This window comes from Methylobacterium sp. 174MFSha1.1, assembly GCF_900116815.1.
Classification (GTDB): Bacteria; Pseudomonadota; Alphaproteobacteria; order Rhizobiales; family Beijerinckiaceae; genus Methylobacterium.
On the sequence record NZ_FPCB01000038.1, the window covers coordinates 1 to 56,955 of the forward strand.

47 protein-coding genes, 2 pseudogenes and 1 other annotated feature (1 of these 50 only partly in view) are annotated in these 56,955 nt (G+C 71.5%); of the genes and pseudogenes, 17 read left to right on the forward strand and 32 right to left on the reverse strand.

From position 1 onward, the window contains the following. The 9 genes and pseudogenes from BM430_RS27050 to BM430_RS27090 all read right to left on the reverse strand — a co-directional run. A pseudogene (locus BM430_RS27050) lies at positions 1 to 248 on the reverse strand (IS110 family transposase); the annotation flags it as partial. A 154-nt stretch (positions 249 to 402) separates the two neighbouring features. After that, the gene (locus tag BM430_RS27055) at positions 403 to 3,474 is read right to left on the reverse strand and encodes a glycosyltransferase (protein WP_093570341.1); all 3,072 of its coding nucleotides are present in this window, start codon (positions 3,472 to 3,474) and stop codon (positions 403 to 405) included. Positions 3,475 to 3,620: 146 nt separating this feature from the next. Continuing rightward, positions 3,621 to 4,583, reverse strand: a complete 963-nt coding sequence (locus tag BM430_RS27060) for an alpha/beta fold hydrolase (protein ID WP_093570342.1) — start codon at positions 4,581 to 4,583, stop codon at positions 3,621 to 3,623. 423 nt (positions 4,584 to 5,006) lie between these two features. Then, the gene (locus BM430_RS27065; protein WP_093570343.1) at positions 5,007 to 5,456 is read right to left on the reverse strand and encodes a CsbD family protein; all 450 of its coding nucleotides are present in this window, start codon (positions 5,454 to 5,456) and stop codon (positions 5,007 to 5,009) included. A gap of 82 nt (positions 5,457 to 5,538) precedes the next feature. Beyond that, positions 5,539 to 5,742 (reverse strand): CsbD family protein, encoded by a 204-nt coding sequence (locus BM430_RS27070; protein WP_093570344.1) that lies wholly within the window; start codon positions 5,740 to 5,742, stop codon positions 5,539 to 5,541. Between the two features lie 75 nt (positions 5,743 to 5,817). Beyond that, positions 5,818 to 6,732 carry a PhnA-like protein gene (locus BM430_RS27075; protein WP_093570345.1) on the reverse strand — a complete coding sequence of 305 codons (915 nt, stop codon included), beginning with the start codon at positions 6,730 to 6,732 and terminating at the stop codon, positions 5,818 to 5,820. An 80-nt stretch (positions 6,733 to 6,812) separates the two neighbouring features. Then, complete coding sequence (locus BM430_RS27080) at positions 6,813 to 7,247, reverse strand: CsbD family protein (RefSeq protein WP_093570346.1); 435 nt, start codon at positions 7,245 to 7,247, stop codon at positions 6,813 to 6,815. Between the two features lie 68 nt (positions 7,248 to 7,315). Continuing rightward, entirely contained in the window at positions 7,316 to 7,495 is a 180-nt protein-coding gene (locus BM430_RS27085; protein WP_093570347.1) for a CsbD family protein, read from the reverse strand. 95 nt (positions 7,496 to 7,590) lie between these two features. Then, positions 7,591 to 9,051, reverse strand: a complete 1,461-nt coding sequence (locus tag BM430_RS27090) for a helix-turn-helix transcriptional regulator (protein WP_093570348.1) — start codon at positions 9,049 to 9,051, stop codon at positions 7,591 to 7,593. 277 nt (positions 9,052 to 9,328) lie between these two features. Between BM430_RS27090 and BM430_RS27095 the strand changes: the two genes are divergently transcribed. The 4 genes from BM430_RS27095 to BM430_RS27110 all read left to right on the forward strand — a co-directional run bounded on the left by BM430_RS27095 (position 9,329) and on the right by BM430_RS27110 (position 12,945). Then, the gene (locus BM430_RS27095; protein WP_244539678.1) at positions 9,329 to 10,036 is read left to right on the forward strand and encodes a sigma-70 family RNA polymerase sigma factor; all 708 of its coding nucleotides are present in this window, start codon (positions 9,329 to 9,331) and stop codon (positions 10,034 to 10,036) included. A 234-nt stretch (positions 10,037 to 10,270) separates the two neighbouring features. Continuing rightward, positions 10,271 to 10,657 carry a hypothetical protein gene (locus BM430_RS27100; RefSeq protein ID WP_093570350.1) on the forward strand — a complete coding sequence of 129 codons (387 nt, stop codon included), beginning with the start codon at positions 10,271 to 10,273 and terminating at the stop codon, positions 10,655 to 10,657. A gap of 173 nt (positions 10,658 to 10,830) precedes the next feature. Further along, on the forward strand, positions 10,831 to 11,052 hold the full coding sequence (locus tag BM430_RS27105; protein WP_093570351.1) for a hypothetical protein: 222 nt from the start codon (positions 10,831 to 10,833) through the stop codon (positions 11,050 to 11,052). 222 nt (positions 11,053 to 11,274) lie between these two features. Further along, positions 11,275 to 12,945, forward strand: a complete 1,671-nt coding sequence (locus BM430_RS27110; RefSeq protein WP_093570352.1) for a methyl-accepting chemotaxis protein — start codon at positions 11,275 to 11,277, stop codon at positions 12,943 to 12,945. A 342-nt stretch (positions 12,946 to 13,287) separates the two neighbouring features. On the opposite strand, the gene BM430_RS27115 is transcribed toward BM430_RS27110, so the two are convergent. The 5 genes from BM430_RS27115 to BM430_RS27135 form a co-directional block, all read right to left on the reverse strand. Beyond that, positions 13,288 to 15,720: a PAS domain S-box protein gene (locus tag BM430_RS27115; protein ID WP_093570353.1), complete on the reverse strand. Its 2,433-nt coding sequence runs from the start codon at positions 15,718 to 15,720 to the stop codon at positions 13,288 to 13,290. 135 nt (positions 15,721 to 15,855) lie between these two features. Further along, the gene (locus BM430_RS27120) at positions 15,856 to 16,650 is read right to left on the reverse strand and encodes an IclR family transcriptional regulator (RefSeq protein WP_093570396.1); all 795 of its coding nucleotides are present in this window, start codon (positions 16,648 to 16,650) and stop codon (positions 15,856 to 15,858) included. 260 nt (positions 16,651 to 16,910) lie between these two features. Further along, positions 16,911 to 17,636, reverse strand: coding sequence for an SDR family NAD(P)-dependent oxidoreductase (locus BM430_RS27125; protein ID WP_093570354.1), 726 nt, complete (start codon positions 17,634 to 17,636; stop codon positions 16,911 to 16,913). After that, positions 17,633 to 18,976: an MFS transporter gene (locus tag BM430_RS27130; protein WP_093570355.1), complete on the reverse strand. Its 1,344-nt coding sequence runs from the start codon at positions 18,974 to 18,976 to the stop codon at positions 17,633 to 17,635. Before BM430_RS27130 ends, BM430_RS27125 begins: the two co-directional genes overlap by 4 nt. A gap of 165 nt (positions 18,977 to 19,141) precedes the next feature. Further along, positions 19,142 to 19,699 carry a 2,4'-dihydroxyacetophenone dioxygenase family protein gene (locus BM430_RS27135; protein ID WP_093570356.1) on the reverse strand — a complete coding sequence of 186 codons (558 nt, stop codon included), beginning with the start codon at positions 19,697 to 19,699 and terminating at the stop codon, positions 19,142 to 19,144. Positions 19,700 to 19,945: 246 nt separating this feature from the next. Between BM430_RS27135 and sugE the strand changes: the two genes are divergently transcribed. Beyond that, positions 19,946 to 20,260, forward strand: coding sequence for a quaternary ammonium compound efflux SMR transporter SugE (sugE, locus tag BM430_RS27140; RefSeq protein ID WP_093570357.1), 315 nt, complete (start codon positions 19,946 to 19,948; stop codon positions 20,258 to 20,260). Between the two features lie 33 nt (positions 20,261 to 20,293). Here sugE and BM430_RS27145 read toward each other — a convergent pair whose 3' ends face one another. The 4 genes from BM430_RS27145 to BM430_RS27160 all read right to left on the reverse strand — a co-directional run bounded on the left by BM430_RS27145 (position 20,294) and on the right by BM430_RS27160 (position 23,648). Continuing rightward, the gene (locus BM430_RS27145) at positions 20,294 to 21,082 is read right to left on the reverse strand and encodes a Crp/Fnr family transcriptional regulator (RefSeq protein ID WP_093570358.1); all 789 of its coding nucleotides are present in this window, start codon (positions 21,080 to 21,082) and stop codon (positions 20,294 to 20,296) included. A gap of 954 nt (positions 21,083 to 22,036) precedes the next feature. Next, positions 22,037 to 22,774 (reverse strand): NepR family anti-sigma factor, encoded by a 738-nt coding sequence (locus tag BM430_RS27150; RefSeq protein WP_093570359.1) that lies wholly within the window; start codon positions 22,772 to 22,774, stop codon positions 22,037 to 22,039. Between the two features lie 170 nt (positions 22,775 to 22,944). Further along, the gene (locus tag BM430_RS27155; protein WP_093570360.1) at positions 22,945 to 23,316 is read right to left on the reverse strand and encodes a CsbD family protein; all 372 of its coding nucleotides are present in this window, start codon (positions 23,314 to 23,316) and stop codon (positions 22,945 to 22,947) included. A 128-nt stretch (positions 23,317 to 23,444) separates the two neighbouring features. Continuing rightward, a complete protein-coding gene (locus tag BM430_RS27160; protein ID WP_048451122.1) occupies positions 23,445 to 23,648 on the reverse strand; it encodes a CsbD family protein in 204 nt (67 codons plus the stop codon). Positions 23,649 to 23,831: 183 nt separating this feature from the next. On the opposite strand from BM430_RS27160, the gene BM430_RS27165 reads away from it, so the two are divergent. After that, the gene (locus BM430_RS27165) at positions 23,832 to 25,079 is read left to right on the forward strand and encodes an Hsp70 family protein (RefSeq protein ID WP_093570361.1); all 1,248 of its coding nucleotides are present in this window, start codon (positions 23,832 to 23,834) and stop codon (positions 25,077 to 25,079) included. An 18-nt stretch (positions 25,080 to 25,097) separates the two neighbouring features. Here the strand turns inward: BM430_RS27165 and BM430_RS27170 are convergent, their stop codons facing one another. From BM430_RS27170 to BM430_RS27185, 4 genes are all read right to left on the reverse strand, one after another. Continuing rightward, complete coding sequence (locus tag BM430_RS27170) at positions 25,098 to 26,045, reverse strand: ABC transporter substrate-binding protein (RefSeq protein ID WP_093570362.1); 948 nt, start codon at positions 26,043 to 26,045, stop codon at positions 25,098 to 25,100. 310 nt (positions 26,046 to 26,355) lie between these two features. Further along, on the reverse strand, positions 26,356 to 27,447 hold the full coding sequence (locus BM430_RS27175; protein ID WP_093570363.1) for an LLM class flavin-dependent oxidoreductase: 1,092 nt from the start codon (positions 27,445 to 27,447) through the stop codon (positions 26,356 to 26,358). Further along, positions 27,447 to 28,625 carry an acyl-CoA dehydrogenase family protein gene (locus BM430_RS27180; RefSeq protein ID WP_093570397.1) on the reverse strand — a complete coding sequence of 393 codons (1,179 nt, stop codon included), beginning with the start codon at positions 28,623 to 28,625 and terminating at the stop codon, positions 27,447 to 27,449. Before BM430_RS27180 ends, BM430_RS27175 begins: the two co-directional genes overlap by 1 nt. Positions 28,626 to 29,025: 400 nt before the next feature. Further along, positions 29,026 to 29,391, reverse strand: a complete 366-nt coding sequence (locus tag BM430_RS27185) for an ArsR/SmtB family transcription factor (protein ID WP_093570364.1) — start codon at positions 29,389 to 29,391, stop codon at positions 29,026 to 29,028. Positions 29,392 to 29,498: 107 nt separating this feature from the next. Between BM430_RS27185 and BM430_RS27190 the strand changes: the two genes are divergently transcribed. Beyond that, the gene (locus BM430_RS27190; RefSeq protein ID WP_093570365.1) at positions 29,499 to 30,245 is read left to right on the forward strand and encodes a glucose 1-dehydrogenase; all 747 of its coding nucleotides are present in this window, start codon (positions 29,499 to 29,501) and stop codon (positions 30,243 to 30,245) included. Positions 30,246 to 30,586: 341 nt separating this feature from the next. Here the strand turns inward: BM430_RS27190 and BM430_RS27195 are convergent, their stop codons facing one another. Genes BM430_RS27195 through BM430_RS27215 form a run of 5 tightly spaced genes read right to left on the reverse strand, consistent with a single transcriptional unit; the run spans position 30,587 to position 38,119 of the window. Continuing rightward, the gene (locus tag BM430_RS27195) at positions 30,587 to 31,753 is read right to left on the reverse strand and encodes a VWA domain-containing protein (protein ID WP_093570366.1); all 1,167 of its coding nucleotides are present in this window, start codon (positions 31,751 to 31,753) and stop codon (positions 30,587 to 30,589) included. Further along, a complete protein-coding gene (locus tag BM430_RS27200; protein WP_093570367.1) occupies positions 31,750 to 34,056 on the reverse strand; it encodes a DUF5682 family protein in 2,307 nt (768 codons plus the stop codon). Before BM430_RS27200 ends, BM430_RS27195 begins: the two co-directional genes overlap by 4 nt. 9 nt (positions 34,057 to 34,065) lie before the next feature. Further along, positions 34,066 to 35,157, reverse strand: coding sequence for an ATP-binding protein (locus BM430_RS27205; protein WP_093570368.1), 1,092 nt, complete (start codon positions 35,155 to 35,157; stop codon positions 34,066 to 34,068). Beyond that, positions 35,154 to 36,740, reverse strand: a complete 1,587-nt coding sequence (locus BM430_RS27210) for a DUF5691 domain-containing protein (protein WP_093570369.1) — start codon at positions 36,738 to 36,740, stop codon at positions 35,154 to 35,156. The genes BM430_RS27205 and BM430_RS27210 overlap by 4 nt, the downstream gene beginning before the upstream one ends. A 17-nt stretch (positions 36,741 to 36,757) precedes the next feature. Continuing rightward, entirely contained in the window at positions 36,758 to 38,119 is a 1,362-nt protein-coding gene (locus tag BM430_RS27215; protein WP_093570370.1) for an SWIM zinc finger family protein, read from the reverse strand. A gap of 810 nt (positions 38,120 to 38,929) precedes the next feature. On the opposite strand from BM430_RS27215, the gene BM430_RS27220 reads away from it, so the two are divergent. After that, complete coding sequence (locus BM430_RS27220) at positions 38,930 to 40,840, forward strand: propionyl-CoA synthetase (RefSeq protein ID WP_093570371.1); 1,911 nt, start codon at positions 38,930 to 38,932, stop codon at positions 40,838 to 40,840. 18 nt (positions 40,841 to 40,858) lie between these two features. Here BM430_RS27220 and BM430_RS27225 read toward each other — a convergent pair whose 3' ends face one another. After that, positions 40,859 to 42,166 (reverse strand): sensor domain-containing phosphodiesterase, encoded by a 1,308-nt coding sequence (locus BM430_RS27225; RefSeq protein WP_093570372.1) that lies wholly within the window; start codon positions 42,164 to 42,166, stop codon positions 40,859 to 40,861. Positions 42,167 to 42,579: 413 nt separating this feature from the next. Here BM430_RS27225 and BM430_RS27230 point away from each other — a divergent pair, with 413 nt between their 5' ends. Further along, the gene (locus BM430_RS27230; RefSeq protein WP_093570373.1) at positions 42,580 to 42,987 is read left to right on the forward strand and encodes a hypothetical protein; all 408 of its coding nucleotides are present in this window, start codon (positions 42,580 to 42,582) and stop codon (positions 42,985 to 42,987) included. 174 nt (positions 42,988 to 43,161) lie between these two features. After that, positions 43,162 to 44,283, forward strand: a complete 1,122-nt coding sequence (locus BM430_RS27235) for an NADH:flavin oxidoreductase/NADH oxidase (RefSeq protein ID WP_093570374.1) — start codon at positions 43,162 to 43,164, stop codon at positions 44,281 to 44,283. Positions 44,284 to 44,680: 397 nt separating this feature from the next. On the opposite strand, the pseudogene BM430_RS27240 reads toward BM430_RS27235, so the two are convergent. Continuing rightward, positions 44,681 to 45,908, reverse strand: a pseudogene (locus BM430_RS27240) (IS3 family transposase). Continuing rightward, positions 45,511 to 45,627: a sequence feature (AL1L pseudoknot), on the reverse strand. Its footprint overlaps the pseudogene before it by 117 nt. Positions 45,909 to 46,090: 182 nt before the next feature. Between BM430_RS27240 and BM430_RS27245 the strand changes: the two are divergent. The 4 genes from BM430_RS27245 (at position 46,091) to BM430_RS27260 (ending at position 52,299) form a co-directional block, all read left to right on the forward strand. After that, complete coding sequence (locus tag BM430_RS27245; RefSeq protein WP_093570375.1) at positions 46,091 to 47,911, forward strand: ABC-F family ATP-binding cassette domain-containing protein; 1,821 nt, start codon at positions 46,091 to 46,093, stop codon at positions 47,909 to 47,911. A gap of 382 nt (positions 47,912 to 48,293) precedes the next feature. Continuing rightward, a complete protein-coding gene (locus BM430_RS27250) occupies positions 48,294 to 49,928 on the forward strand; it encodes a porin (RefSeq protein ID WP_093570376.1) in 1,635 nt (544 codons plus the stop codon). Positions 49,929 to 50,155: 227 nt separating this feature from the next. Further along, positions 50,156 to 52,000: an OmpA family protein gene (locus BM430_RS27255; protein WP_244539681.1), complete on the forward strand. Its 1,845-nt coding sequence runs from the start codon at positions 50,156 to 50,158 to the stop codon at positions 51,998 to 52,000. A gap of 8 nt (positions 52,001 to 52,008) precedes the next feature. Continuing rightward, entirely contained in the window at positions 52,009 to 52,299 is a 291-nt protein-coding gene (locus tag BM430_RS27260; protein WP_093570378.1) for a hypothetical protein, read from the forward strand. Between the two features lie 31 nt (positions 52,300 to 52,330). Here the strand turns inward: BM430_RS27260 and serA are convergent, their stop codons facing one another. Next, positions 52,331 to 53,578, reverse strand: a complete 1,248-nt coding sequence (gene serA, locus BM430_RS27265) for a phosphoglycerate dehydrogenase (RefSeq protein WP_093570379.1) — start codon at positions 53,576 to 53,578, stop codon at positions 52,331 to 52,333. Between the two features lie 292 nt (positions 53,579 to 53,870). On the opposite strand from serA, the gene BM430_RS27270 reads away from it, so the two are divergent. After that, on the forward strand, positions 53,871 to 54,464 hold the full coding sequence (locus BM430_RS27270; protein ID WP_093570380.1) for an SCO family protein: 594 nt from the start codon (positions 53,871 to 53,873) through the stop codon (positions 54,462 to 54,464). Here BM430_RS27270 and BM430_RS27275 read toward each other — a convergent pair. Beyond that, the gene (locus BM430_RS27275) at positions 54,409 to 55,095 is read right to left on the reverse strand and encodes a glycosyltransferase family 2 protein (protein WP_244539679.1); all 687 of its coding nucleotides are present in this window, start codon (positions 55,093 to 55,095) and stop codon (positions 54,409 to 54,411) included. The genes BM430_RS27270 and BM430_RS27275 overlap by 56 nt on opposite strands. 20 nt (positions 55,096 to 55,115) lie before the next feature. Then, entirely contained in the window at positions 55,116 to 55,361 is a 246-nt protein-coding gene (locus BM430_RS34260; RefSeq protein ID WP_143132140.1) for a hypothetical protein, read from the reverse strand. A 417-nt stretch (positions 55,362 to 55,778) separates the two neighbouring features. Here BM430_RS34260 and BM430_RS34265 point away from each other — a divergent pair, with 417 nt between their 5' ends. After that, the gene (locus tag BM430_RS34265; protein ID WP_143132141.1) at positions 55,779 to 56,297 is read left to right on the forward strand and encodes a hypothetical protein; all 519 of its coding nucleotides are present in this window, start codon (positions 55,779 to 55,781) and stop codon (positions 56,295 to 56,297) included. Positions 56,298 to 56,646: 349 nt separating this feature from the next. Further along, on the forward strand, positions 56,647 to 56,955 hold the start of the coding sequence (locus BM430_RS27280) for a PIN domain-containing protein (protein WP_143132142.1). 357 nt of this gene lie beyond the right edge of the window; 309 of the gene's 666 nt are visible here — the first part of the coding sequence; it begins with the start codon at positions 56,647 to 56,649; its stop codon lies off the right edge, out of view.

Genomic DNA, 56,955 nt, shown 5'->3' on the forward strand with positions numbered 1-56,955 from the left:
AACGGCTTGACGTAGGCCGGCGGCAGCAGGCGCACCTCGTGGCCCAGAGCCCGGATCTGGCGCGCCCAGTGATGGGCGGTGGCGCAGGCCTCCATCGCCACGATGGTGGCGGGGATCTTCTTGAGCGCCGGCAGCAGCTTGTCGCGCGAGACGCGCTCGGTGCTCACCACGGCGCCCTGCGCGTCCTGGGCCTCGAACTGGAAGACGGACTTGGCGATGTCCAGGCCGATGATGCTAATCTGCGTCACGGACGGTCTCCTCGGTTGGGTGTCAGACGACCTCAACCTGGCACTTATGATGCCGGCGGGGGCCGTCCACCCCAACATCCCGGGTTCCCGCCTTCGGCGAGCGCCGGGATGACACAGAGGGTGTCGAGCCGGTCGAGTTCGGCCGGACCCGTGCTCAGAGGCCCGAGCCCTCCGCCCCGACACCCGTCCCGCCCGCCGCCATCGCCGCCTCGTAGGCAGCCAGGCTCGGCGCCACCGCGGGCAGGGCCGGGATCGCGATCCCCGCCAACTGGCCGCGGGCGGCCACCAGGGCGTCGAGCACGAGCGCGGTGTCGCGGCTGAACGGCAGCAGGATTCCGCCGCCCTCGGCCCGGATGCGCTCCGCCGGGGCGCCGATGTCGAAGGCCACGACCGGGTAGCCCGCGGCCCAGACCTCCGACAGGACGTAGGAATAGGTCTCGGGCCAGACGCTCGACAGGAACACGTAGTCCGGATCGGCCTCGGCCAGAAGCTGCGGCAGGTCCTTCGGGTCGTAGGCGCCCGTCACCGTGAGGTTGGGGACGCGCTCGATCCGGTCGCGGTCGGAGACGTTGCCGATCACCGTGAAGGCGATCGGCCGCCGCTCCCGGGCCGCGCGTTCGGCGAGCGCCACCACCAGCTCGAACCCCTTGTGGGCCCCGATGCCGCCGACGAGGGCGACCCGCACCGCGCCTGTGCGCGCCCGGGGCGGCCGCGCGGGGCGGGGCTCCGCCGCGTCCGGGTGCGGCACCACCGCGATCTGCGACAGGCCGAGGCGGCGGGCGTAGTGCTCGGCGGTGTCGCGGGAGGGCGCCACCAGGTGACGGGCCCCGCGCAGGATGCGCTCGTTCGTCGCCAGCCAGCCGTCGAGCCCGCCGCCCATCAGGGCGTTCTGGTCGCCGTAATCGTACGGGACGCCCCCCACGGTGCAGTGGCGGCAGATGTCGGCCGGCGGCTCCTCGCAGTAAAAATTCCGCCCGTCGACGAGGTGCACCTTCGGGCAGTACCACTGGTAGTCGTGCAGCGTGACCGCGTAGGGCCAGCGGCCCGAGAGCAGCCGGTCGAGGAAGGCCGAGTCGTAGCCGAAGCGGGCGTTGAGGTGTAGATCGATCGCGACCCCCGTCCCCTCCAGCGCCTCGAACAGGGCGAACAGGTCGTCCGGCGGCAGGGTCACCTCGGCGCCCGCGACCTCGAGGGCGAGGCTTTTGCCGGCGGGAGCGAGATGGCCGATCGCGTGGTCCTTCGCCCGGGCGAGCCCGCGGATCTGCTCGACGTAGCGCGTCGCGCCGCCGCCGAAGCCGTGGCCGACATGCAGGGTCAGCCGCCGGACCCGGCCGGCGAGCAGGGTCCCGAACGCCGAGAGCCGCAACGGGCGGAGCGGGTCGGCGGCGAGGAAGGCGTCGACCTCGTCCTGGTATTCGGGGTAGAGGGCGACGAGCCGGGCGTGGTTGCGCTCCAGGATCGCCAGCCGCTCCCCCTTGCCGAACGACACCGAGCCCTCGTGCTCGACGTAAGCATCGGTGGCGGCGACGTGGATCCAGCCGAGGTCGCGGGCCGTGAGGCACCAGTCGACTTCCTCGCAATAGCCCCGGCCCCATTCGGGCGAGAAGCCCCCGACCTCGTCGAGCGCCTGCCGGTTCAGGTAGAGGCAGAAGCCGATTCCCGTCGGGATCTGGACCGGCCCGCCTGCCGCCGCCTCCAGGGCGGCGTCGATCGCCGCGGGCGCGAGGCCGAGGAACGGCCCCTGCGCCTCCGGCATGCCCGGGAAGCCCAGGATGGTGGCGTTGTTCGAGAGCGGGGTGGCGCTGGCGATGCCGGGGCCGCGGTGGCAGGCTCGCGCCAACTTCTCCAGCGCGCGGGGCGCCAGCACCGTGTCGGCGTTGACGAGGATGCAATCCTCGCCCGGCTCCAGGAGCGCGAGCCCGCCATTCACCGTGCCGATGAAGCCGAGATTCTCACGGTTGCGCAGGACCGTCAGGCCCGGATGCGCCTCGGCCGCGAGGTCGTCGAGATAGCGCGTGACGGCAGGGTCGGGCGAGGCGTCGTCGATCACGAGCGCCCGCATCCGCCCGGGCGACAGCTGCGGCAGGAGCGAGGCGAGGCAGGCCTTGAGGTCGGAGAGCCCGTTATAGACCGGCACGATCGCGCAGGCCGGGGGCGGCGTGCGGCCGCTCTCCGGCAGCATCTCGGGCACGGCCGGCTCGGCGAGGACGAGCTGCGCCCCGCCGCCGGGCCGCACCGCCGCCACGAGGCGGTCGCGTAAGCGCCGGCGCTCCGTGAGCGTGGTCGCCGGCGCGTTCGGCAGCAGCAGCGCCCGCGCCTCGGCGCGGGCGAGCTCGATCGTGCCGCGCAGGTGGCCGATCACCTCGCCCGCGCCGACGGGGCCGACCGCGAGGTCGGTGCCGGCTTTCAGCGCGCCGGGCGGAAAGGCGAAGGCGGCCGAGTGGCGGCCGAACAGCTCCAGGAGGTCGGACCGCCCGTGGGTCTCGACCCGCGCCACGTCCTCGCCGTCGCGCACCGCCCGCACGAGGCTCGGCCGGTCGGGCCCAGCCTCGTCGAACACCCAGCCGGTGACGCGGCTCGGCGCCTCGACGTAGAGGCTCGAGCGCAGCCGCGGCGCGTAGGCGCCTAAGCCCGCCACGGTCTCGCCGGCCCGCACGGCGATCGTGTGCGGCTGCCCGTCGAGGGCCCAGGGAGGGAGGGCGAGGCGGAAGCCGTTCCAGCCGCCCTCGCGGCCGGAAAAGCGCAGCTCCGGCCGGTAGATCCCGGGCCGGACCGGTTCGCCCTCCAGCCCGTCGACCACGAGATGCACGGTGGGAAGCGGCTCGGCGGAGAGCGACGAGACCCAGCCGTCGATCACGCCGCCGACGATGCCGTCGAGGTGGAGCGTGTGGCGCCCCGGCCCGACCGCGATCCGCTGCTGGTCGGCCCGGCCCGGCTCGGTCACCGTCAGCCGCAAGGTGCCCGGCGCGGCCAGGAGCGCCGGATCGAGGGCGGCGTGGAGGTAGGTGGTGCCGTTCTCGGTGAAGCGGCGCTCGACCGGCAGCGCGTGCTCGCGTTCGCCGCTCCGCGCCAGGGCGAGTTCGACGCCGTCGGCCTCCGCCTCCGGGTTGAGGGCGACGAGGACGCCGCAATTGTAGAGCCGGCCCCAGGCGACAGGGCCCGGGGGCGGCACGAACCACTGGCGCCCCGTCTCGGCGAGGCGCCGCGCGTGTTTCAGGATCGTCACGTCGCAAGAGTCCGCACAGCAGGAGGAAGCCGCCGGCTCGCGGACCGGCGGAGATCGTTCTCCTCCTAGCCGAGACGGAAGCCGTCCGCGACTTGCCGCCGCGTCACATGGGGGTCAAGGGATCTTTGTCGGGTCAAGTGCCGTCCTCAGGCGCCGGTGACGGCGGCGAGCACCCGGTCGGGGGCGATGTGGTGCAGCATGTGGCCGGCGCCCTCCACCGCGACGAGGCGGCTGCCGGGCATCCGGTGATGGAGCGCCACCGCCTGGCCGTCATGGGAGAGCAGGCGGTCGCCGGTGCCGGACAGGATCGTCACCGGCATCCGCAGGTCCCCGTAACGCGGCCGGAGCGCGAAGGCGTCCGGCACCATCAGCGCCGATTCGGCGGCGGCGCTGCGCAGCTGCGAGGGGCGCAGGACCATCTCGACCGGGAAATCGCGGGAGAAGCGCTCGGGCACCGGGCTCGGTCCGAACAGCCGCGACAGGATGCGCGGCCAGAGCAGGCGGCTCGCCACCGGAGCCACGGTGTGGCTGACGAGGTCGCCGAGGCCGGGCAGCCCTTGGACTGCGAAGAGCAGGCCGTCGATCCGGGGCGAGGGGAAGTAGTAGCCGGATTCGAGCACGAGCGCCCGCACCCGGGCCGGATCCTGGAGCGCCAGCGCGACCGCCACCTGCGCCCCCCAGGAATGGCCGAGCACGGTCACCGTCTCGACCCCGAGGCTGTGCAGAGCGCCGCGGATCAGCCCGGCCTGCATCATCGGCGTCCAGATCCGGCTGCGCGGCCGCTCGCTGTAGCCGAAGCCGGGCCGGTCGACCGCGATCACCCGGTGCGTCCGCGCCGCCGCGTCGACGAGGCCGCTGACGAGCCAGTCCTGGATCAGGCTGCCGTTGCCGTGCAGCAGCACGAGAGCCGGCCCGCGCCCGCGCTCCAGCACGTGCAGCCGCGTGCCGCCGACCTCGACGAAGCGCCCGACCGGCGGCACCGCCTGTTCGGCGGCGTGGGCGCGGCGCCCATTCTCGACCGTGCCGGCGCCGAGAGCGGCGGCCCCCGCCAGGGCGAGGCCGACGGCGGGCGGGAGGGGGCGGGCGGAGGTGAGGGCAGGAGCTGTCATGTCGTCACAACCGCCGGAGGCGTGCTCGGGTTCGCTCCTCGCTCACGCGAGAAGGCCGCCATCCAGGGGGACGACGGCCTTCTTCGTCGTTCTTCTTGGTCGGTGCGCGGGGCCCGGCCGGCGGCTACCGCCCGCCAGGCCGCTGCCGACCGGCCCTGAGCCGGATCAGTACGTCCGGCCGTGCCGGGGCGCCGCGCCGCGGCGGTTGAAGCGCGCGATCAGCTTCGGCAGGACGAACAGCATGAAGATCTTGCGCAGCATCGCTGGATTCCCTTCTGGCATATAGACTATGACTAGATGAACGTTTGCCGGCGGGAAAAGATCCTGAAATAATTATTCCCGGTCTGCGCGCGCCGCGACGATTCATCTCATCGTGCGCTGTTCGCCGAAGCGGTGGCCGCTTCGGCGAACGAGGGCCGGCCTCTAGCGCTTGCGACGGATCAGCCAGCCCGCCGCGAAGGCGAGGGCGGCGATGCCGAGCACGGTGTTGGTGCGGTGCCCGTCGGCATAGGCCAGGGCCCTCCGGCCGTAAACGTCGCCGCGGCGGCGCGCCTCGCGGGCGACGTGGCGCCCGTCCGCGAGCGCCCGGTCGGCGCGCTTGCGGGCCGTGTGGGCGAAGTCTTCCGCCCGCTCGCGGGCGGCGTCGGCGAAGTCCTCGGCGTGCTCGCGGGCCGTGTGGGCGAGGTGGCGGCCGTCGTCGGCGAGGTCCTCGGCCCGGTCGCGGACGCGGCCATAGGCGTATTGCGCCCCGCCGGCCACCTGGTTGGCGGCGCCGCGGACCTGCTGGGCCGGATCGCCCCGAAGGCCGCCGAGGGCGGTCTGGACGCGGCCCTTCAGGTGACGGGACGCGCCACGCACCTCATCGCGGTTCATGCTGTCCTCCTGAGTCTTGGAATGGACGAAAATCTTGGACTGGACGAGGCGGCGGGACGACCCCGCCGCCGGAACGAGGGCTTTACTTGCGGCCCGTGAGATGGTCGGCGACGGTCTTGATGCCGTCCTTGGCCTCGCCGACCGTGCGCTGGGCCTCGCCCTTCAGCTCCTGGGCCTTGCCCTCGGCGACGAGGTGGTCGTTGCCGGTGACCTTGCCGACGCCCTGCTTGACGTTGCCGACGGCCTCGTTGGCCAGGCCCTTGAGCTTGTCGGTGGTGCTGCTCATCGGAATCTCTCCTTCAGGTCGAGGTGGGTTTCGGGGGTGGACGGCTCCCGCCGGGGCGGGAGCCGGTGTCTCGCGTCAGACGCGGCGGGTGGTGTAGTCGGCGCCGACCAGCTTCGGGGCGCCGAGGCGGCCGCCGAAGAAGGCGGCGGCGGCGCCGAGCAGCAGCGCGATCGCGGCGTAGAACGCGCCCTGCGTCGCGGCCGACTTGGCGGCGACCGCCGCGGCCTCGGCCTTCTGCTTGGCGGTGGCGACCGCCTGCTCGTACTGCTTCTGGTAGTCGTCGATCTGGGCCTTGGCCTGGTCGGGCGAGATGTTCTGGGCCTTGGCCAGGGCGTCGGCGGCGCGGGTCTTGGCCTGCTCCTTCTGGGCGGCGTCGCCGGTCAGCACGGCGCGCACGGCGGCCACGGCGGCGTCACGGGCGGCCTGCGGGTCCTGGCCGGCGGCCTGCTGGCGCACCTTGTCCTCGATGCCCTCGAGCGGGTTCTGGACCTTCGACAGCGACGGGGCCGCGGCCTGGGCTGCGGTCTGCACCGTGCCGCCGACGAGGTTGCCGGCGCCGCCGAGCGCGCCCGAGACCGTGCTCAGGGTGCCGCCGACGAGGCCGCTCGCCGCCGAGGTGATGAGGTAGATGACCACGAGGGTCGTCACCGCCCAGGAGACCAGGCCGTGCAGGGCGGCGGCGGCAGGCAGCGGCTTGCCGGAGAGCCGGCCCGCGATGGCGCCGCCGACGAGCGAGGCGACGATGCCCGAGACCACGAACCACAGGCCCGCGCCCATCGAGACGGTCGAGGCGGCCGGGTTGTCGGTGGCGTTCACGCCGACCGAGGACAGGCCGATGCCGACGCCGACGAGGTTGAGGATCACCTGCGTCACCAGCGCGGTGACGGCGCCGGCGAAGATGGCGCCCCAGGAGACCTGGTTGAGCAGGACCGCGCGGGTATCGGCCTGCGCCGCGGTCGAGAGGGGGGAAACGGGGGTCTGGATGGTCACGTCGTTGCTCCGGGTCGTTCAGGCATCGGGCGAGGGCGGCTCGAAGCGGCCGCCGCTCGCGATGCGGTCGTTCTGCGGGATCAGTCGCGGTTGGCGTTGACGAGGAGGCCGAGGCCGAAGCCGACCATGCCGGCGATCACCAGCGAGGCGAACGGGTACTCGGCGACCTGGTCGCTGACCTGCCGGGCGCCGTGGCGCAGGGAGCGGCTGCCGCGCTCATAGGCGTCCTCGGCGTAGTCCTGCGCCTCGTCGGCGAGGTCACGGGCCCGGCCGCTGGCGCGGTCGGCGAAATCCTGGGCCCGGTCGCCGGCGCGGCCGGCATAGTCCTGGGCCCGGTCCGCGGCGTGGCGCGCGGTGTCCTTGGCCTGGCCGTAGACGTTCTCCGCCGCGCCCTGCGCCTCGCGGAAGCGGCCTTCCGCCGAGTCGCGGTGCGAGCCGGTCAGGTCGCCGACGGCGCTCTGGATCTTGCCGCCGAGTTCCTTGGCGGCGCCGGTGATGCGATCGGTATCGACCATGGAAGTTCTCCTTGATTAACGGTGGGAAAGGGCGGCGCCCCGCGCGGGGCGCCGGATGACGGTCGTCGTCAGCTCTTGCGAGGTCCGGCCCCCGGGGGGCGCTTGCCGGCGCCCTGCGGAGACTCGGGTTCGCCCTTCTGACGCCGGCCCTCGGTCTCGACCCGGACGTCGCCGGTGAGCTTGCCGATGGCGTCCTTCACCGAGCCTTTGACCTGCTCGGTGGAAGTCGTGGGCGCGCGTCTGGTCATGAGTACCTCGTCGGATGTGAGAAAACTCAGACCGGCTTGCAGATGTGACTGCGTCGCGCCGCTTCAATGGTAAGAAATTACCGGTAGACTGAACTTCAGCTACCGGAGGCCTGGAGCGGGAAACCGTGCTCGCGGCCCCACAGGATCACCTCCGTGCGGCGGTGGACGCCGAGCTTGCGGTAGAGCGCGGCGCCGTGGTTGCGCACGGTGTTGCGCGACAGGCCGAGCTTGCGGGCGATGCCGTCGTCGTCGAGCCCGCTGCAGATCAGGTTCAGGATCTGCCGTTCCCGGAGCGTCAGGTCGGGCACCGCCTCGCCCGGCACCTCGCGGCCGGGCCGGCGCAGGTTGGCGAGCTTCTCGATCAGCCCGCGGCTGAACCAGGAGGTGTCGGCCATCACCGTCTCGATCGCGTCGAACAACTCGCGCTCGGTGTGCTTGCGCTCGGTGATGTCCTGCAGGACCATCAGCACGAACTCGGCGTCGCCGATGGTCACCCGCTCGGCCGAGATCAGGCAGTCGAGGTCGGCGCCGTTCTCGTGGCGCAGGCAGACCTCCAGTCCGAGCACGTAGCCGGTGCGCAGGAGCACGCCCTCGAAGCGCGCGCGCTGCTCGTCGGAGACCCACAGCCCGAACTCCGCCGGCGCGCGGCCGACCACGCGGTCCTCGCCGAAGCCGAAGACCCGGCCGAAAGCCTCGTTGATGCTGGTGACCTGGAAATCCCCGGCGCGGGCGAGCATCGTCGGCACCGGCGTGAGGCGGAACGCCTTGGCGAAGCGCTCCTCGCTCTGGCGCAAAGCCGTCTCGGCCTTCCGGCGCAACTCCAGGTCGGCGAAGGTGAACAGCATGCAGGGCTCGTCGCCCATCTCCATCGGCTGGCCGGCGACGATGACGAAGCGGCCGCCGCCGTCGGGCAGTTCCAGCCGCGCCTCCATCTGGGGGATCGTGCCGCCCTCGTTGAGTCGCGACACCGCGAGGTCGCGGTTGCGGGCGTTGGCGAGCACGTCGACCTCGTAGACGCTGCGGCCGATTACGGCGTCGCGGGTGTAGCCGGTCATCTCCAGGAAGCCGGCATTGACCTTGACGTGGCGCAGGTCGGAGAGCCGCGTGATCACGGCGGGCGCCGGGTTGGCGTTGAAGGTGCGCTCGAAGCGCTCCTCGGCCTCGAACTGGTCCGACACGTCCTTGAGGATCAGCGCCAGGCAGCTCGGCTTGCCCTCGCGGTCGGTGGCGACGAGGCTGCGCAGGGAATGCACGAAGCCGACCTCAGGCTTGTCGGTGCGCGTCACCTCGACCACCACGTCGTGGAAGCGCTCGCCGGCGACGACGCGCTCGATCGGATAGTTCTCCGGCGCGCGGTTGTTGCGGTAGCGCAGGGCGAAGCGGGCACGGTAGGCGTCGATCGTCGGGCCGATCTCGTCCAGGCTCTCGGCGCCGTGCATCGCGAGCGCGGCCTCGTTGGCGTAGGCGATGGTCTGGTCGGGCTCGACCAGGATCACGCCCTCGCTGAGGCCGGCGATGATCTGCCGGAGTTCATGCCTGTCGACGCCTGCGGTCACGGCCCGTTCGATCCCTTCTGTCTGTCCTTTTGCCCCTCGGGCAACGGACCACAAACGGATCGCGCGCTAACGGGTTCCCTCCGAAGAACGAGATTCACCGGTAGATTCGTATCATTGACGTAATTGGCGGCGACCAGAAATAAGTCGCACCAGGGACGGTCCGGCGTGCTGCCCCACGGGATGCGCCCGTACCGGCCGACTGGTCTAGTCCGATATGAGTAGCGTTTACGGGCCCCTTTCCGTGCGAACAGACGACGCGACGCCAGAACCGGTCGCCGTGACGGAGACCGCCGCCGCCCTGATCCCGTCGCATCTCGGCGGGCTCTTACAGGAGTACTATCCCGAGGCCGTCGCGCTCGATGCCGGCTCGGCCCTCGGCCAGGTCCTCGCGCGCCTGACGCGGGCCCTCGACGCGGCGGAGGCGCAGGCCGAGGTTCCGGCGGCGTTCCGGGCCGGGCTGCTCGGCGCGGTGCCGCGCCTGCGCCGCTACGCCCTGTCCCTGACCCATCACGGGGCGGACGCCGACGACCTCGTGCAGCACACCCTGCTCAAGGCCTGGGAGCACCGGCGCCAGTTCGCCCCCGGCTCCAGCCTGTCGGCCTGGCTGTTCGCGATCCTGCGCAACGGCTTCTTCAACGGGCGCCGCAAGTACCGCCTCGAGGTGGCGGATCCCGACGGGGTCCACGCCGCCGCCCTGTCGAGCGCCGCCGAGCAGGAGCACCGGGCGTCCTTGCGCGACGTGCAGGGCGCCCTCGACCGGCTCGACCCGGCGCAGCGCGAGGCGCTGCTGCTGGTCGCCGTCGAGGGCCTGTCCTACGAGGCCGCCGCCGAGGTCATCGGCTGCCCGGCCGGCACCGTGAAGAGCCGCGTCAGCCGGGCCCGCGACCGGCTCGGGCAGGATCTGGACCGGAACGACCTCGACCGGAAAGACCTCGGCCGAAACGGCCCGGACCGGACCCTCGCGGCCCCGTCCGGCGCCGCCTGACCGGCGAGGTCCCGACCCGTCCGCCCGAAAGGGCGTCATCCCCCTTCGCCCGAGAGGGCGTCATCCCATCGTTCCGGCGCTATCCCCCGAGGCGTCCGGGACGGTCGCGAGCCGGGCACGGCACCTTCCCCCGTCCGTGCCCGGCTCCGTCGACGAGCCATCCCCGCCAATGGTCCGCGGCCCGGCCGAGCCAGGCCCCGCCCGAACCGGGGGGCATTCGCCTCAGAGGAGATCATGTCAGCGTTTCGCCATCCGGTCCTCGCACGGGCCTCGCTTCTCGCCCTGCTTCTCGGCCCCGCCGCCCCGGCCCTCGCCGCGCCCGCGGCCAACCGCTTCGACGGTGCCTGGTCGGTCGTCGCCACCGCCGAGACCGGTTCCTGCACCGGGCCGTACCGCTACCCGATCGTGATCCGCGACGGCGTCGTGGACGATGCCGGGGGCAACGACGTCGATGCCTCCGGCCGGGCCGGCGCCGACGGCCGCATCACCGGTACGATCCGCAGCGGGCTCGCCAGCGTCGCGGTCAGCGGCCGCCTGCGCGGCTCCGCCGGAAGCGGGCGCTGGAGCCTCGCCGGGATCAGCCCCTGCACGGGGCGCTGGACCGCCCGGCGCACCGGCTGACCGCGATCGCGGGGCCTGTCCGCTCCGGGATGCCGGGCCTCGGCCGGGGAGCGCCGATGCGCCGCATCCGTCCCGGTCCTTGATGAAACCCGTTCCCGCCCGAGAACCTGTGCGGTCCGGGCCTCCGGCTTGCGGGCAACCGGATGGGACGCGATCGAGGAGCGAGGGGACGGATGCCGGCATACCGACTGCGCGGGGCGGTGCGGGCCCCGGACGGGGAGATCGGGCCCCCGCTGATCGACGAGATCGTCACGGCCGCGGACCGGCAGGAGGCGGTGCGCCTCGCCAATGCCCGGGAGACGACGCCGGCCGACGAGCAGGTGAACGCCCTGTGGCTGGTCGACGAGGCCGGGACGCTGGTCTGGTCGCTGCGCCTGGCCGACCGCGAGGCCTAACACTGCCGCGAAGTATAGGAGCGCCTACCCCGCGGTGGGCCGTCGGCCGATACGGGTCATGACCCAGCAGCGCGCCGTCATCTGCCGGCCTTGCATCCGGATTGTTGCACGAGCAAGGGACGACACGCAGGGACATTAATCGCGCGTCAATCGGGCGCGACTACCGTCCGGCGGCGTTCGCCTCACCGGAGCGGTTTCGTGCCTCGTTCGCCCCTCGACAACATGCGGATCCTCGCCAAGGCGGCGATCCCGGTCGGCCTGCTGCTGATCATCCTGGCGGGCCTGTGCGGCTTCGCCCTGTCGCGGATGAGCCTCATCGCGCAGACCTACCAGGATGTGCTCGGCCGCGACGTCGCGGCCGCCCGGGCGGCGTCCGAGGTCGAGATCGCGCTGACGCGCTACGGGGCGGTGGTGAACCGCATTGTCTCCGAGAGCTCGATGACCGAGATCGACGCCCTCGAGAAGGAGACCAAGGCGATCGCCGCGGACCTGCCGGGCCGGCTCGATCGGCTGAAGACCCTGATGCCCGCGGCGGGGGCGGGCGCCGATCAGGTCCTGGCCCGGTTCAACCAGGCCTTCGGGGCGACCGACGACCTGATCACCAAGACCTTCGGCAGCCAGCAGGACCAGGCCCTGCGGGTCGGCCGCGAGCAGATCGATCCCGCGCTCGCCGCCGCCCGCCAGGTCCTCGGCGAGATCGCGGCCGGCGCCGAGGCGATGATGCGCCGGGGCGGCGAGACCGCGGCGGCGGCGGACGAGGCGGCCCGGGTCACCACCGTCGCCGTCGCCTCGGGCGCGGGCGCGGTGGCGCTCGTCCTCGCCTGGCTGATCCTGCAGCGCGGCGTCGCCGGCCCGGTCGTCGCGATGGCGCGCACCATGGAGCGGTTGGCGGCCGGCGACACCGCGGTGGCCGTGGAGGGCACGCGGCGGCGCGACGAGATCGGCCGGATGGCCGGCGCGGTCCAGGTGTTCAAGGACGGCCTGATCCGCGCCCGCGCCCTGGAGGAGGAGGCCGCCCTGGCGCGCGCCTCGACCGAGGAGCAGCGCCGCGCCGGCATGCGCCAGATGGCCGATGCCTTCGAGCGGGCGGTCGGCGGCATCGTCGGCGAGGTCGCGGCCTCCGCCGCCGAACTCCAGGCGACCGCCCAGACCATGACCGCCACGGCCGGGGAGACCGCCGAACGCTCGGCGGGCGCGGCGAGCGCCGCCGAGGAGGCGGCGGGCAATGTCGGCACGGTCGCAGCGGCGGCCGAGGAGCTCGGCGCCTCGGTGGGCAAGATCGGCCGCCAGGTCGACGGCTCGGCCGCTCTGGCCCGCGCCGCGGTGACCGAGGCCGACCGGACCGGCACCCTGGTCCAGGAGCTGAGCCGCGCGGTCGCCCGCATCGGCGACGTCGTCGGCCTGATCTCGTCGATCGCCGGCCAGACCAACCTGCTCGCTCTGAACGCCACGATCGAGGCGGCGAGGGCGGGTGCGGCGGGGCGGGGCTTCGCGGTGGTGGCCGCCGAGGTCAAGGAACTCGCCGGCCAGACCGCCAGGGCCACCGAGGAGATCACCACTCAGATCGGCCGCATCCAGGGCTCGACCGAGCAGGCGGTGGGGGCGATCGACGCCATCGCCGGGCGCATCCGCGAGATCTCGGGCGTCGCCACCTCGATCGCCGCGGCGGTGGAGGAGCAGGGCGCCGCGACGCAGGAGATCGTCCGCAACGTTACTCAGGCGGCCTCCGGCACCGGCGCGGTGACGGACAACATCGCCGGGGTGGCCGGCGCCGCGGAGGAGACCGGGGCCGCGGCGGCGCTCGTGCTCGACTCGGCCTCCGCCCTGTCGCGCCAGTCCGAGAGCCTGACCGACGAGGTACAGAGATTTCTCGCGACGGTGCGGGCGGCGTGAGGCCTTGGATTATATTGTCTGATGAGATGTATTGCAGGACCGTCCAAGACAACGCGGTAAGATCGAAGCAGAGTGGCTTATCGTGAGCTACCCCTTTCCCGGACGACTGTAGCGTCAGCAGAAGGAGATCCGGGATCCAGCATGAGAAGTCGCGAAGCGTCCGTGTGTCTGCAACGGAGCAGCATATAGAGCCGCTTCGCGGCGATTCTTACGGCTGGATCCCGGATCTCCTTCCGCTATCGCTGCAGTCGTCCGGGAAAGGGGTGGCTCTCGGCGAGTCGCCCTCTCGTGCACGTTTTCGCCCTTGTCGTGTACGGGGTGGCAGGGCGACCGTATGATGCTCTACGACCGCCGCTCCCACTCCCGCCCGGCCTCGATGATCGACCGGATCCTTGCGGCCATCGTCTCGATCGAGAACGGCTTGGTCAGCACCGCCATGCCGGGGCCGAGGGTGCCGTTGCCGAGGATCGCGGTCTCGGCGTAGCCGGTGATCAGCAGCACCTTGAGGTCGGGCCGGGTCTCGCGGGCGGCCTCCGCCATCTGGCGGCCGTTCATGCCGCCGGGCAGGCCGATATCGGTGACGAGCAGATCGATCCGCACGTCGGAGCGCAGCACCTTCAGTCCCGCCGCGCTGTCGCCGGCCTCGATCGCGGTGTAGCCGAGATCCTCCAGGATGTCGGTGACGAGCATCCGCACGGTCGGCTCGTCGTCGACCACCAGCACGGTCTCGCCTCGCGTCGAGCGCGCCAGCGGCAGCGCCGTCCCGGTCTCGTCCTCGCCGGGCACGGCGCCCGCGTGGCGCGGCAGGTAGAGGCTGACGGTCGTGCCCTCGCCGGGCGTCGAGGCGATGCGCACCTGCCCGCCCGATTGCTGCGCGAAGCCGTAGATCATCGAGAGGCCGAGGCCCGTACCCTCGCCGATCGGCTTCGTGGTGAAGAACGGCTCGAACACCCGGGCGATCACCTCCGGGCTCATGCCGGTTCCGGTATCGGTCACGCGCAGGCGCACGTACTCGCCCTCCGGCATGTCGTGCCGGCGGGCGGTCCGGGCGTCCATCGTCCGGTTGGCGGTCGAGACGGTGATGCGCCCGCCCTCGGGCATCGCGTCGCGGGCGTTGAGGCAGAGGTTGAGGAGCGCGTTCTCGAGCTGCGACGGGTCGACCAGGGCCGGCCAGGCCTCGGGCGATGCGACGACCTCGAGGGTGATGCCGGGCCCGACCGTGCGCTGGATCAGCTCGTGCATGCCCCGCGCCAGCCGGTCGACGTTCGTGGGCCGCGGATCGAGCGTCTGGCGGCGGGAGAAGGCGAGGAGCCGGTGGGTCAGCGCGGCGGCGCGCTTCGCCGCCCCTTGCGCCGCCGCCATGTAGCGCTCGACGTCCTTGAAGCGGCCCTGCGCGAGCCGCGTCTGCATCAGCTCCAGCGAGCCCGAGATGCCGGCGAGCAGGTTGTTGAAGTCGTGGGCGAGACCCCCGGTGAGCTGGCCCACGGCCTCCATCTTCTGCGACTGGCGCAGGGCTTCCTGCGTCGCGGCGAGCTCGGCCTCGGCCCGCAGCCGGTCGGAGATGTCCTTGGCGAAGTGGAAGGCGCCGATCACCCGGCCCTCGCCGTCGCGCAAGGGGGAGTAGGAGACCTCCCAGGTGGGCTTGGCGAGGTCGGGATCGCCGAATTCCTCGGTCACCGTGTAGCATTCGCCCGCGAGCGCCCGGGCCATGAACCCGCGCATCACCGCGCCCTGGTCCGGCGGGAAGAGGTCGGGAAACACCTCGCCGACCTGCACCCGGCGGCCGAAGATCCGGTAGAACGCGTCGCTGTGGGCCTGGTTGAAGGCGATCAGCCGGTACCCGGTGTCAAAGGCGCAGATCGGCGCGGCGCTCGACTGGACGATGTCGCCGTAGAGGCGCATCTCCGCCGTGCGGTCGGCCACCTGCTGGCCGAGCGACTGGGTGAGGTCGCGCGAGGCGGCCTCGGCCTCCTTGCGCTCGCTGATGTCGGTGGCGGCGCCGTACCACTCGGTGATCCGGCCCTCCTCGTCGAGCACCGGCACCGCCCGGGACGAGGCCCAGCCGACCGAGCCGTCGGCGAGGTAGACCCGGTGCTCCAGGCTGTAGGAGGTCTTGGTGCGGATCGCCCGCTCGATCTCGGCCCGCAAGGCGCCGCGGTCCTGCGGCGGGATGTAGCTCTCGATCCAGTCGGAACTGGCCGAGGTCGTGTCGGCCAGGAAGTTGCCGCCGGACAATTGGTACAGCCGGCTCCAGTCGGCGCTGATCCGGTAGCGCACCTCGGAGGAGGAGCGCACCAGGGCGTCGAGCATCTGCTCGCGCCGGCGCAGGGCCTCGCCGAGGTCGCGCAGCCGCTCGCGCTCCAGCGTGACGTCGAATTGCGAGGCGAAGAAGTAGGTCAGTTCGCCGTTCTCGTCGAAGACCGGCGAGATCAGCAGCCGGTTCCAGAACCGCTCGCCGTTCTTCTTGTGGTTGAGGAGGTCGATCTCGATCGCAACGCGACGCTCGATCGCGTCGCGGATCTTGGCGACGTCGGCGCGGTCGGTCTCCGGCCCTTGCAGGAAGCGGCAGTTCTTCCCCAGGATCTCGTCGCGGGTGTAGCCGGTGAGCTTGGTGAAGGCGGCGTTGGCGAAGATGATCGGGTTGTCGGGCCCGTGGGGATCGGTGATCAGCATCGGCATCCGCGTCGCGCGCACGGCGGCGGCGAACGGATCGTGGCTCGGGGCGGAGCGGCCGATCTCGGCGTCGATGCGGTCGGTTTCGCGGCGGTCAGTCACTGTGCGTCCGTCGCCCTCTCGTCCCGCGACTCCCGGCGGTCTCGCGACCGTCCGGGCGTGGCTGTAGCACAGCGCGACAGGCTCGTGCACAACCCTTGCCGCGCGGCCGAACCGCGCGATCCGCGGAAGATCACATCAGCGCGCCCCCGCGACCCGCGCCACGCCGTCGGCGCAGGCCCGCATCGCCGCGAGCACCGTCTCGGCCGCCACCGCCTCGAAGCGGTAGCGCGGCAGGCTGACGCTGATGCAACCCAGCACCCGGCTACGAGCGCCGTGCAGCGCCATGCCGTAGCAGCAGATGTCGAGCTCGTTCTCCTGCAGGTCGAGGGAATGGCCGCGCGCGCGCGTCTCGGTGATGGCGCGGTGCAGGGCGTCGCGGTCGGTGAGGCTGTGGGGCGTGCGCGCCGGCAGCGGGAGCCGGGCGAGGAGGGCGGTCAGCTCGGGCTCGGGCAGGGTCGCGAGCCAAGCCTTGCCGACGGCGCTGGTGTGCAGCGCCACCCGAGTGCCGATGCGCGAGGCCATGCGCACGGTGCGGTGGCTCTCGAGCTTGTCGATGTAGACCATCTCGCCGTGATCCGGCACCGCGAGGTGCACGGTCTCGTCGAGGTCGTCGCGCAGGCGGCGCAGGGGCTCCCGCGCCGCCTGGCGCAGGAGCGAGCCGTCGAAGGAGCGGAAGGCCAGGCTGACGAGGCGCGGGCCGAGCTGCAGAACCCCGTCCTCGTCGGTCACGAGGCCCTCCGCCGCCAGGGCGGCGACGATCCGGTGCACCGTCGGCCGCGGCAGCCGCAGGCCCTGCGCGAGCCGGGCGACCGTGGCGCCGCCGGGCGCGTCCGCCACCGCCTGCAGCACCCGCATGAACTTGCCGAAGGCGGCGGTGCCCGGGACGTCGGGGCGCAACGAAGCCCTCGTCTCGGCGTCGTCCTGGCTCATGCGGGGCGGATCCTCATGGGTCTCGGGGGCTGCTTCGAGTTGGCCGACCGACATGCAACCCTCGATGTCATCCCGGGGCCGCGACAGCGGAAACCGGGATCCATAACCGCCGACGATTCAGGGCGAGGTGGAACGCTGGTCGCCCTGCCTTTCACTGTCAGCGGTTATGGATCCCGGGCTCTCGACTTCGTCGAGCCCCGGGATGACGTCGAGACATGCCGATCATGGTGCCGGATCGATCGACGCGAACGATCCAGCTCTTACGTAATGAGGTAGCCGCCATCGACCGGCAGCACCACCCCGGTCATGAAGGCGGCGGCGGGGCTCACCAGGAAGGTCACCGCTTCGGCCACGTCGGACGGCGTGCCCCAGCGGCCGAGGGGCGTGCGCGCCAGGATCGGCCCCGCCCGGGCGGGATCGTCCTGGAGCGCCCGCGTCAGCGGGGTGGCGATCCAGCCCGGCGCCACCGCGTTCACCCGGATGCCGTCCGGCGCGTAGGCGATGGCGAGCGACTTCGTCAGCTGCGCCACGCCGCCCTTGCTGGCGCTGTAGGCCGGCACCAGGCCGCCGCCGAAGAACGACAGCATCGAGGCGGTGTTGACGATGCTGCCGCCGGTCTCCGCCAGCCTGCCGCGCGCGGCGCCGCAGACCCGCATCGTGCCGGTGAGGTTCACCGCCAGCACCTCCTCGAACACCTCGGGCCGGTGCTCGTCGCCGCGCCGGATGATGCCGGCGCAATTGACCACGATGTCGAGCCGGTCGCACGACGCGACGAGGGCGGCGACGGCCGCCCCGTCGGTGACGTCGAGCTCGTGAGCGGTGAGCGCGAGGCCGTCGGGGATCGCGCAGGCCGCCGCGTCGATGCCGGCCGCGTGCACCCGGGCGCCGAGGCGGGCCAGGGCCTCGGCGATGCCGGCGCCGATGCCGGAGGTGGCACCGGTGACGAGGGCGGTGCGCCCGGCGAGGAGGTCGGGGAGGAAGGTCATGCCGTGCGCTCCGTCGGGATCAGGGTCTCGCTGCCTTCGAGCGGCTTGCGCACCAGGACGATGTAGGCGGCCGCCGCCAGCACCGCGACCGCGGCGGCGGCGAGCAGCGCGTTGACGTATGAGCCGGTGCCCTGGACGATGTAGCCGGTGATCACCGGCGCGAACGACCCGGCGAAGTAGCCGCCGAAATTCTGGATGCTGCCGAGCGAGGCGACCTGGCGCTTCGGCACCGCGACGCTCACCATCATCCAGGCGGCCCCGCTCGCCATGTTGATGAAGAACATCGCCAGGCATATGTAGACCACCGCCAGCGTCACGCTCGGGGTGTAGGCCGCCGGCACCGTGAAGGCGCCGCCGCCCAGCAGCCCGACGCAGACCGGCCACTTGCGGCTGGCGACGATGCCGGCGCCGCGCGCGAGCAGCCGGTCGGCGGCTTGGCCGGCGCAGAGCATGCCGAGCGTACCGAACACGTAGGGGATCGCCACCACCCAGCCGGTGCGGGCGACGCTCAGCCCCCGCTCGTGCTCGAGGTAGGAGGGCAGCCAGGTCAGGTAGAGCCAGACCATGTAGATGACGCCCATGAAGCCGAGGATCATGCCCCAGGTCGTGGCGTGGGCGAACAGCCCGCGCCACTCCGAGAAGGTCATGCGCCGGGCCGGCGGCTCGGGGGCCGCGCCCTCGTCGAGATGGGCGACCTCGTCCCGCGTCAGCGCCACCTCGGCGCGGTTGCGGTAGACGAGATACCAGCCGACCGCGACGACGATGCCGACGAGGCCGGTGACGACGAACATCCAGCGCCAGCCGAGCGACAGCATCATCGCGGTGAGGAGCGGCGGGGCGATGCAGGGCCCGATGCAGGACGAGGCGACGAAGATGCCGGTCGGCGTGCCGCGCTCGCGCACCGAGAACCACTCGCTCACCGTCTTGGCGCCGGCGGGAAATTGCGGCGCCTCGCCGAGGCCCAGCACCGCGCGGGCGATCACGAATTGCTGGAAATTGGCGACGAAGCCCGAGACGAGCTGGGCCAGCGACCAGAAGAACATGCCGGCGCCGAGCATGATCCGCGAGCCGATCCGGTCGAGCAGCGCGCCGACCGGCAATTGCGAGAACGCGTAGGCCAGCGAAAAGGCCGAGAGCAGCCAGCCCATCTGGGCGGGGGAGAGGGCCATCTCGTCGCGGATCGCCGTGTTGGCGATCGAGAGCGCCGAGCGGTCGACGTAGTTGATGATCCCCGCCGCGGTCAGGAAGGCGACGGCGATCCACTGGATGCGACGCAGGCGCGGGGATTTGGCGAGCGGTGGGGTGGGTGACCTGGTGGTCGTTGCTGTGCCGGACGACATCGCGTGCCGGTCCTCCCGGTTTTGCTTATGGGGATGTTTGTTAGATCTTGACGACGAGGCCGACACCCACCGCGTCGCTCCGGGTTCCGCTTCGCGGACCCGGACCGACGAGGGGCGTATCAATCCCGTCGAGCCGATCGGTAGAAGTCTGAGGCGGAATCCGCCTCAGCGGATGAACTGATCGACGTAGTCCGCCCCCAGGCCGACCGCCTCGTAATGCGCCCGGCACAGGTCGATCTTGGTGAACACGTCCTCGTAGCCGGTATGCCGGCCCCAGGGGTCGACGTAGTACATGCAGCCGTTGACCTGGAAGTAGGTGATCATCTCCTCCACGCCCTCGTCGACGACCAGGGTGTGGGTCTCGCCCGGCGGCTCGAAGGCGTAGGCGCCCTCGCTCGCGACCCAGTCGTGCTCGAGGTAGCGCCAGCTGCCCTTGAGCACGAAGGCGTGGACCGGGCCGGGATGGCGGTGGCGGCTGAGGATGCCGGCCTTGCGCACCTTGAGCAGGTTCATCCAGTAGCCCGCCGAGACGTTCAGGCAGAGCGGCCGGAACCACACGCTGTCGGCCTGCGGCACCCAGATCCGGTCGTCCTCGGGGATCGCCGGCGCCACCACGAGGTCGGGCCGGATCTCGGCCGGCTGCGGCTTCTGGTAGGGCATGCGCCGCAAGGTGGCGGCGTCGAGCCCGGCGGCGGGGTCCTGCGCCGAGGGGTCGGCATTCATGGCATCCTCCCGATGTCCATATCGTGGACGTTCTGTCCGTGATATGGATGGTCCAGGAGATGTGGCCCCCTGTCAAACCGCAAGCGCCGCATGGCAGCGTTGCGGCCGGGCGCGCGCGCCGTCCCCGGCCGGTTGCCGCCGGCCGGGCGAGGCCCACTTCCTGCGGGGCCGAGACGACCCGGCCGCCCCTCCGCGAGGGAGACCGACATCCGCAGGGACGGCCCTGCCCGTGAACGGGGGCACTCCTTGGCCTGGATTCTTCTGCTCGTCGCCGGCCTGTTCGAGATCGGCTGGGCGATCGGCCTCAAATACACCGACGGCTTCACCCGCCCGCTGCCCTCGCTCCTCACCGGGCTGAGCATGGTGGCGAGCGTCGTCCTGCTCGGGATGGCTTTGCGCACGCTGCCGGTCGGCACCGCCTACGCCGTCTGGACCGGCATCGGCACGGTCGGCACGGCGCTCCTCGGCATCGCGCTGTTCGGCGAGCCCGCCACGGCGGCGCGGCTCGCCTGCATCGGCCTGATCGTGGCCGGAATCCTGGGGCTCAAGCTCCTGGCTTGAACTTCTGGCCTGAGCCCGGTCACCTGAACCCGGTCACTCGTGCCGCTGCGTCGGGTCGACCGCCACGAAGCCGCCGCCCTCGGCGTAGACCGCCCCGAGCACGGAGCGGTAATGGCTCCGGACCTTGCCGTAGCACTCGCAGGACGCGTGCTCGGCCTGGGCCCGGTCCAGGATGGTGATCTGGCCGCGGCGCACCGCGATCAGGCCGCGGCGCTGCAGCGCCCCGAGCACGCCGGTGAGGTAGGTGCGGCGCACGCCGAGCATCTCGGCGAGGATCTCCTGGGTCACCGGCAGGACCGGTGTGCCGAGCCGGTCCTGAAAGGTCAGGAGCCAGCGCAGGCAGCGCTCCTCGATCGGGTGGACGGCGTTGCAGGCCACCGATTGCAGGACCTGGGCGAGCAGGCAATCGGCGTAGCGGACGAACAGGTCGCGCAGGGTCGGGGAGGCCGCCCGCGCCCGGGTCAGCTGCTCGGCATCGAGGCGCAGCACCTCGCCCGTGACCTGCACCACCGCCTCGCTGAAGGCCGGCAGGTAGCCGTGGCTGACCACGCCGCCGACCGCGCCCTCGTGCCCCACCGTCGCGGTCTCGACCATCCGCCCGTCGCGCATCCGCGAGACCAGGGTCACGGTGGTCTGGTTCAGCGGAAAGGTGACGTGCGAGACGTCCTCGCCGGCGCGGAACAGGACCGTGCCGCGGATCCGCTGCCCGCGTTCGAGATACGGCGCCAGCAGGGTACGGTCACCCGTATCCAGGGCTTCGAGCAGGAGGTTGCCTTCGAAAAGACCGGTCTCGGGGGACTGCGACTCGTCCGGCGCATTCAACGTCGTCGTCTCCGGAAAAACGGGGGCCCGCCGTGGAACCCGGACGGAGGGCGGTGGTGCCCGGAAGTGGCGAGAAATCCGCGGTACTGGTGCAACGCGCCTCCCCGCATCCGGAGCGAGGCCACGCTTGGTCTAACGGTGCGTCAGGGCCGTGTCTGTCCTGTTTCTGACATTATGAGAACGAATCCGACCTATCCCTATCAGCCGAATCCATGATGTCGCACCACTCATGATACTCTCCCGCACTATATTTGCTGCGGAGTCGGCAAAGCTTGACGGTGTCTCAGGTGGGTGAATTCTAGGTTTTATGGAAGATATTGCTCTATTTTCTTTCGTCAAGAGAATTTTTGTCGGCCTGACAACCTTGGGTCAGATAGAAATTTTCCCCAGATAATTTATAGTCGATCGGCTCTCGCTATCTCGACTGAAAAAGATGAGAGGCATCGAGATGATTTATCCAGCGGGAGAATATTGATCATTCCCAGTCCGTCGGGTGCGATATGATCGACCGCTATCATTCGCGATGCATGGCCGACCTCCACGGCGGTACAGTGTCATGCCGCTACGGAGCGCCTCCTTGACTTACTCTAAGTGAGGAGGGCGGCACGCCTGGGCCCGCGAGGGTTCGATACGCTCTCCGGCCGACCCGGGAGCCTGCGCAGGCGTTGTGCCCCGATCATCCGGGCTCGCCGGGGTATTACGGACTTGTCCCCGATCTCCCCCTCGTCGCGGGGTGGCCCAGCCGCGGGCGACGATCATTCGACGGCGCCGCGCAGCAGGGCGGTCCGGCGTGCCGGAGGGCCGGTTTTCAGGACGCAGTGCCGAGATGTCCGAGGTGAAGCCCGGCCCATCGTCCGGTGTCCGGCCAGTCGCTCCGGGCGGGGCCCGCCCGAAAATCCAGCTCGCTCGGCCCTGCGGGAGATCGTGACGGTCGGCGCGGACCGCGCGGGCGGATCAGCTGTCGAGCGCCATCGTGCCGGCATGCCCCATCACCGAGCGGGTGAGCCGGTCGGCCCCGAGCTCGCCGCCGGAATAGCCCAGGAGTTCGGCCAGCTTGTCGCGGGCGCGGCAGACCCGGCTCTTCACCGTGCCGACCTTGCACTGCATCAGCACCGCGGCATCCTCGTAGGACAGGTCGCCGACCGCGACCAGCATCAGGGCCTCGCGCTGCTCGGCCACCAGCTTGTTGAGCGCGGCCTGGAGGTCCTGCACGTCGAGGCGGTCGCCCTGGTTCGGGGCGGAGGTGAGGCGGGCCGAGTAGGTGCCCTCGCCGTCCTCGACCTCGCGCGAGCGCTTGCGGTGCTCCGAGTAGAAGGCGTTGCGCATGATCGTGAACAGCCAGGCGCTGAGATTGGTGCCGGCCTCGAACCGGTCGCGGTTCTGCCAGGCCTTCAGCATCGTGTCCTGCACCAGGTCGTCGGCCCGGGCCGGGTTGGCGGTGAGCGTCAGGGCGAAGCGGCGCAGGGCCGGCGCCGCCGCGAGCAGGTCCTCGCGGAAACGGTCCTGCTTCGGCGCGCCGAGGGTGGCCAGTGCCAAGTCCAGCCGGCTGAGCAGATCCGCGAAGGCGGCGGGCGCCGCCTCCACCTCGACCGCCGCGTAATGCGCACGCAGCCGCTCGCCCAGGTGCTCCTGCACCGATGGGGGCAGGGCCGGGGCGGTCTTCGGAAGGCCGGGGGGTTGGCTCTGGGTCATCGGGTCGTTCGGCTGGCGCGGGGTTGAGGCCAAGCTAGACCATAAGCGACCCGGAGGCGAGACCGAACCCCGCCTCCCTTCGATGCAGTGCAACAACCCGGCCGCCGCGTGACCGCTGCGGCACGCCGGCAACACCCGGCCGCCGCACGATTGCGGCGGTGCGCTCCGCCTCAGTGGCGGCCCTTCAGCAGCCAGCCGGCCGCGAAGGCGAGGCCGGCGACGGCGAGCAGCGTCTCGGTCGGGTGCGATTCGGCGCGGCGCAGGGCCTTGCCGCCGCGGTGACGCGCCTCGCCGTAGACCTCGCGGCCGCGCGCATAGGCATGGCGGCCGCGCTTCTCGATCTCGCCGGCGAGCGCCCTGCCGTCATGCGACAGGTCCTCGGCGACCTCGCGGCCGCGGCCATAGGCGTACTGGGCGCCGCCGACGACCTGGTTGAACGCGCCCTCCGCCTGCGGCCGGACGCGGCCCGTGACGGCGCCGATCGCGGTCTGGCCGCGGCCCTTGAGGTGGCGCACGCCGCCCTCGAACTGGTCCCTGTTCATCGTGGTCTCCTTGCGTTCCGGGTGACGAGCGGTCGCGGAAAAACGAAGGGCCGGCCTCCCGCGCGTCGCGAGAAACCGGCCCGATCGTCCAAGATGTCGGGCCGGCGCGAGGCCGGCCCGCACCGAGATCAGAGCTTGCTCTTCACCGTGTCGGCGGCATTCTTGATGCCGTCCTTGACGTCGCCGGTGGTCTTCTGGGCCTCGCCCTTCAGTTCCTGGGCCTTGCCCTCGGCCTGCAGCTTCTCGTTGCCGGTGGCACTGCCGATGCCCTGCTTGATGTTGCCGACAGCCTCGTTGGCGAGGCCCTTGATCTTGTCGGTGGTGCTGCTCATGGGAAGCTCCTCGTCTCTTGCAGTTCAACGACTGCTCAGGTCTGACGAACCGCCGAAACGGCGCATTGTTCCGCAGCGACAGACGCGGACATCCGCATCCGGACCGGCCCGGGCGGGCTGGACCGCGGCGGCGGAACCCGCTAGGTCGCGCGCCCTCCCTCTCGGCACCGGCAGAGATTCGGCATGGCGGCCTGCGGCCTCGATTTCGGCACCTCGAACACCACCCTCGGCCTGACCGGGGCCGGCGGGCTCGCGCTGGCGCGGTTGGAGGGCGAGGCGGTCACGATTCCGAGCGCGATCTTCTTCCCGCCGGTCGGCGACGAGGCGGTCGGCCGGGCCGCCGTGACCGCCTATGTCGAGGGCGATCCCGGGCGGCTGATGCGCAGCCTGAAATCGGTGCTCGGCTCCTCGCTCCTCGACGAGACCACCCCGGTCGGGCGCCGGCGGCTGTCGTTCCGGACGGTGATCGCCCGCTATCTGAGCGCCGTGAAGGCGCGGGCGGAGGATCAGGCCGGCGGGCCCCTGACGCAGGTGGTCCACGGCCGCCCGGTCCACTTCGTCGACGGCGACCCCGAGGGCGACCGCCGGGCCGAGGACGCGCTCGCCGGCATCGCCCGGGAGGTCGGCTTCACCGAGGTGTCGTTCCAGTACGAGCCGATCGCCGCGGCGCTCGACTACGAGCGCGGGCTCGACCGCGAGGAGGTGGCGCTGATCGCCGATATCGGCGGCGGCACCTCGGACTTCTCGGTGGTGCGCTTGAGCCCCGAGCGCCACCGGGCGGTGGAGCGCGCCGGCGACATCCTGGCCAATGACGGCGTGCGGATCGGCGGCACCGATTTCGACCGCACCCTCAGCGTCGGCGAGGTGATGCCGCTCTTGGGGCTGGGCAGCCCGATGCGCCGCCCCGGCCTCGACGTGCCCTCGGCCTATTTTCACGATCTCGCCACCTGGTCGCAGATCAACCGGCTCTACGACGGCAAGACCCTGCGCGAGCTGCGCTCTCTTCGCCGTGACGTGGCCCGCCCCGAGCTGATCGACCGCCTCGCCGCGGTGATCGAGGCCGAGCGCGGCCACACCCTGGCGATGGAGGTCGAGGACGCCAAGATCGCCCTGTCGGAGGTGGAGCGGGTCGGCCTGCCCCTCGGCTGGGTCGAGCCGGGCCTCACCGCCGAGATCGACCGCCCGGACCTCGCCCGGCACTCGGCCGACCTCGCCCGGCGCATCGGCGCCTGCATCGCGCGCTGCCTGCGCGACGCCGGCGTGGCGCCGTCCGCCATCGACGCCCTGTTCCTCACCGGCGGCTCGACCCGCCTCGCGCCGGTGCGCGCCGCCATCCTGGCGGCGGCGCCGGAGGCCCGGGTGGTCGAGGGCGACACCTTCGGCTCGGTCGGCCTCGGGCTGACGGTGGAGGCGGCGCGGCGCTACGGCTGACGGCCTACGTCGCTTGGCTTACTGCGTCGCCGCCGCGGCCCCGGCCCGGGCGGCGTCGTTGAACGAGGCGTCGAACACGCTCCCCGCCGCGAGCCGCTGCGGGATCAGCCCGGCCCGGTGATAGAGGTCGGCGACGCGCTGCTCGTCGGCGATCACCGCGTCGTCGATCGGAACCGGGCGGATGTCGGCTCGGCGGAACCACGCCAGCGGCACCGCTTCCGGCAGGCCGATCAGGGCCGACCATCTTTTGGCGAAGGCCTCGGGCTTCGCCGTGCCCCAGACCCGCGCCTGGGCGAGCCGCCGCACGAAATCCTCCAGGGCCGCGCGCTTCCCCGCGATGGCGTCGTCGCGGGCGACCTGGAAGCTCAGGCCCGGGGTGAGCCCGCGTCCGTCGGCGACGATGCGGGCTCTGCCTGAGATCTCGAGCTGCGAGGTGTAGGGCTCCCAGGTCGACCAGGCGTCGACGGAGCCTGAGGTCAGGGCCATCTGGGCGTCGGCGGGCAGGAGGAAGGTCGGCGCAACGTCGCCCGGTGCCCAGCCGGCGGCCTCGGCTTGGGCGAGGACGAGCTGGTGGCCGATCGAGCCGCGGCCGGTGGCAATGCGCTTGCCCTTGAGATCCGCAAACGTCTTCACCGGTGAATCCGGCGGTACCAGCACGGCGAGGCCGGCTTGGTCCTGGCGGATGGCGAAGATCGCCTTGACCGGCGCGCCGGCCGCGGCCGCGAAGGTGAACGGCGCGTCGCCGGCGATGCCGGTATCGATCGCCCCGGCATTGAGCGCTTCGAGCAGCGGCGCGGCGGCCGGGAATTCGCGCCATTCGAGCCGGTAGGCCAGGCCGTCGAGGACGCCCGCCGCCTCCATCAGGGCGCGCGAGCCGCCCTTCTGGTCGCCGACGCGCAGGATTGTCTCGGCCCGGGCGGGGAGGGCGGCGAGGAGAAGGGCGAGGAGAGCGAGGATCGGGCGCATGATGGGCAGGCTTCGCAAGAGTGGGAAACTGTTTTGCGGCAGAAATCTGCGACAAAACGAAGTCTTTGAGCTCGGAGTTTGTTTGAGCGGTTGCGCCGATCGATCTGCATACAGGCCGACATCTCTCGACGTCATCCCGGGGCTCGTCGAAGACGAGAACCCGGGATCCATAACCGCCGACGCAGCCTGACAGGGCGGGCAGCGTTCCGCTTCATCCTGCACCGTCAGCGGTTATGGATCCCGGGTTCCGCTGCGCGGCCCCGGGATGACATCGAGGGTTTCAGGACGGTCGGCCCACTCAAACAGGTTCTCACGCGGCGGCCGGACGGCGGGACGACGCGGCGAGGCGCCGGAAGGCCGGGATCAGCTCGCGGCCGTACTGCACTGCGTCCTCCAGCGGATCGAAGCCGCGGATCAGGAAGGTCGTGACGCCGAGCGCGTGGTACTCGTGCAGTGCCTCCGCGACCTGCTCGGGCGTGCCGACGAGGGCCGTGGAATTGCCCTGCGCCCCGGTCTCGGCGGCGATCGCCGTGTAGAGCCGGCCGTCGAGCCGGTCGCCCTTCGCGGCCGCCGCGAGCAGGCGGCGCGAGCCCTCGTTCTGCGGCACGGCCGCGGGGCCGAGGCCGCGGGCCGCGCGCAGGGCCTTGGTACGTCGCAGAATTTCCTCCGCCCGGGCCCAGGCGGCCTCCTCGGTCGCGGCCAGGATCGGCCGGAACGACAGGCTGAAGCGGATCTTGTCTTCGCGCCCGTGGGCCCGGGCGGCGGCACGCACCCGGGCGATCGTCTCGCGCACCTGCGCCTGGGTCTCGCCCCACAGGGCGTAGACGTCGGCGTGCTTCCCCGCCACCGCGATCGCGGCCTCCGACGAGCCGCCGAAATAGACCGGCAGGTGCGGCTGCTGCACCGGCTTGACCGCAGAAAAGCCCTTGGCGACGCGGTAGTGGCGTCCCTCGTAGTCGAACGGGCTCGCGCGGGTCCAGGACGCCTTGACGATATCGAGATACTCGCTGGTGCGGGCGTAGCGCTCGTCCTTGGTCAGGGCGTCGCCGTCCTGCGCCAGCTCAGCGTCGTTGCCGCCGGTGATGATGTGGACGCCGGCGCGCCCGTCGGTGAGCTGGTCGAGGGTGGCGAGCTGGCGCGCCGCCACGGTCGGCGCCTGGAAGCCCGGCCGGTGCGCGATCATCAGGCCGATCCGCTCGGTGACCGAGGCGACGTAGTGCGCGAGCGCGAAACTGTCGGGCGCGGTCGAGTGGAAGGCGATCAGCACCCGGTCGAAGCCGCCATGCTCGTGCGCCTGCGCCGAGGCCCGCAGATAGGCGCGGTCGACGACCGGCCCGGTGGGCGCGTGGATCTCCGACCCGTACTGGGCCGCGACGAAGCCGATGAAGTGCACGTCCTGCATCACGAATTCTCCTGTCGGGCGGTGAGCGCCGCGCGCCCGGCGGCCAGCCGGACCGCGTCGCCCTGGGGCGTGTGGATGCGCGCGCAGAGCACGTCGCGCAGGTGGCGTTCGAGCGGGTTGTTTCGCGAGAGGCCGGGATTGCCCACGAGGGCGACCGCGCCCTGCACCACCTGGATCGCGTTCTCGGTGACGGTGAGCTTGACGAGCCCGCTCTCGGTGGCCGAGGGCGGCGAGCCCGCATCGGTCTCGGCGGCGGCGCTGCGCAGGAGCCTGCGGTTGACGGCGAGCAGGCGCTCGCCCTCGCCGACGGCTTCCTGGAATCTCGGCAGGCTCGCCAGCGACGCCCCGAGATTGGCCGGCGCCCGCTCATTGAGATGGGCGCGGAGCCAGGCTTGCGCCGCTCGCGCCACGCCGTCGTAGAGGCTGGCGAGCAACGCGGTGTTCCAGGCGAGCGTCGTCGCGTCGGGGGCGGCCCAGGCGGCGGGCGGGCGCCAGTCGACGGCATGGTCCTCCGGCACCAGGACCCCGTCGAGGACGACGTCGTGGCTGCCGCTCGCCCGCAGGCCGAGATGGTCCCAGGTCTCCTCGATCCGCACGCCCGGCGCCTCCATCGGCACGACCACGAACCCGGTGCGGGGCTCGGCCTCGTCGGTGCGGGCCCAGACCAGCCCGAAGGCGAGGATCGGCGCACCGGTCGAGTAGATCTTGCGGCCGGTGATCCGCCAGCCCCCCGGCACCCGCCGCGCCACCGTCTCCGGCAGGCCGCCGCGGGCGGGCGAGCCGAGGGCGGGTTCGACCCGCAGCGCGTTGACGAAGGCGCCCTCGCGGATCGCCGCCTGCTGCAGCCGCGCCGCGACGTTGTCGGGCCACCCGGCGCGGGCGAGGCTCGCGTGGTGGACGGCCTGCATCGCCAGGACGAGGCTCGCCGCCGGATCGGCCTCGGCCAGCGTCCCGATGACGGCGCTGGCGACGGCGAGCCCGGCACCGAGGCCGCCCCGGCTCTCCGGCACCGTCAGGGCGGCGAGGCCCGCCTCCCGGATCGCCGCGAGGCTCGCATGGGCGAACCGCCCCTCGCGGTCGTCGGCGGCGGCGAGGGGGGCGAGGGCGGGGGCGAGGGCCCTTGCGAGCGCGACCGGATCTCGGTCCGCGGGCCTGAACCGGCGTGGCTGGGCCGTCATGCCCGGGCGGCGCCGGTGCGGGGCCGCCGGGACGGGTGGCACGGGAACATGAACGTCGGCCTTCCTCTCGCGAATTGCGCCCGTCGCTCCGAGCTGTCATCTCGAAGAGGCGGTCATATCTCTGGATAATAAAATCTGATCTTGTCGCCGTCGGGCGTCAACTGAAATGATGTTCTGGGTGGATGGCGAGATTTGGAAGTATTTTTTCTGCAATCGGTGAAGGGTGCGATACGATTCTTATCCGGCACTCTCGCGCGGCGTGTCCGTTCTCGACGGGGGCCGGCAGGAGCGCGAGGCTCATCGGTCCGACCGGAGCCCGAGGACGGATGACGGCCCCCGGCCCTGCCCGGCCGTTGCCGCAGATCGGCGCATGTCTGACGGCGGGTTCCGATGGCAGCCCCTAGCGCGGACCGGCCGTCTCCGCTTCGCGCGAATCCGGGCCGCCCTGCGACGCGTAGGCGTTGATGATCCCGACGAGCAGGCCGGGAAACCGGGCTTCCACCTCGGCCCAGCGGGAATGGTTGCGCACCTCGACGCCGTGGCGCTCGCTGCGGATCAGCCCGGCTTCGCGCAGCACCTTGAAGTGGTTGGACAACGAGGATTTCGGGATCACCCGGTCCCCGAGGGCCGACAGGGCCGAGCAGGCCTCGACGCAGCCCGCCCGCATGATCCTGGCGAAGATGGCGGCGCGGTTCGGGTCGGCGAGGGCGTGCAGGATCGCCTCCGGCCGCACGTCCTCGATGGCGGGGTGGAACAGGGGTCTCATGATCCGTCCATATGGGGTCTTGAACTCCGGTCCCATAGTTCCGAAGTTCCGAACTATGGGACCAACCCTCCATCCCGGAGCCGGCCCATCACCGAAGAGTAGCACACATGCCGAAGCTTGAGGGTAAGGTCGCCGTCGTCACCGGCGCGTCGAAGGGCATCGGTGCCGGCATCGCCAGGGCCCTGGCGCGGGAGGGCGCCGCCGTGGTGGTGAACTACGCGTCGAGCCGGGCGGGCGCCGACGCCGTCGTCGCGGCCATCACGTCGGCCGGCGGCCGGGCCGTCGCCGTTCAGGGCGACGTGAGCAAGGCGTCCGGGGCGCAGGGCCTGATCGAGGCGGCCGTGGCGCAGTTCGGCCGGCTCGACGTGCTGGTCAACAATTCCGGCGTGTACGAATTCGCGGCGATCGAGGAGGTGACCGAGGAGCATTACCGCCGCCAGTTCGACACCAACGTGCTCGGCGTCCTGCTGACGACGCAGGCGGCCGTCAAGCATCTCGGCGAGGGCGGCAGCATCGTGAACATCTCCTCGGCGATCACGCACGTGCATACGCCGGCGGCCGCGGTCTATGCGGGCACCAAGGGGGCGGTGAACGCCGTCTCGGGTGTGCTCGCCAACGAGCTGGCGCCCCGCAAGATCCGCGTGAACGTGGTCAGCCCGGGCTTCGTGGTGACCGAGGGCACGCATACGGCCGGGGTCGTCGGGTCCGACATGGAAGCCGGCCTCGTCGCACAGACGCCGCTCGGCCGCGCCGGCCAGCCCGACGACATCGCCGGCGTGGTCGCGTTCCTCGCCTCCGACGACGCGCGCTGGCTGACCGGCGAGGTGATCACGGCGAGCGGCGGCATCCGCTAACGCGGCAATCGTGCCTGCGCGTTGCCGGGACGGGTGCGCGGGCACGATGCCCGGGACGGATGCTAGTCGCTACTCGGAGCCTTGTTCGATCAGCCTCTACAGATATCCTATCCACCGGGTCATTCCGGGGCCGCGTAGCGGAGCCCGGAATCCAGAAACTCAGGTGTTTCAGAAGAAATCACGACCGGCTCCGCTTTATCCTGAACCATCCGCGGTTCTGGATTCCGGGCTCCGCTGCGCGGCCCCGGAATGACACGGAGGGTTTCAGGGCTGTTGAGCGAGTGAACTGACTCTCGAAGAGCGAGACTGGCCGTCGTTCCCTTTCGGCCTCGTCGGCGGCCCTACGCCACCCCGTCACCCCCCACCGCCGGCACCGCCGCGATCCCGGCCTCCGCCGCCCACGCCCCGAGATCCTGCTTGCGGATCGCCGCCGCCATCATGTCGGGGAAGAGGTCGGGCGTGCAGGCGAAGGCGGGGACGCCGAGGCCGGCGAGGCGGGCGGCGAGCGCCCGGTCGTAAGCCGGCGCGCCCTCGTCGGAGAGCGCCAGCAGGGCCACCACCTGCACCCCGGCCGCGACGAGGCGTTGCGCCTGCGCCAGCAATCCGGCCTCGACCCCGCCCTCGTAGAGGTCGGAGATCAGCACCAGCACCGTGTCCTCGGGCCGGGTGATGCGGGAGGCGCAGTAGCCGATCGCCCGGTTGATGTCGGTGCCGCCGCCGAGCTGGACCGAGAACAGCACCTCGACCGGATCGTCCATCGCGTCGGTGAGGTCGACGACCTGGGTGTCGAACACCACGAGCCGGGTCGAGACCGCGGGCAGGGAGGCCATCACCGCCCCGAAGATGCTGGAATAGACCACGGAATTTGCCATCGAGCCGGACTGGTCGATGCACAGGATCACGTCCTTCAGCGAGCCGCGGCTCTTGCGGCCGTGGCCCAGCCGCGTCTCCGGGATGATGGTGCGGTACTCGGCCTGATAGTGGCGCAGGTTCGCCCGGATGGTGCGGTGCCAGTCGATCTCGGCGTGGCGTGGACGGCGGTTGATGCTGGCGCGGTCGATCGCCCCAGTCACCGCCTGGCGCAGCGGCTCCTCCAGCCGCTTCATGAGTTCGTCCACCACCTTGCGCACCACGAGGCGCGCGGTCTCCCTGGTGCGCCCGCCGAGCAGGCCGCGCATCGAGATCAGGGTCGAGACGAGGTTCACGTCGGGCTGGAGCGCCTCCAGCATCTCCGGCTCGGTCAGCATCCGCTTGAGGTCGAGGCGCTCGAAGGCGTCGCGCTGCATCACCTGCACGACCGAGGCCGGAAAGTAGTCGCGGATGTCGCCGAGCCAGCGCGGCACGGAGGGAGCGGAGGCCCCCAAGCCCCCCTTGCGGTCGGAATCATAGAGGGCGCCGAGTGCCCGGTCGAGGCGCTGGTCGCGCTCGCCCAAAGAGCAGCCGGTCCCCTCCGCCGCGCCCCCGCCGAGGACGAGGCGCCAGCGGCGCAGGCGGTCGGTCTCGCTCATGCGGCGTCTCCCGTCTCGGCGGAGGTTTCGGCGGGTTCGGGCCCGAGCAGCAGGCGCAGGATCGGCAGCACGCTCGCCGCGCGGCGGGCATCGAAGCCCTCCGGCCCTTCCGCCCCAATTGCCGTGCCGCCCGGACGCGCCAGGGCCTCGCCGACCGCCCGGCGCTCGGCCGGGAAGAGGGTCGCGAAGGTGCGGCGCACCAGCGGCAGCAACTCGGTGAACAGGGCCTCATCGAGGTTCGAGAGCCAGTCGTCGACGATGCCGAGCAGGCCCTGGCCGTGGATCAGGACGGTGCCGCTCTCTTCCAAAAAGCCCTCGATCCAGGCGGCGGCCGGCACCGCGCCCGCCGCCCGCGACAGGGCGAGGCGCAGGCGCGTGCCGGCCTCCTCCGCGGCGATGGCGCGCTCGTCGAACAGCAGGCGCACGGCGCGGCCGACGACGCGGCCGTGGACGTGATCCTGGTCGGCCAGCGCCCGCAGGGCCTCCTGCCAGGTCGCCTTGAGTTCCGGATCCTCGAGCAGCGCGACCGCCCCCGAGACGGCGACGATGCGCTGCTTGGCGGCCTTCGCCGCGTCATCGTCGAGGCTCTGGCAGGCGGCGACGAGGCCGGCGGCGGCGCGGGGTACGAGGCCGCGCACGAGCGCCAGCACGGGCGCGGTGTCGGAGGAGCGCACCGAGCCGTAGCGGGCGAGATCGGCGAGCGCCGGCAGGGCGTCCATGAGGTCGAACACGTCGGCCGAGACCGCGGCGCGGTCGTCGAGGGCGCGGACCACCTGGGCGGTCGCCTCGGGCAGGTCGGCGTCGAGGAGCGTGCCGATCAGGCCCGACAAATCGGCGACGCGCTGCGCGCCCCGGGCCCGGGTCCTCACCCGGGAGGCGGCGGCCTCCGCGACGGTGCCGCCCTCGGCCGAGGCCGCCACCAGCTCCACCACCCAGTCCGGCTGCCAGGCGAGGAACCACGCCTCCTTGAAGGTGCCGCGCCCGCGCGCCTCGCGCCGGGTGCCCCAGGGCACGCCGATCAGCGCCAGCCGGTTGAGGAAGTGGCTGCGGGCGAGGTCGGTCTCCTTGCGCAGGTCGAGGACGAGGTCGCCGGCGGCCGCCCCGGGCTTCAGGCGCAGGCGCTTGCATTGCGCCTCGAAATCCGCCTCCACCGGCGTGCCGGGGCTGTCGGGCGGGGTGGCGCCGAGGCGCTCGCCGATGACGAGCTTGGCGCGAATCAGCCCCATCGGTGCCGGATCAGCGAAGCAGAGCGTCGCCTGCACCGCCTCGTCGAGGTCGTCGAGGGAGGGGCGGGCGCGGCCGCGGAACGCCGCCAGCGCCTCGGCGAGGCGCGCCGCCTCGATCACCGAGGCCGGAGAGGCGTCGAGGTCCTCCTCGCGCAGGAGTGCGGCGGCGCGGGCGAGCCAGCGGGCGGCGACCCGCTCCTCGTGGTGCCAGAGCGTGTCGTACCATTCGGGCGAGAGCACCCCGGCGCGGTAGCCGGAGGCGGTCGCCAGCCGCTCGTAGGACCACGGCGCCCAGGCGGCCGCGACCTTGGTCTTCGGCAGCCCCTTGAGCGTCGCGGTGTCGGCGGAGGCCTGGCCCTTGGCGTCGTAGCGGGCCAAAGCCGGCACGTGCCAGGCGCCGCAGATCACGGCGATCCGCGAAAACTCCTCCTTGGCGGCCTTGCGGATCGCCGTCCGCATATGGGCCTCGCGGGCCTCCTCGCGGAATGCGTCCTCCGGGTCGGGGTCGGGGACCTCGCGCAGGGCGCCCATCGCCTCGCCGATCGCCGCGAACACGTCGCCGTCGGCGCCGGCCCGGCTCTCCACCAGGGCGTCCCACCAGCGCTCGCCGTCCGGGTAGCCGGCGGCGGCGGCGAGCTCGCCCAAGGGGTCGCGGCGGATCGCGGCCGGGGCCGGCGATGGTTGGCCCGGCTCCGCCGCGGCCTCGGCGACCGGCTCCCCGTCGAGAGGGGCGCCCTCGGGGCTCGCGCAAAAGCCGTCGGCGAGCTGGACCGCGTGCGGCAGGTCGATGAAGCGGATGGTCGCCCCGGCGGAGAGGCCGTAGCGCATCGCCACCCATTCGGGCGAGAAGGCCGCGAAGGGGAAGAACGCGCAGTCGCGCGGCCGGTCGGGCCGGTAGACGAGGAGCGCCACCGGCGGCGCCATCGCCTCGTGGGCGACGAGGGGGATCAGCGCGTCGGCATCCGGCGGTCCCTCGATCAGGAGGCAGTCGGGCGCGAAATCGGCCAAAGCCGCCCGGAGCGAGCGGGCCGAGCCGGGGCCGTGATGGCGGATGCCGAAGAGGCGGATATCGGGCATCGCTTCAGCTCACGCGCTCGCGCGGGCGGCCTTGTAAAAATCCTTCCAGCCGTCGCGCTCCTTGACCACGGTCTCGAGGTATTCGCGCCAGACGATCGCGTCCTGCACCGGATCCTTCACCACCGCACCGGAGATGCCCGAGACGAGGTCGCCCGCCGAGAGACGGCCGTCGCCGAAATGCGCCGCCAGCGCCAGCCCGCTGCCGACGACGCTGATCGCCTCCGCCGTCGAGAGCGTGCCCGAGGGCTGCTTGACCTTGCTCTTGCCGTCCACCGTCACGCCCTCGCGCAACTCGCGGAAGATCGTGACGACGCGGCGGATCTGGTCGGCGCCCGGCGGCTCGGCCGGGATCTCGAAGGCACGGCCGAGGGAGGCGACGCGGCTCTCGACGATGGCGATCTCCGCCTCGATCGTCGCGGGTGGGGGCAGCACCACGGTGTTGAAGCGGCGCTTGAGGGCGCTCGACAATTCGTTGACGCCGCGATCCCGGTTGTTCGCCGTCGCGATGAGGTTGAAGCCCTTCTGCGCCGCCACCTCCTCGTTCAGCTCGGGGATCGGCAGGGTTTTCTCCGACAGGACGGTGATGAAGCTGTCCTGCGTCTCCGAGGGGATGCGGGTCAGCTCCTCGACCCGGGCGATGCGGCCCTCGTCCATCGCCCGCATCACCGGCGAGGCCACCACCGCCTCGCGGCTCGGCCCCTTGGCCAGCAGCAGCGCGTAGTTCCAGCCGTAGCGGATCGCCTCCTCGCTGGTGCCGGCGGTGCCCTGGACGATCAGCCGCGACGTGCCGCAGATCGCCGCCGCGAGGTGCTCGCTGACCCAGCTCTTGGCGGTGCCGGGCACGCCGAGCAGCAGGAGCGCCCGGTCGGTGGCGAGCGTCGCCACCGCGACCTCCATCAGGCGCCGGTCGCCGATGTATTTCGGGGTGATCGTCTGCCCGGAGGCCAGCGTGCCGCCGAGCAGGTAGGTGACGACGGCCTGCGGCGACATCTGCCAGTTCGGCGGGCGCGGCCGGTCGTCGGCCTCGCGCAGGGCGGCGATCTCCTCGGCGAAGGCGTCCTCGGCGGCTTGACGGAGTTGTGCGGCTTTGGTCGACGTCATCCTCGGGCGGTCTCCTCAATGGGTCTTGGATTCGGGGTCTCGAATTCGCGCCGGATCGCGACGCGCAGGTCCAGCGTCTCGGCGAGGCTGGTCATCTGCTGGCGCAGGCGGTCGTTGCCCTCGTCCTCCGGCAGCCGCGCGGCGAGGGCCGCCGCGGTCGCGGCGATGTCCTCGCCCGGCCACAGCCGCTCGCCGAGGCGGGCGATCACCCAGGGCTTCGCCAGGTCGCGCCGCAGGCTCTCGGAGCCGCGGGTGACGAAGGCGAGCCAGTCGACCAGCGCGGCGCTGAACCGCTCGGAGAAGGCGTCCGGGCCCTTCGCCAGCACCGCCAGCACCACCTCGATCTTGCGGGCGCGGATCAGCTCGGTGACCCGCGCCTCCCATTCGGGCCCGGGCAGGAGGTCGAGGGCCTGGACCCAGCGGCCGAGAAGCTCGTTGCTGCGGCGCAGGCCCGACACCTTGCCCTCGTAGGCCTCGGCCAGGAGATCGGCGATGTCCCTCGCCCAGGCCGTATCGCCCTCGCGCGCGACGGCCGAGAACAACCCCTGGACGATCGGCTCGGCCCATTCGCTGCGCAGGGCCAGCTCGAACCAGAGCCGCGGCGGATGCGTCGCGAAGGCGTGGAGCGGCGCGCGCGCCAGGATGTCCCGCAGGAGCCCGGCCCGGACGCCACCGCCGCGCCGCTCCCAGGCATGGGGCTCGACCCCGTCGCGGGCGAGCGTGGGGGATTCCTCCGGCAGGGTCACGGCCAGCTCGTGCGTCGCGCTCCGCAGGAGCCGGCTCTTGCTCGTGATGACGAGGGCTGTGGTCGCCCGCACCGCCATGCGCGAGGCGTAGGGCGAGCCGGGGAGACGCGGCAGCAGGCGCTGCGCGGCCTGGCGCACGCCCCCGGCCCGGTCGTCGAGGCAGGCTTCGAGGAAGGGCTCGTCGGCCGGGGACAAGCCGGTCCACAGGGCGCCGACCAGGGCCTCGCGGAAATCGGCCTTCTCCTTGCGGAAGACCGCCTCCAGCGCCGTCCGCGCGCCCTCCGGGTCGCGGGCGCGGAAGGCCGCGAAGGCGGCGCGGCGCGCGGCGAGAGAGCCCTCGGTCCAGTCGCCGGCGTCCGATTCCGCGGCCTTGGCCTCGCCGCAGGCGTTGGCGAGCCAGTCGAGTTCGGCGCCGGCGACGGCGCGAGCCGTCTCCGGCAGGTGCTCGGCGTGGCGCATCAGGGCCTGGTGCAGCCAGGCGGGCGGGCGCATCCCCGCATCGGCCGCGAGGTCGAACCACTCGCGCAGGCGCTCGCGGGCGGGGTAGCCGCCGGTGAGGAGGGCGTAGAGCCGGTTCGCGGCGGCCGGCGGACATTCGGGGCCGGCCGGCTCCCGCGGCCCGATCGGCTCCATCGCGTCGGCCGCGAGGTCGAGCCCGGCGAGGTGGTGAATCCCGTGCAGGGCGAGGCGCGCCAGCAGGGCGCTGCCGGGATCGGTCTCCATCACGAAGTCCGCGAGGGAGCCGGGCAGGGCGGGCGGCGCGCGCTCGGCGCCGAGGAGCGCGGCGGCGAGGATCGGCTCCCAGCCGTCGGCGGCGAGGTCGGTGGTGTCCGTCATGGTCGGATCGCTCAGCCTCACGCCACCTGCAGGAGGACCGCCTGCGACGCCTCCGCGGGCATCGCGTAGAGGCGCCCGCCGGCCGCGAGGGCCAGGGGCGCGAGGCCGTGGCCGTCATGCAGGCCGAACAGGTCGACCGGGCGCCCGCCCGCGACCGCGAGCAGGCTCGGCAGGCGCGGATCGCCGCGCAGCGGCAGGCAGCCGGTCGCGTCGCCGGCCGCGAAGGCGCCCGCGCCCGGCAGCCGGCCGAGCCGCACGCCCGCGAGGCGCACCGGCCAGCGTTCGGTCCAGGGCGCGCGGGCGAGCACGGCCGCGAAGGCGTCCCGCGCCGCCGCGACGCTACCGGCACCCGGCAGGACGGGCTCCGCCGCCGGACCGGCGCGGCCGTCGCGAAACACCGCCCGCAGGGGCGGGTCGCCGGGCTGGAAGGCGAGCGCTCCGCAAAAGTCCTGGCCGGCGGCGGGGGCCGGCGGCAGGGGCGCGCCGGCGGTGCCGTAATCGAGCACCTGCGCCAGGGCGCCGGTGCGGCGGCCGACGAGCCAGACCGAGCGGGCGGTCAGCCGGTCCTCCTCCTCGACCGCGTGGGCCAGCACCGCCCAGTCGTCGGTGTGGTCCGGCCGCGTCGCCATCTCCTCGGCGGTGACGGGGTAGCCGAGCGCGGCGCGCACCCCCGCCGCAGCCTCCGGCGCCAGGGCGTCGAGGCGGCGGGCGGCGCGGGCGAGGAGCGCGATGCGCCCGAGGGCGAACCCCAGGGCCGCCTCCGGCCGGGCGCTGCCTGCTTGCGGCGCCGCCGCGACCAGCCCCGGCAGGGCGCGCACCCGGCGGGCGAGGCCGGGGGCCTGGCCGTCGACGAGGCGGCCGGCCATGCGGTCCCAGAAGGCGTAGGGTTCGGCGCGGGCGGCGGCCAGCCCCCGGCGCATCAGGTCGCGCAGCCAGAGATCCAGCTCGTCGAGGGCGGCCGCGACCTTGTCCTCGCGGGCCTGCCGGCGCCTGGCCTGCGCCTTCTCGTCGACGGGCCTGGCCGGTGCCGCGGCCTTGGTCTCGGCCGCGGCGGCGCGGCTCTCGCGGCCCTTGGCCCAGGCCGCGACCCAATCCGGCGGTTCGGCCCCGGGCAGGGCTGAACTCGCATCGACCAGCATCAGGCCGAGGCCGTGCTTGCACGGGAACTTCCGGCTCGGGCAGGTGCATTTCGAGGCCGGCCCGGCGAGGTCGGCGACGGTGCGGTAGGGCGTGGCGCCGCTGCCCTTGATCTCGCCCCAGATCACGGATCCCGCCCGGCCGAGGCCGCTCCATTTCGCCGGCTTGGCCTGATCCTGCCCGGCCTTGCGGCTCGCGGCATCGGGGGCGAGGTCGAGGATCTGTGCAGTCGTCAGGCTCATGCGGCAGGTCGGCGTCCGTCCATGCATCGTGTCTGGCGTGCGGCGCAGTCTGCACGAAACGATCTCGGGGGCAAGCTTGGCCTTTGATGCAAGATCAGGGATCGTTACACTTTACATCAATTCCAAGTGTGATCTTGGTGGCGCGGGGGTCTATCGTTTGCCGGCTCAGGCGGATGGATCCGGTGCCGGCGATCGTCTTGTGCGTGTCTCGAATGGTGTCCTGTCGTGGGGTTTGCTTGCGAGCGGTGCGGTGCTGTCTGCATGGTATGCGGGAGCGACCGGCTATCGTACGGGACAGGGCTATAACCATCCATTCCAGGCTCTTCCCCATTCCCGGACGACTGAAACGAAGTGGAAGGAGATGAACGATCCAGCATAACGTGTCGCGAAGCGTCATTGTGCCTGCGACGGTGCAGCATACGGAGCCGCTCCGCGGCGCTTCTCCCCTGGATCCCGAAGCTTAATCCGCTGATGCTTCAGTCGTCCGGGAAAGGGGAGGGTCGCGATAAAGTCCGCGCGCCAAGGGCGATATCTCTCCTCGTCATTCAGGGGCCGCGCAGCGGAACCCGGGATGACATCGAGGGTGGCAATTCGGTCGGCCAACTCAGCCAGGCTCTCAGGATGAGGTCGTGGGTGGGATGAAGATTGTGGATCGACCTAGCGGGCACTCGTCGCGACCCCCTCCACCGCCGCGGCGCACCGCGATCGCGACGGTCCGGCCGCGCGGGGCGGCACCATCTTGCCCGCCGCCGCCTTGTCCTCGACAATCCGGCCAACCGCCGGCCGATGGCGGATCAGGAGAGGGACGCCATGCCGGGACCGAGCCGCTACCGGGACACCTACGCCGCCTGGCAGCGCGACCCGGAGGCCTTCTGGGCGGAGGCCGCCGCGGCGATCGACTGGGTGACGCCCGCGGCCCGGGTCTTCGCCCCCGAGGAGGGCGCCTACGGCCGCTGGTTCGTCGGGGCCGAGGTCAATGCCTGCCACAACGCCGTCGACCGCCACGTCGCGGCAGGCCGGGGCGACCAGGCGGCGATCCTGTACGACTCCCCCGTCACCGGGACGAAAAGCCGGATCACCTACGCCGAGCTGTTGCGCGAGGTCGCGGCGCTCGCCGCCGTGCTGCAGGATCTCGGCGTCGGTCGCGGCGACCGGGTGGTGCTCTACATGCCGATGGTGCCGGAGGCCCTGTTCGGCATGCTGGCCTGCGCCCGCATCGGCGCCGTCCATTCGGTGGTGTTCGGGGGCTTCGCCGCCCGGGAACTCGCCGCCCGCATCGAGGACGCCGCCCCGAAGGTGGTGCTCGCCGCCTCCTGCGGCATCGAGCCGGCCCGGGTCGTCGCCTACAAGCCGCTCCTCGACGAGGCCTGCCGCCTCTCGTCCCACATACCCGATGCCTGCCTGATCCTGCAGCGGCCGCAAGCGGCGGCCGAGATGACGGAGGGGCGCGACCGCGACTGGGCGCAAGCCGTCGCGGCCGCCAAGGCGGCGGGCCGGGCCGCGCCCTGCGTGCCGGTCGCCGCCACCGATCCGCTCTACGTGCTCTACACCTCGGGCACCACCGGCAAGCCGAAGGGGGTGGTGCGCGACACCGGCGGCTACCTCGTGGCGCTGGCCTGGTCGATGCCGAACCTCTACGGCGTCGCCCCCGGCGAGACCTACTGGTGCGCCTCCGACGTCGGCTGGGTGGTGGGCCATTCCTACATCGTCTACGGGCCGCTCCTGCACGGCTGCACCACGGTGCTGTACGAGGGCAAGCCGGTCGGCACGCCGGATGCCGGCGCGTTCTGGCGCGTCATCGCCGAGACCGGGGCGGTCGCCCTGTTCACCGCGCCGACGGCCTTGCGCGCCGTGAAGAAGGAGGACCCGGAGGCCAGGCTCATGCAGGGCCACGACCTCTCGCGCTTCCGCACCCTCTTTCTCGCCGGCGAGCGGGCCGATCCCGACACCGTCGCCTGGGCCGAGCGGATCCTCGGCGTCCCGGTGATCGACCATTGGTGGCAGACCGAGACCGGCTGGCCGATCGCCGCCAACCCGGTCGGGCTCGGCGCGCTCCCGGTCAAGCACGGCAGCCCGACGGTGCCGATGCCGGGCTGGGACGTGCAGGTGCTCGACGAATCCGGCAGGCCGCTGCCCCCCGACACGATGGGGACGATCGCGATCAGGTTGCCGCTGCCCCCCGGCGCCCTGCCGACCCTGTGGCAGCAGGACGAGCGGTTCCGCGAGAGCTACCTCACGGCCTATCCGGGCTACTACAACACCTCTGATGCCGGCTTCCTCGATGCCGACGGCTACGTCTCGGTGATGGGCCGGACCGACGACATCATCAACGTCGCCGGCCACCGCCTCTCGACCGGCGGGATGGAGGAGGTGCTGGCCTCCCACCCCGCCGTCGCCGAATGCGCGGTGATCGGCATCCGCGACGCCCTCAAGGGGGAGGCGCCCTGCGGCTTCGTGGTGCTGAAGGCCGGCGCCGCGCAAGGTCCGGACGTGATCGAGCGCGAACTGGTGGCGCTCGTGCGCGAGCGGATCGGCCCGGTCGCGGCCTTCCGCCTCGCGCTCACGGTCGGGCGGCTGCCGAAGACCCGCTCGGGCAAGATCCTGCGCGGCACGATGAAGAAGATCGCCGACGGCGAGACCTGGGCGATGCCGCCGACCATCGAGGACCCGGCGGTGCTCGAGGAGATCGGCGGAGCGCTGCGGGAGCGGGGGCTCGGCTGAGCCGACCCCCCGAGGCGCTCACCCGGACGGGGATCGACTCCACGCCTGCGCGGCGGACAGGGCTCCCGCGGCCGACAGCGGCAGCGCCGCCGCCGCCGCGAGCGGCATCGGCCGGCCGGTCAGGAAGCCCTGCACCCGCGTCACGCCGAGCCCCTTGAGCACCGCGTACTCGGCCTCGGTCTCCACGCCCTCGGCGACGATCTCGCAGCCGATGCGCCGGCCGTATCCCGTCAGCGCCTCGGCCAGCGCGCGGCGGCCGGAATGCGCGTCGATGTTCCGGATCAGGCTCATGTCGAGCTTGATGAATTCGGGGCCGAGATCGAGGACGTGCCGGAGCGTCGCGTGGCCGGCCCCGACATCGTCGATGGCGAGGCCTAGACCCCGGCGCCGATACGGCTCCAGCACCGCGCGCAGGGCCTCGTAGGAGGCGACCGCCGCGTGCTCGGTCAGCTCGATCACCACCCGGTCGAGGGCCGCGCCCGCCATCGCCTCGGCGAGACGCGGAGAGGCGAGGGCGGCTGGCGACAGGTTGAGCGACAGCCTGATCCCGGGCGCCAGGACGGGCAGCGCGCGCAGGGCCTTGCGCACGGCGAGGAATTCCAGCTCCTCGCCGAGGCCCACCTCGGCGGCATCCGCGAACCAGGCGTCGGGGCCCTCGCTCGCGGGGTTCTCGCGCGCAGGATCCGAGCGCGTCGCAGGATGTCTGCCCGGGCTCGGCGCGAAGCGCGCCAGGGCCTCGAAGGCGGCCAGGCCGCCATCGGCCGTGCGGTAGATCGGCTGGAACACCATCTCGACGGCCTCGGCCGCGATCACCTCGCCGATGCGCCGGTGCTTCGCCTCCCGCTCGCGCGCGGCGTCGCGGGACTTCCACAGGATGGATTCGACGACGTCCGCGCAGAGACGCAGGGTGGCGAGGTCCCGGGTCGTGAGGCTGCGGTCCGGGGTGAAGCTGAAGCAGCACACCGTCCCGTAGGTCTCGCCGTCGGCGTGGCGCAGCGGAACGCTCAGATGCGCCCCGACCGGCATCTCGCGCGTGGCCGTCATCTGCGCCGCCACCGGATCCTCGGCCGCGTCCTGCATCAGGCCGGGCATCAGGCCCTTGGCGACGTAGTAGCAGAAGCTCTGCTCGAGCGGGGCACGGCTGCCGACGACCACCGGGTTGTGCGCCGCCCCGGCATCCGAGAAGCGGAAGACGCGCTCACCCGCGACGAATTCCGAGATGAAGCCGACATCCATCGCCAGATGGCGGCGGACAGCGCGAAGGACCGACAGGATCTGTTCGCTGGCGGTGCCGGACGGGTCGCCGAAGACTGATCTCAGGGGCATCGTTCGATTCGGCCGGAAGCAGGAGAGAGGACCATGAACTCAACCAAAAGTTGTCTTAACAACAGGATCTGAAAACACGGTTGTTTCATTTTTATTCAATAGATAATTGGAATTTAGTCTTAATGACGATCCGGGCCAATAGCGCTCCGCCGCGACGGGGTCCGGAGCGAGGCTTTGCAAGTGAAGTCAAGGAATACAGCGGATCGTCGATGCTGCGCGGACCGTACCGACGCAACGGTTCGATACAACCAGATGTTTCGTCGGTCCGATTCGCGGGTCGCGTACTCAAGGTCAGAGCAGGCATTTCGATATGCTCGGGCTTCCATGACGAGACAAGCACTTGCAAAAATTTCATAGAATTGCCATGATGACAAGGCCAAGCGCTCACAGTCGATCTGACTAGAGAACTCGCCATGCTCGGTTCGGATACCCACGGCATCCAGCGTCCCGCACGCGTCGGTGCGATCGCGGTCGCGGACGAGGTGCCGGCGCCCCTCAGGGCGCTGCGCGACAGGATCGAGCTCCGCCTCGCCGATCTGGCGGCCGGCCTCGGGCAGGACCCGGAGGTGCGCGAGACGATGCACGCCCTGCGCAGCGCCCTGTCCGACATCTGCGCGCTGACCGAGACCGACCCGAAGGTCCTGCGCCTCGTCGAGCGCCTGCTGGGCGCCGGCGAGCGGCTGGCCCTGGCCGAGAGCTTGCCGCGCCGGTCGCTGGCGGCGACGCGCGGCGCGGCGACCCGGGCGCTCAACGCCCTGACCGCGGCCCTGGCCGAGACGCGCCCGAGCCGGATCGCGGTGAGCCTCGGCCGCGGCTGGTAGGCGCGTCTCTCCGGTCCGGTCCGGTCCCGCGACCGGCGGCATTGGCGGTGCGCCGGCGCACGCCGCGCCGCTCCGGCGGCGCGCAGGCGCCCTGCATCGCCGGCGCTGGCCGGGGCCGCGGCCCCGCGCCACATTGGCGGTACCCTGGCAGTCATCCTGCACCGGAGTACCCGTATGAGCCCACCCCTCCTGTTCCAGCCCCTGCACCTCGACGGCCTCGCGCTGGAGAACCGCATCATCGTCGCGCCGATGTGCCAGTACTCGGCCCGCGACGGGGAGGCGACCGACTGGCACATGATGCATCTCGGCCAGCTCGCGCTGTCCGGTGCCGGGCTCCTGACGCTGGAGGCCACCGCCGTGTCGCCGGAGGCGCGGATCACGGCCGGCGATCTCGGCCTGTGGGACGACGGGACCGAGCGGGCCCTGGCGGGTGTCCTGGACGCGGTGCGCGACTACGCGCCGATGCCGGTCTGCATCCAGATTGCCCATGCCGGCCGCAAGGCCTCGAGCGAGCCGCCGTGGCGCGGCGGGCATCAGGTGGCGCCGGATTCGCCCCGCGGCTGGCTCACCGAGGCGCCGTCGGCGCTCGCCCATGCCGAGGGCGAGGTCGCGCCCCGCGCCCTCGACCGCGAGGACATGAAGCGCATCCGCGACGGGTTCGCGGCGACCGCCCGGCGGGCCGTCCGCCTCGGCATCGAGTCGGCGGAGATCCACGCCGCGCACGGCTACCTGCTGCACCAGTTCCTGTCGCCGCTGTCGAACCAGCGGACCGACGCCTATGGCGGCAGCCTGGAGAACCGGATGCGCTTCCCCCTCGAAGTGTTCGAGGCGGTGCGCGAGGTGTTTCCCGCCGGCCAGCCGGTCTGGGCCCGGGTCTCGGCGACGGACTGGGTCGAGGACGGCTGGGAGGTCGAGCAGACCATCGCCTTCGCCGAAGCCCTGAAGGCGCGGGGCGCCGCGGCCATCCACGTCTCGACCGGCGGCGTCTCACCCCGGCAGAAGATCGCGATCGGACCCGGCTATCAGGTGCCCTTCGCCGAGCGGGTGCGGGCGGCGACCGACCTCGTCACCATCGCGGTCGGCCTCATCACCGAGCCGCGCCAGGCGGAAGGCATCCTGGCGGAGGGCAAGGCGGATGCGGTCTCGCTCGCCCGCGCGATGCTGTACGACCCGCGCTGGCCCTGGCACGCCGCCGCCGAGCTGGGGGCCCAGGTCCGGGCGCCGAAGCAGTACTGGCGCTCGCAGCCGCACCACCTGAAGGACCTGTTCAAGGAAGTGAGCTTCGGGCAGCGGTGATCCCAAGATCATATTGAGGCGGGTTTTGCTGCCAAGGCCTGGGACGGGATCGAGAATATCCCACCCTCCCACCTCATCCTGAGCAACCATTAAATTGGTTGGGCGCGACCTGAATTTGCGGCGGTCTGGCCTGCCCCAGCGATGGGCAGGAGTATGGACAAAGCTTCGCCTTGCCCACACTCCTGCCCATGGTACACCAGCAGCAGGTGAGATCGTTCGCGTCCGTCTCACTCCCAAGACCGGGCAGTCCTCTCAGGCCATCTGGACCCTGAAGACTGGATCCGGCGCGGGCATGTCAGGCGGCTTTCGCCGCCGGCTTCTCGGCTTGCCACGGCGTCCCGCGTTGCAGCACCGTGTTTGAACCGCCCCGGGTATCTCGGAGGCTGTTTGTCTTGGGTCAGGCGGCCAAGGCTTGGCCGCCGACGTTGGCATGATAGCGCGCTTCGGCCTCGGCGGGAGGGACGTTGCCGATCGGCGCGAGCAGGCGACGGTGGTTGTACCAGTCGACCCACTCCAGGGTGGCGTACTCGACGGCCTCGAAGGAGCGCCAGGGTCCGCGTCGGTGGATCATCTCCGCCTTGAACAGGCCGTTGATCGTCTCCGCCAGGGCATTGTCGTAAGAGTCGCCGACGCTGCCGACCGATGGCTCGATCCCTGCTCCGGCCAAGCGCTCGGTGTAGCGCAAAGCTAAGTATTGCGAGCCACGGTCCGAATGGTGCACCAGTCCGCTGCCCTGACCAGGACGACGCTCGTGCAGTGCCTGCTCAAGAGCATCTAGAACGAAGCTTGCATGAGCACTGCGTGAGGCCCGCCAACCGACGATGCGCCGGGCGAACACATTGATGACGAAGGCCGCGTAGACGAAGCCCGACCACGTCGCCACGTACGTGAAGTCGCTGACCCACAAGGCGTTCGGCCGCGGAGCCTTGAACTGACGGTTGACGCGGTCGAGGGGGCAAGCTGCGGCCGGGTCGGGGATTGTGGTGCGCATGGTCCTGCCACGCACCACCCCCGCCAAGCCCATCTGGCGCATCAGCCGAGCCACCGTGCATCGCGCGGTCAGATCCCCTCCCGGGCCAGTTGCCGCCAGATCTTGCGCACGCCGTAGACGCGGAAGTTGGCCTCGAACACACGCTGGATCTCGATCATCAACGCCGCGTCGCTGCGAGCACGAACCGGGTGCTTGTCCGGATCGGCACGCCGGGCGGCATGCAGGTAATAGGTCGACGGGGCGATCGGCAGCACCCTGCAGATCGGCTCGACCCCGTAGACTGCCCGATGATCGTCGATGAAGCTGATCATGGCCGCGACCGGCGGTCGAGCTCGGCAAAAGCAAAATACGCCGACGCCTTGCGCAGGATCTCGTTGGCCTGGCGCAGCTCACGGTTCTCCCGTTCGAGCGCCTTGATCCGCTCGCGCTCGTCCGTCGTCTGGCCGGGTCGCACACCTTGATCCCGTTCAGACTGGCGCACCCAGTTCCGTAGCGTCTCGACCGAGCAGCCGATCTTGGCGGCTATCGACTGGATCGCCGACCACTGCGAGCCGTGCTCGCCCTCATGGTCGCGCACCATCCGCACCGCGCGCTCGCGCACCTCGGGCGAAAAAGGGGCTGTTCGTTTCGTCATGGCTCCATCCGCTCAGAAGTTGGAGCCTCCGGGAAACCCGGGGCGGTTCACCAGAAACAGGGCAATCCCAATCCCAATCCCAGATATCGAAAGGCGCGGTCGCCACCCGGTTCCGCTCGGGCCTGTCTCCGGCATCCGCCCGGGCTCGCCTTTCGGAAGAGCCTGCCGTAATCCCCCACCCCATGGCCGCTCCTCCGCTCCTCACCCTCCAGGGCATCGCGCTCACCTTCGGCGGCACGCCGCTGCTCGCCGGGGCCGACCTCTCGCTCAGCCCCGGCGACCGCACCTGCCTCGTCGGCCGCAACGGCTCGGGCAAGTCGACCCTGCTCAAGGTCGCCGCCGGCTTGATCGAGCCCGACAAGGGCGTGCGCTTCGTCCAGCCCGGCACGACATTGCGCTACCTCGCGCAGGAGCCGGATTTTTCCGGGCACGCCACCACCCTGTCCTTCGTCGAGGCGGGGATGGGGCCGGGCGACGAGCTCTACCGGGCGCGCTACCTGCTCGAGAGCTTGGGGATGACCGGCGAGGAGGATCCGGCCCGGCTGTCGGGGGGCGAGTCGCGCCGCGCCGCGCTCGCCCAGGCGCTGGCGCCCGAGCCCGACATCCTGCTCCTCGACGAGCCGACCAACCACCTCGACCTGCCGGCCATCGAGTGGCTGGAGGCCGAGCTGAAGGGCAGCCGCTCGGCGCTCGTCCTCATCAGCCACGACCGCCGCTTCCTCGAATCCCTGTCGCGGTCCACGGTCTGGCTCGACCGCGGCACGACGCGGCGGCTCGATCAGGGGTTCTCCGCCTTCGAGGGCTGGCGCGATCAGGTGTTCGAGGAGGAGGAGCGCGACCGCCACAAGCTCGACCGCAAGATCGCGATGGAAGAGGACTGGCTGCGCTACGGCGTGACGGCGCGGCGCAAGCGCAACGTCAAGCGGCTCGCCGGCCTGCACGAGCTGCGCCGCAAGGCCCGCGAGCATCGCGGGCCCGTCGGCGCCGCGACCCTGACGGTGAGCGAGACCGAGGCCTCCGGCGCCCTGGTGGTCGAGGCGCGCGACGTCGCGAAGTCGTATGGCGACCGTGCCATCGTCCGCGACCTGAGCCTGCGCATCGCGAAGGCCGACCGACTCGGCATCGTCGGCGCCAACGGCACCGGCAAGACGACGCTTGTCAACCTGCTCACCGGCCGCCTCGAACCCGACTCCGGCGTGGTGAAGGTCGGCGCCAACGTCACCCTCAACCTCCTCGACCAGCGCCGCAGCGCCCTCGATCCCGAGCGCACCGTCGCGGACGTGCTGACCGGGGGCGGTAGCGACAGCGTCCAGGTCGGCGGCCAGAGCCGGCACGTCGTCGGCTACATGAAGGACTTCCTGTTCTCGCCCGAGCAGGCGCGCACGCCGGTCCGCGTGCTGTCGGGCGGCGAGCGCAACCGGCTGCTCCTGGCGCGGGCGCTGGCCGAGGCCGGCAACCTCCTCGTCCTCGACGAGCCGACCAACGATCTCGACCTCGAGACCCTGGACCTGCTCCAGGAGATGCTCGGCGAGTATGCCGGCACCCTGATCCTGGTCAGCCACGACCGCGACTTCCTCGACCGGGTGGTCGACACGGTGCTGGTCTCGGAAGGGGAGGGGCGCTGGGTCGCCTATGCGGGCGGCTATTCCGACATGGTCGCCCAGCGCGGCGTCGGGGTGCAGGCGCGCGGCGTCGTGGCCCCGAAGGGCGCGAAGGACGTCGCCAGGGAGGCTCCGAAGGCGGTGGCGAGCCGCCCGTCGGCGAAGAAGCGCCTGGGCTTCAACGAGCAGCACGAGCTCAAGACCCTGCCGTCCCGAATCGCGGCGCTGGAGGGCAACCGGGCGAAGCTCCGCGCCGCCCTCGACGACCCGACCCTCTACGCCCGCGACCCCGCCCGCTTCGAGGCGATCTCCCGCACCCTGGCGACGACCGAGGCCGACCTCGCCGGCGCCGAGGAGCGCTGGCTCGAACTCGAGATGATGCGCGAGGAGCTGGAGGGCTGATTCCCCGCACGAACGGACCGGTTCGGGTCGCGGCCACCGGAGCCGCACCCGGTCCAAGGGACGACAGAGATGGCGCGCGAGAACTGCGATGCTCGCGCGCGGGACGCCGGATTTAGCTGACCCGCGTAAGCTTTCGTGGCGTCTGTGCAACATTGAGGCCGAAAGCCGGTGACTTGGCCGTCCCGGGCGCTGATCCCGGTTGATCGCTGTTAGCGCCTAGCACATGGTGCCTCTGCACCGGGGACAACCCCGGTGCGGCCCGGAAGACATCCCCAGAGGGGAGCGCCGGGCGCAAGGGGATAAGAGTGGCGTGGTTCGGCTCCCGTAGGATCGTCGAGACACAGTCGTTCACCCCCAGGGTCTCGAAACTTTGGAGGTCTCGATGAAGCTCGTGAAGAGCCTTCTGCTGGGTTCGGCTGCCGGCCTGACCGTTGTCGCAGGGGCGCAGGCTGCCGATCTGCCGATCAAGAAGGCAGCGCCTGTCGAATTCGTTCGTGTCTGCTCGGCCTACGGCGCCGGCTTCTTCTTCGTTCCCGGTACCGATACCTGCCTGCGCGTCTCCGGCCGCGCGCGCTTCGAGGCCGGCTACTCGCAGGGCTATCAGCGCGGCAGCAACAACGGCGACCTGATGGGTTACCGCGGCCTCGGCCGCCTCAACCTCGACGCCCGCACGCAGACCGCCTACGGCACGCTGCGCGCCTTCGTGCGCTTCGAGCTCGCCTCGCGGACCGGCGCCTACCTGAACTCGGGCACGCAGCAGCGCATCGCCAACGCCTTCCCGGCGCTCGGCGTCGACACGTTCGGCCGCGCCCAGCAATACGTGAACGTCGACAAGGCCTTCATCCAGTTCGCCGGCCTCACCGCCGGTCGCGCGGCCTCGTTCTACGACTTCTACGCCCACGACTTCGAGATCATCGGCACCTCGCTGGGCTCGGACGTCGCCTCGACCAACCTGCTCGCCTACACCGCCACCTTCGGCGACGGCTTCTCGGCGACGATCTCGATCGAAGATCCGACGTTCCGCAAGACCCCGCTGTTCGGTACCGCCACCGCCGGCAACGCGGCGAGCCAGTTCGCGGTCTTCACCGCCGCGGCCGCCAACCTGACCCCGGTCATCGCCACCAACGCGGCCGGCGTGCCGGTCGGTGAGGCGTTCTACGACCTGCGCCAGACCAACCGCATGCCCGACTTCGTCGGCGTGCTGCGCTACGACGCCGCCTGGGGTTCCGCCCAGCTCTCGGCCGCCGTGCACGAGCTGAACGCCCAGAACGCCGCGAGCGTGCTGACCTTCGGCGGTGCCGCGATCGCTCCCGGCACGGTCGTGACGCCCCGCGTCAACACCGAGTACGGCTGGGCCATCCAGGGCGGCCTGAAGTTCAACCTGCCGTTCATCGCTCCGGGCGACTCCCTGTACCTGCAGGGCTCGTACGGTGAGGGTGCGCAGCTCTACACCGGCTACTCCACCTATATCGGCTCCTACACCGCCAGCGCCGGCAACACCCAGGGCTCGCCCTTCGCGACCTACTTCACCGACGCCGCCGTCAATCCCCTCACGGGCAAGATGGAGCTGTCGACCAGCTGGACGGTGGTCGGGTCGTACCTGCACTACTGGGCGCCCGAGTGGCGGTCGGCGATCATCGGCAGCTACGGCGAGATGTCGTTCGGCAAGACCAGCCGCGCGCTGCTCGGCGGCCTGAACTTCAACGGCCTCGGCAACCCGGTCAACAGCCCCGGCAACTTCCTGTTCAGCGCGGCGCTGCGCGACACCAGCCAGATCGTCGCCGGCGCGAGCCTGATCTGGTCGCCGGTGAAGGACCTCGATATCGGCGTCGAGGGTCTCTACAACCGCGTCGACATCAAGAACGGCCGGGCCATCGACCAGAACAAGGCTCCGGGCGGCGTCGCCGCCGGTGTGAACGCCGCCGGCCTGCCGGTGGCCGCCAACGGCGCGATCCTGCCGACCACCAACTACGCGGACACGTTCCAGGTCCGCATGCGCGTCCAGCGCGACTTCTAAGTCGCGAGACCGGTCCCCTCGGGGACCGTATCCGGACGTCTCTCAGGGTCCCGGCTCCGTGCCGGGGCCCTTTTTCGATTCCGCTTCTCCGATTCCCCTTCGTCGACTCTCTGCCGCGCCGCATCGCGCCTTGCTGATGCCGGAAACCGCCGCCAGGGTGGCGGCTCGCGCGCGGCCCCCCGCCTCCGCGCCGTTTTTTTTGTCCGCGACGAGGTTCCGTGTTGGCGATGCGCTCGATCGGCTGGCTCGCCGGCCTTCCTCTCCTCGCCGGCGCGTGGGTCGCGGCCACGACCGTCGCCGAGCCGCGGCTCGAATCCGCCCTGGAGGCGCCTGCGGGGGCGATCGCGTCGCGCACCGGCCGCGACGGCGCCGAGCCCTGGCTGCGGGTCGAAGTGCGCGGCCGCGACCTCGTGGCGAGCGGCGAGGCACCGATGCAGGCCGCCCTCGACGAGGCCCGCGCCGCGCTCGCCGCCGTGCCGGGCCACCGCCGGATCCTCGACCGCCTCGGCCTCGTCGCCGAGGTCTCGCCCTTCACCTGGGCTGTCGTCCACCGCACGCCGGACCGCCTCGACCTCATCGGCCACCGCCCGGCGGAGATCGGCCGCGCGGCGCTCGCCGAGACCCTGGGCGCCGGCCTGCCCGCCGGCCTCTTCCTGCGCGACGCCGCGCGGGCCGCCCGCGGCGCGCCCGACACTTTCTCCGAGGGAGCCCGCTTCCTCATCGCCCAAGCGCAGCACCTGAAGCCCGGCGCCACCGCGGCGATGAGCGACCGCACCCTCTCGGTCCACGGCGAGGCGGCGAGCGTCGAGGCCTATGCCGGCCTCAAGGCCGACCTCGCCCGGCCGCCCGCCGGCTTCACGATCGGCGAGGTCGCGGTCGAGCCGGCCCTGGCCTCGCCCTTCACCTGGTCGGCGAGCCGCGGCCCCGACGGCATCCGGCTCGACGGCTACGCCGTGTCGGAGGCCGATCGCGCGGCGATCCTGGCCGCCGCGCGGCTCCTCGCCGACGGCGCCCCGGTGACCGACACGATGCGCACCGCCCGCGGTCTTCCCGCCGGGATCGACGCGCGGGCGCTGACCGACCGCGCCTTCGCGGCCCTGGCCCTGGTGCGGGAGGGCAGCGTCTCCCTCGACGGCGCGGCCCTGTCGATCCGGGGTGCCGCCATCGACGGCCAGGCCGTGCGCGAGGCCGAGGCCCTCGCCGGCGCCCTGCCGGCCGGAATCTCCCGCGGCACGGTTGCGCTCACGGCGAGCCGGGTCTCGCCCTACGTCGTGACGGTCCGGCGCGGGCCGGACGCCTTCACCCTCACCGGCCACCTGCCGGATGCCGAGGCGCGCGCCGCGATCCGGGCTACCTTACGCCCCTCCCTCTACGGCGAGCGGATCGTCGACCGCACCCGGCTCGCCGAGGGCGCGCCGCCCGCCCTCCTCGACGGCCTGACCGCCGGGATCGGCATCCTCGCCCAGCTCGCCGAGGGCGAGGTCACGGTGCGCGACCAGACCCTGCGCGTCGCCGGCGAGGGGCTCTATCCCGAGAGCGCACGCCGCATCGCCGCGGAAGCCGCCCGGATCGCGCCGCCCGGCTGGCGCATCGACGTCGCGGTCGAGGGCCGCGGCGCCGCCCTGGTCCGGGACCCGGCGGCCTGCCGCGAGACCTTCGCGGCGCTCGCCGCCGAACCGACCCTGCGCTTCGAACCCGGCAGCGCCGACCTGAAGGCCGCCTTCTACCCCGTCCTCGACGAGGTCGCTGGCCTCGCCCGCGCCTGCCCGCAGGCCCGGATCGAGGTCGCCGGCCACGACGACCCGCCCGGCACCGCGCCGCCGCCCGCCCCGAAGGAGGTGCCGGCCCCCTCCAAGGCGAAGCCCGCGGCGAAACCCGGCAAGCAGGCCGAGAAACCCGCACCCAAACCCGCTGACACGCCCGCGATGCCCGATCCCGGCCTGCCGCAGCGGCGCGCCGCCGCGATCGTCGATTACCTGCTCAAGGCCGGCATCCCGGCCGACCGGATCGCCGCCGCGCCGGCGGAGGCCGCCGCCGACCGCCGGGCGGTCGCCTTCGCCCTGCGCTCGTGAGGCCCATCGTGCTGATTCTCGCTTCCGTCGCCTGGCCGGGCCTCGTCGCCGCGCTCGTGATCGGAGCCGGCACCGGCCGCCTCGCCGGCCCGCCCACCGGCCGGGGCCCGCGCCTCGCCGCCGGCCTCGTCGTGCTCCTCGCCCTCGCCGCAGGCGCAGCGACGCTCGCCGGCCTCGTGCCCGGGGGAACCCTCGCGGTGCCGGGGCGCGAAGGCTTCTGGCTCGAGACCGCCGCCCTGATGCTGGCGGTCTACCTCGCCGGCTGCGCGCTCGGGGCGTCCCTGCCGCGCCGGGCGTGAGGAGGCGGGGGCCGGTCCCCGCCTCTCGACCTCAGCGGCGCTCGTAGAGCAGCCGCGCCCGGATCGTGCCGTCGATGGAGCGCAGCTCCTCCAGCAGGGCCTCCGGATCGACGTCGGTCGCGTCGGTCTCGACCACCACGTAGCCGACCTCGCCGTCGGTCTGGTAGAACTGCGCCGCGATGTTGATGTGCTTGCGGGCGAAGGTCTCGTTGAGGCGCCCGAGCATGCCCGGCAGGTTGCGCTGCACGTGGATGAAGCGCAGGCCGGTCGGCCGGGCCGGCAGCTGCACCTGCGGGAAGTTCACCGCGCCGACCGTCGAGCCGATGTCGGAATAGTCGACGAGCTTGCGCGCCACCTCGGCGCCGATGCGCTCCTGCGCCTCCTCGGTCGAGCCGCCGACATGGGGGGTGAGGATGACGTTCTCGAGCCCCTGGAGCGGCGAGACGAAGCGCTCGCTGTTCGATTTCGGCTCGACCGGGAAGACGTCGACGGCGGCACCCCGCAGGTGGCCGTCCTTCAGGGCCGAGGCCAGGGCGTCGAGATCGACCACCGTGCCGCGGGAATTGTTGATGAGGTAGGCGCCCGGCTTCATCGCCCGGATCTGCGCCTCGCCGATCATGTTGTGGGTCGTGGCCGTCTCCGGCACGTGCAGCGAGACCACGTCGCTCTGGGCGAGCAGCGCGCCGAGGCTGTCGACCGGCTCGGTGTTGCCGTGGCGCAGGCGGTCGGTGAGGTCGTGGAAGATCACCCGCATGCCCATCGCCTCGGCGAGGTTCGAGAGCTGCGAGCCGATATTGCCGTAGCCGACGATGCCGAGCGTCTTGCCGCGCACCTCGAACGAGCCGTTCGCCGACTTGTCCCAGCCGCCGACATGGGCCGAAACCGAACGCGGCACGATGCGGCGGAGCAGCATCACGATCTCGCCGATGACCAGTTCGGCCACCGAGCGGGTATTGGAGAACGGCGCGTTGAAGACCGGGATGCCGCGCCGGCGGGCCGCGTCGAGGTCGACCTGGTTGGTGCCGACCGAGAAGCAGCCGACGGCCATCAGCCGGTCGGCGGCCTCGAAGGCGGCCTCGTCGAGCTGGGTGCGCGAGCGGATGCCGAGGATGTGGACGCCCTTGAGCGCCCTGTGCAGGTCGGCCGGATCGAGGGCCTTGGCCAGCCGCGTGACGGTGACGTAGCCGGCCGCCTCCATCAGCGACACCGCGCTGTCGTTGATGCCTTCGAGCAGCAGGACGCGAATCTTGTCCTTGGGCAGTGAGAGCTTGTCGGCCATGGCGGGTCTTCTTGATCGGTCTTTTCGAGAATCGGGGTCGGAGCCGCGGGGAGGCGCGGAACCGGTTGGCGCGACCGATAGGAGAGCGGGCGACGCAACGCAACATAGGGTCCGGTTACCTGGGCCTGCCCAGGCGCAGGGCAGTGCTGCGCCCACCGCGCGAGCAGTCGTCTTCCCTGAGCAACCCGGCGCCCGGTTCTTCCGGGGTGACCCCGTGCCTCCTTGCGGCCGCGGGCCGGCGGTGCTCCACCGGCCCCGTCCGCCCCCGGCAAGCCCCAGGAAGAATCCGCCGATGCCCCTCACGCCCCGGATGCGCCGCGCCGCGATCCCGCTCCTCGTCTTCGCCCTCGGCCTCGCGGTTCTGGGCCTCACCGCCAGCCTGATGCTCGGCCGCCCGGCCACCGGCACCAGCGCCGTCGGCGGGCCGTTCACGCTCGTGAACCAGGACGGCCGCACCGTCACCGACCGGGACTTTTCCGGCAAGCCGCACCTGGTGTTCTTCGGCTTCACCCACTGCCCGGACATCTGCCCGACCACCCTGCAGCAGATCTCCGACGTGCTGGCGGCTCTCGGGCCGAAGGGGAACGACGTGAAGGCGTTGTTCGTCACCGTCGACCCCGAGCGCGACGATCCGAAGGCGCTCAAGGAGTATCTGTCGAGCTTCGATCCCCGCATCGTCGGGCTGACCGGCTCGCCCGAGGCGGTGGCCGCCACCGTGAAGGCCTACCGGGCCTACAGCCGCAAGGTGCCGCTGAAGGAGGGCGACTACACGATGGAGCACACGGCGCTGGTCTACATCATGGACGGGCGCGGCCACTTCGTCGGCGCGCTCAACCTGATGCGCCCGGCCCAGGACGCCGCCGCCGAGGTGGCGCGCCAGCTCTGACGATCCCGCGTTCCCGCATCGCCCCGGTGCGGGAGGTGGCGGAGAGTCCGTGCTCGGTCTTGTTCCAGCGATAGGGCGCTACCAGCAATTCGAGGAGGCCGAGCCAGGCCGCCGCACTGACGAGGCCGTAATAGAGCGGCAGCATCAGCACCCAGGGCGCGAGGCTCCACCAGCCCCGCCGCAGGCAGCCGGCGAGCGCCGGCAGCCCCATCGCGCCGAGGCCGGCGGCGAAGACGGTCGCGCCCGTCGCCGTCACCAGGTTGGCGACGAAGTCCGGAGCCGCCGGCAGCGGATCGGCCGCGAGGTGCCAGACCGCGAGCGCGATCCCGAACGGATAGGCCAGGGCCGAGACGACCGTGCCGGGCACCATGGCGACGGCACAGAGCAGGCCGAGGGGACCCAGGCGCCGGAAGGCGCGGACGGGGTGGCGGCTGTGGGTGATCGTGGTCTGGACGAAGCCCTTCATCCAGCGGGTGCGCTGGCGCAGCCAGGGCCGGATGCGGGCCGGCGCCTCCTCCAGGGTCGAGAGCGGCAGATCGCCCACCCGGTAGCCGGCGAGCGAGAGGCGCAGGCCGAGATCGGCATCCTCGGTGACGTTCCAGGCGTCCCAGCCGTGCAGGTCGCGCAGCACCCGCGTACGAAAATGCGGAATTAGGTAGCAGACTCACCCGCGAGCGGGATCGGCCCAAGCACGCCTAGTTCGGCCAAGATCGCGATGATGGCGGCGCGGCGCCAATCGTTCGGGCACGGGTAGACGTGGCTGAGGGGCGATTTGCGGTTGTGAGCCAACCGCATCACCTTGCCGCTGTCGCGTAAAATTTGGGAAATCCAGCACGGCTTAGGAGTAAAGCCGTGACGCTGCCTCGCCATATGCTGAGTGGTTTTGCAGATATTCATGTCGCGCACTCCAATGCCCAATCAGGCGCTTGGAGCATGGCCTCTTCTGCGATGATCCGCATCAACTAAAAGGTGCTCTTCCGCAAGGGCATTTTCTCTGCGCTAGCGCCCCGGGTTGGGCGGCTCGCCTGCTACACGGCGCCGGGATAACCGGCACGAGGTTCCGGTTCGGGGAGCTTGGTGCATATGCCCGGGTTGCCGCATCGCGGCGGACATCATTGAAGGGCCTAGCCCTCGTTGACATCACAACAGAATGTTGCGGCTTGGGGGCTAGAAACTTGGTTCGCCAAAACCTTTCTCGACCGTAATATCGTACATATCGTTCTATAATAAGAATTATAACACTAGCTGTCGTTATATGTTGCCGGCATCGGTAATGTCATGATACGAAGGCTTCAGTGACGAGGCTTGGGTGCCGTGCGCGAACTGACCGACATTCTTTCCGAACTCGCCAGCCATCAGGCACGCCTCATGACAGAGGCGTTTGAAGCGGGGCGGGCCGCTGGCCGCGTAGAGGCTACGGCTGACATTTTGCACAAGATCGGCACCATCCTTCCAACGGGGCCGGTCGTAGCGCCGATGTTGCCTATCGCCTCCGAGGCTAAGGGTGAGGCTGCACGCCCAATCGCCCCTCCCCCCGCCTTCGGCGGGGGAGAAGATACGGGTCGCGCCACGCCAGGGAGCGTTAAACCGCGGGTGGCACAGTTAGTGTCAGAGCGCCCGGGAATAACGACGCGCCAGATTGAGGACGCGACAGGGTTCAAGCTGAACAGCATCCGAGGAACGCTGTGGGCCTTGCACGCGCAGGATCACGTTATTGAGCGACGCAATGGGGGCTGGTACCCCTCCGCTCAAAAAGATGAAGCCGCAGGCGCTAATCCAGAAGAGCGGACGCCTACGGCTTCTGACGATGAGGATCTTGACGGCCTCATCTAATCCCAACTCCCACCCGTGGCCCGGAAGCCGCAGAGAGGTAGGTGGCACATGAGAAGATAGACCCGCATGGAGCAGTCAGGCGTTAGTGCGTCTGATTGCCTCTTACGGGGGTAGCACAGTGCGGGGTGCGGCTGTCCATCCAACGCCCCGAGGGTGCAAGTCCCTCTACCTCCACCTTATCGGAACAAGGCAAGCGGCCTCGCGCCAACGCTATTGCCATAGCACGATCTGCCGCGGCGATCCAGCGCGTAGCCCGAAACGAAAAAACCCCAGACGCCGGCCGAGGCCTCGCGCTGGGGCTGTCGCCCTGTGAGCAGGGCAACGTTGACGTTCGGAAGGTAGGGTCGTCGTGTCGGAAATGCAAGAGGAAACGGAGCCTCTCCGGGCTGCGGTCTACATCGACGGCTTCAACCTCTACCACCCTGTCCGGGAGATGGGGGAGCCGTTCCTGAAATGGTGCAACCTCTGGCGGCTTTCCGAGCTTTTGTGCGCGCCGCAAGCCTTGAGTCTGCGCCGGGTTGTGTTCTGCACCGCCATGCCGCTTCACAAACCTGACTCGCTCGCGCGGCATCGCCTATTCAATAACGCTCAGGTTGCGAGCGGTGTTGATGTCATTGAGGGGCACTACATTTATAACGATGAAATTGGAAGATATTCA

Bases quoted from the DNA above. Each gene is read 5' to 3' on its own strand.
- serA (WP_093570379.1), bottom strand. From the start codon at position 53,578: ATGGCCGACAAGCTCTCACTGCCCAAGGACAAGATTCGCGTCCTGCTG.
- BM430_RS27215 (WP_093570370.1), bottom strand. From the start codon at position 38,119: ATGAGCCTGACGACTGCACAGATCCTCGACCTCGCCCCCGATGCCGCG.
- BM430_RS27235 (WP_093570374.1), top strand. From the start codon at position 43,162: ATGAGCCCACCCCTCCTGTTCCAGCCCCTGCACCTCGACGGCCTCGCG.
- BM430_RS34260 (WP_143132140.1), bottom strand. From the start codon at position 55,361: ATGAATATCTGCAAAACCACTCAGCATATGGCGAGGCAGCGTCACGGC.
- BM430_RS27105 (WP_093570351.1), top strand. From the start codon at position 10,831: ATGCCGGCATACCGACTGCGCGGGGCGGTGCGGGCCCCGGACGGGGAG.
- BM430_RS27195 (WP_093570366.1), bottom strand. From the start codon at position 31,753: ATGAGCGAGACCGACCGCCTGCGCCGCTGGCGCCTCGTCCTCGGCGGG.
- BM430_RS27210 (WP_093570369.1), bottom strand. From the start codon at position 36,740: ATGACGGACACCACCGACCTCGCCGCCGACGGCTGGGAGCCGATCCTC.
- BM430_RS27160 (WP_048451122.1), bottom strand. From the start codon at position 23,648: ATGAGCAGCACCACCGACAAGATCAAGGGCCTCGCCAACGAGGCTGTC.
- BM430_RS27245 (WP_093570375.1), top strand. From the start codon at position 46,091: ATGGCCGCTCCTCCGCTCCTCACCCTCCAGGGCATCGCGCTCACCTTC.
- BM430_RS27125 (WP_093570354.1), bottom strand. From the start codon at position 17,636: ATGACCTTCCTCCCCGACCTCCTCGCCGGGCGCACCGCCCTCGTCACC.
- BM430_RS27230 (WP_093570373.1), top strand. From the start codon at position 42,580: ATGCTCGGTTCGGATACCCACGGCATCCAGCGTCCCGCACGCGTCGGT.
- BM430_RS27150 (WP_093570359.1), bottom strand. From the start codon at position 22,774: ATGACCCAGAGCCAACCCCCCGGCCTTCCGAAGACCGCCCCGGCCCTG.
- BM430_RS27255 (WP_244539681.1), top strand. From the start codon at position 50,156: ATGCGCTCGATCGGCTGGCTCGCCGGCCTTCCTCTCCTCGCCGGCGCG.
- BM430_RS27130 (WP_093570355.1), bottom strand. From the start codon at position 18,976: ATGTCGTCCGGCACAGCAACGACCACCAGGTCACCCACCCCACCGCTC.
- BM430_RS27190 (WP_093570365.1), top strand. From the start codon at position 29,499: ATGCCGAAGCTTGAGGGTAAGGTCGCCGTCGTCACCGGCGCGTCGAAG.
- BM430_RS27165 (WP_093570361.1), top strand. From the start codon at position 23,832: ATGGCGGCCTGCGGCCTCGATTTCGGCACCTCGAACACCACCCTCGGC.
- BM430_RS27220 (WP_093570371.1), top strand. From the start codon at position 38,930: ATGCCGGGACCGAGCCGCTACCGGGACACCTACGCCGCCTGGCAGCGC.
- BM430_RS27185 (WP_093570364.1), bottom strand. From the start codon at position 29,391: ATGAGACCCCTGTTCCACCCCGCCATCGAGGACGTGCGGCCGGAGGCG.
- BM430_RS27270 (WP_093570380.1), top strand. From the start codon at position 53,871: ATGCCCCTCACGCCCCGGATGCGCCGCGCCGCGATCCCGCTCCTCGTC.
- BM430_RS27060 (WP_093570342.1), bottom strand. From the start codon at position 4,583: ATGACAGCTCCTGCCCTCACCTCCGCCCGCCCCCTCCCGCCCGCCGTC.
- BM430_RS27175 (WP_093570363.1), bottom strand. From the start codon at position 27,447: ATGCAGGACGTGCACTTCATCGGCTTCGTCGCGGCCCAGTACGGGTCG.
- BM430_RS27135 (WP_093570356.1), bottom strand. From the start codon at position 19,699: ATGAATGCCGACCCCTCGGCGCAGGACCCCGCCGCCGGGCTCGACGCC.
- BM430_RS27170 (WP_093570362.1), bottom strand. From the start codon at position 26,045: ATGCGCCCGATCCTCGCTCTCCTCGCCCTTCTCCTCGCCGCCCTCCCC.
- BM430_RS27205 (WP_093570368.1), bottom strand. From the start codon at position 35,157: ATGACGTCGACCAAAGCCGCACAACTCCGTCAAGCCGCCGAGGACGCC.
- BM430_RS27065 (WP_093570343.1), bottom strand. From the start codon at position 5,456: ATGAACCGCGATGAGGTGCGTGGCGCGTCCCGTCACCTGAAGGGCCGC.
- BM430_RS27085 (WP_093570347.1), bottom strand. From the start codon at position 7,495: ATGACCAGACGCGCGCCCACGACTTCCACCGAGCAGGTCAAAGGCTCG.
- BM430_RS27155 (WP_093570360.1), bottom strand. From the start codon at position 23,316: ATGAACAGGGACCAGTTCGAGGGCGGCGTGCGCCACCTCAAGGGCCGC.
- BM430_RS27080 (WP_093570346.1), bottom strand. From the start codon at position 7,247: ATGGTCGATACCGATCGCATCACCGGCGCCGCCAAGGAACTCGGCGGC.
- BM430_RS27250 (WP_093570376.1), top strand. From the start codon at position 48,294: ATGAAGCTCGTGAAGAGCCTTCTGCTGGGTTCGGCTGCCGGCCTGACC.
- BM430_RS27225 (WP_093570372.1), bottom strand. From the start codon at position 42,166: ATGCCCCTGAGATCAGTCTTCGGCGACCCGTCCGGCACCGCCAGCGAA.
- BM430_RS27180 (WP_093570397.1), bottom strand. From the start codon at position 28,625: ATGACGGCCCAGCCACGCCGGTTCAGGCCCGCGGACCGAGATCCGGTC.
- BM430_RS27070 (WP_093570344.1), bottom strand. From the start codon at position 5,742: ATGAGCAGCACCACCGACAAGCTCAAGGGCCTGGCCAACGAGGCCGTC.
- BM430_RS27100 (WP_093570350.1), top strand. From the start codon at position 10,271: ATGTCAGCGTTTCGCCATCCGGTCCTCGCACGGGCCTCGCTTCTCGCC.
- BM430_RS27120 (WP_093570396.1), bottom strand. From the start codon at position 16,650: ATGAGCCAGGACGACGCCGAGACGAGGGCTTCGTTGCGCCCCGACGTC.
- BM430_RS27200 (WP_093570367.1), bottom strand. From the start codon at position 34,056: ATGCCCGATATCCGCCTCTTCGGCATCCGCCATCACGGCCCCGGCTCG.
- BM430_RS27110 (WP_093570352.1), top strand. From the start codon at position 11,275: ATGCGGATCCTCGCCAAGGCGGCGATCCCGGTCGGCCTGCTGCTGATC.